Annotated in this window: 55 protein-coding genes (2 of these 55 only partly in view); 32 read left to right on the top strand and 23 right to left on the bottom strand. The window is 56.0% G+C overall.

All coding sequences use genetic code 11. The annotated features are described in order from the left end of the window. From B9P63_RS04985 to B9P63_RS05010, 6 genes are all read left to right on the top strand, one after another. A protein-coding gene (locus tag B9P63_RS04985) for a LysE family translocator (protein ID WP_095532998.1) crosses the window boundary here: on the top strand, positions 1–156 show its 3' end. It extends 426 nt beyond the left edge of the window; only the last 156 of its 582 coding nucleotides appear in the window; its start codon lies beyond the left edge, outside the window; it ends in the stop codon at positions 154–156. A 26-nt stretch (positions 157–182) separates the two neighbouring features. Further along, positions 183–2,018, top strand: coding sequence for an ABC transporter ATP-binding protein (locus B9P63_RS04990; protein ID WP_085307468.1), 1,836 nt, complete (start codon positions 183–185; stop codon positions 2,016–2,018). Continuing rightward, a complete protein-coding gene (locus tag B9P63_RS04995) occupies positions 2,015–3,853 on the top strand; it encodes an ABC transporter ATP-binding protein (RefSeq protein ID WP_085307469.1) in 1,839 nt (612 codons plus the stop codon). The genes B9P63_RS04990 and B9P63_RS04995 overlap by 4 nt, the downstream gene beginning before the upstream one ends. Positions 3,854–3,868: 15 nt before the next feature. Further along, positions 3,869–5,095 (top strand): class I SAM-dependent RNA methyltransferase, encoded by a 1,227-nt coding sequence (locus B9P63_RS05000; protein ID WP_085307470.1) that lies wholly within the window; start codon positions 3,869–3,871, stop codon positions 5,093–5,095. A gap of 21 nt (positions 5,096–5,116) precedes the next feature. Then, positions 5,117–5,905, top strand: a complete 789-nt coding sequence (locus B9P63_RS05005; protein ID WP_085307471.1) for an ion transporter — start codon at positions 5,117–5,119, stop codon at positions 5,903–5,905. A 78-nt stretch (positions 5,906–5,983) separates the two neighbouring features. Beyond that, on the top strand, positions 5,984–6,478 hold the full coding sequence (locus tag B9P63_RS05010; protein WP_085307872.1) for a L,D-transpeptidase family protein: 495 nt from the start codon (positions 5,984–5,986) through the stop codon (positions 6,476–6,478). Positions 6,479–6,497: 19 nt separating this feature from the next. Here the strand turns inward: B9P63_RS05010 and dalA are convergent, their stop codons facing one another. Then, on the bottom strand, positions 6,498–7,043 hold the full coding sequence (dalA, locus tag B9P63_RS05015) for a divisome-associated lipoprotein DalA (protein ID WP_085307472.1): 546 nt from the start codon (positions 7,041–7,043) through the stop codon (positions 6,498–6,500). Positions 7,044–7,207: 164 nt separating this feature from the next. On the opposite strand from dalA, the gene B9P63_RS05020 reads away from it, so the two are divergent. Beyond that, complete coding sequence (locus tag B9P63_RS05020) at positions 7,208–7,819, top strand: L,D-transpeptidase (RefSeq protein WP_085307473.1); 612 nt, start codon at positions 7,208–7,210, stop codon at positions 7,817–7,819. A 147-nt stretch (positions 7,820–7,966) separates the two neighbouring features. Further along, entirely contained in the window at positions 7,967–8,152 is a 186-nt protein-coding gene (locus B9P63_RS05025; protein ID WP_085307474.1) for a hypothetical protein, read from the top strand. A gap of 201 nt (positions 8,153–8,353) precedes the next feature. On the opposite strand, the gene hemH is transcribed toward B9P63_RS05025, so the two are convergent. Both hemH and B9P63_RS05035 read right to left on the bottom strand, forming a co-directional pair. Continuing rightward, positions 8,354–9,418: a ferrochelatase gene (gene hemH, locus B9P63_RS05030; protein ID WP_085307475.1), complete on the bottom strand. Its 1,065-nt coding sequence runs from the start codon at positions 9,416–9,418 to the stop codon at positions 8,354–8,356. 55 nt (positions 9,419–9,473) lie between these two features. Beyond that, positions 9,474–10,271: a methyltransferase domain-containing protein gene (locus tag B9P63_RS05035; protein WP_085307476.1), complete on the bottom strand. Its 798-nt coding sequence runs from the start codon at positions 10,269–10,271 to the stop codon at positions 9,474–9,476. On the opposite strand from B9P63_RS05035, the gene B9P63_RS05040 reads away from it, so the two are divergent. Genes B9P63_RS05040 through B9P63_RS05055 form a run of 4 tightly spaced genes read left to right on the top strand, consistent with a single transcriptional unit; the run spans position 10,266 to position 12,573 of the window. Further along, positions 10,266–11,015 (top strand): ComF family protein, encoded by a 750-nt coding sequence (locus B9P63_RS05040; RefSeq protein ID WP_245830555.1) that lies wholly within the window; start codon positions 10,266–10,268, stop codon positions 11,013–11,015. The genes B9P63_RS05035 and B9P63_RS05040 overlap by 6 nt on opposite strands. Positions 11,016–11,045: 30 nt before the next feature. Further along, complete coding sequence (grxC, locus tag B9P63_RS05045) at positions 11,046–11,303, top strand: glutaredoxin 3 (RefSeq protein WP_085307477.1); 258 nt, start codon at positions 11,046–11,048, stop codon at positions 11,301–11,303. Further along, a complete protein-coding gene (locus tag B9P63_RS05050; protein ID WP_085307478.1) occupies positions 11,303–12,133 on the top strand; it encodes a carbon-nitrogen hydrolase family protein in 831 nt (276 codons plus the stop codon). The genes grxC and B9P63_RS05050 overlap by 1 nt, the downstream gene beginning before the upstream one ends. Then, a complete protein-coding gene (locus tag B9P63_RS05055) occupies positions 12,133–12,573 on the top strand; it encodes a MarR family winged helix-turn-helix transcriptional regulator (RefSeq protein ID WP_085307479.1) in 441 nt (146 codons plus the stop codon). Before B9P63_RS05050 ends, B9P63_RS05055 begins: the two co-directional genes overlap by 1 nt. Positions 12,574–12,651: 78 nt before the next feature. Here the strand turns inward: B9P63_RS05055 and ubiG are convergent, their stop codons facing one another. Then, the gene (ubiG, locus tag B9P63_RS05060; RefSeq protein WP_085307480.1) at positions 12,652–13,395 is read right to left on the bottom strand and encodes a bifunctional 2-polyprenyl-6-hydroxyphenol methylase/3-demethylubiquinol 3-O-methyltransferase UbiG; all 744 of its coding nucleotides are present in this window, start codon (positions 13,393–13,395) and stop codon (positions 12,652–12,654) included. Between the two features lie 60 nt (positions 13,396–13,455). Here ubiG and pip point away from each other — a divergent pair, with 60 nt between their 5' ends. The 5 genes from pip to infB all read left to right on the top strand — a co-directional run bounded on the left by pip (position 13,456) and on the right by infB (position 20,074). Then, the gene (pip, locus tag B9P63_RS05065) at positions 13,456–14,427 is read left to right on the top strand and encodes a prolyl aminopeptidase (RefSeq protein WP_085307874.1); all 972 of its coding nucleotides are present in this window, start codon (positions 13,456–13,458) and stop codon (positions 14,425–14,427) included. A gap of 305 nt (positions 14,428–14,732) precedes the next feature. Next, on the top strand, positions 14,733–15,314 hold the full coding sequence (gene rimP, locus B9P63_RS05070; RefSeq protein WP_085307481.1) for a ribosome maturation factor RimP: 582 nt from the start codon (positions 14,733–14,735) through the stop codon (positions 15,312–15,314). 2 nt (positions 15,315–15,316) lie between these two features. Then, complete coding sequence (nusA, locus tag B9P63_RS05075; RefSeq protein ID WP_085307482.1) at positions 15,317–16,939, top strand: transcription termination factor NusA; 1,623 nt, start codon at positions 15,317–15,319, stop codon at positions 16,937–16,939. A gap of 24 nt (positions 16,940–16,963) precedes the next feature. Then, complete coding sequence (locus B9P63_RS05080; RefSeq protein ID WP_085307483.1) at positions 16,964–17,593, top strand: RNA-binding protein; 630 nt, start codon at positions 16,964–16,966, stop codon at positions 17,591–17,593. Then, positions 17,594–20,074, top strand: a complete 2,481-nt coding sequence (gene infB / locus B9P63_RS05085; RefSeq protein ID WP_085307484.1) for a translation initiation factor IF-2 — start codon at positions 17,594–17,596, stop codon at positions 20,072–20,074. A gap of 99 nt (positions 20,075–20,173) precedes the next feature. On the opposite strand, the gene B9P63_RS19525 is transcribed toward infB, so the two are convergent. The 4 genes from B9P63_RS19525 to B9P63_RS05100 form a co-directional block, all read right to left on the bottom strand. Next, positions 20,174–20,308: a hypothetical protein gene (locus tag B9P63_RS19525; protein ID WP_281252305.1), complete on the bottom strand. Its 135-nt coding sequence runs from the start codon at positions 20,306–20,308 to the stop codon at positions 20,174–20,176. A 135-nt stretch (positions 20,309–20,443) separates the two neighbouring features. Then, the gene (locus B9P63_RS05090; protein WP_085307485.1) at positions 20,444–20,842 is read right to left on the bottom strand and encodes a (deoxy)nucleoside triphosphate pyrophosphohydrolase; all 399 of its coding nucleotides are present in this window, start codon (positions 20,840–20,842) and stop codon (positions 20,444–20,446) included. After that, entirely contained in the window at positions 20,839–22,065 is a 1,227-nt protein-coding gene (gene argJ / locus B9P63_RS05095; protein ID WP_085307486.1) for a bifunctional glutamate N-acetyltransferase/amino-acid acetyltransferase ArgJ, read from the bottom strand. The genes B9P63_RS05090 and argJ overlap by 4 nt, the downstream gene beginning before the upstream one ends. A gap of 3 nt (positions 22,066–22,068) precedes the next feature. Further along, positions 22,069–22,914, bottom strand: coding sequence for a peptidylprolyl isomerase (locus B9P63_RS05100; RefSeq protein WP_085307487.1), 846 nt, complete (start codon positions 22,912–22,914; stop codon positions 22,069–22,071). A gap of 175 nt (positions 22,915–23,089) precedes the next feature. Here B9P63_RS05100 and secA point away from each other — a divergent pair, with 175 nt between their 5' ends. From secA to B9P63_RS05115, 3 genes are all read left to right on the top strand, one after another. Beyond that, entirely contained in the window at positions 23,090–25,792 is a 2,703-nt protein-coding gene (gene secA / locus B9P63_RS05105) for a preprotein translocase subunit SecA (RefSeq protein ID WP_085307488.1), read from the top strand. 125 nt (positions 25,793–25,917) lie between these two features. Next, on the top strand, positions 25,918–26,952 hold the full coding sequence (locus B9P63_RS05110) for a hypothetical protein (protein WP_085307489.1): 1,035 nt from the start codon (positions 25,918–25,920) through the stop codon (positions 26,950–26,952). Between the two features lie 28 nt (positions 26,953–26,980). After that, positions 26,981–28,540: a phosphate ABC transporter substrate-binding/OmpA family protein gene (locus B9P63_RS05115; RefSeq protein WP_085307490.1), complete on the top strand. Its 1,560-nt coding sequence runs from the start codon at positions 26,981–26,983 to the stop codon at positions 28,538–28,540. Here the strand turns inward: B9P63_RS05115 and radC are convergent. From radC to dnaK, 3 genes are all read right to left on the bottom strand, one after another. Next, the gene (gene radC, locus B9P63_RS05120; protein ID WP_085307491.1) at positions 28,537–29,298 is read right to left on the bottom strand and encodes a RadC family protein; all 762 of its coding nucleotides are present in this window, start codon (positions 29,296–29,298) and stop codon (positions 28,537–28,539) included. The two genes, B9P63_RS05115 and radC, sit on opposite strands and share 4 nt — an antisense overlap. A 105-nt stretch (positions 29,299–29,403) precedes the next feature. Then, positions 29,404–30,552: a molecular chaperone DnaJ gene (gene dnaJ / locus B9P63_RS05125; protein ID WP_085307492.1), complete on the bottom strand. Its 1,149-nt coding sequence runs from the start codon at positions 30,550–30,552 to the stop codon at positions 29,404–29,406. 84 nt (positions 30,553–30,636) lie between these two features. Beyond that, complete coding sequence (gene dnaK, locus B9P63_RS05130; RefSeq protein WP_085307875.1) at positions 30,637–32,550, bottom strand: molecular chaperone DnaK; 1,914 nt, start codon at positions 32,548–32,550, stop codon at positions 30,637–30,639. A gap of 173 nt (positions 32,551–32,723) precedes the next feature. On the opposite strand from dnaK, the gene B9P63_RS05135 reads away from it, so the two are divergent. After that, on the top strand, positions 32,724–33,377 hold the full coding sequence (locus B9P63_RS05135) for an alpha-ketoglutarate-dependent dioxygenase AlkB family protein (protein WP_085307493.1): 654 nt from the start codon (positions 32,724–32,726) through the stop codon (positions 33,375–33,377). A 263-nt stretch (positions 33,378–33,640) separates the two neighbouring features. Here the strand turns inward: B9P63_RS05135 and B9P63_RS05140 are convergent, their stop codons facing one another. Further along, positions 33,641–34,462: an ABC transporter permease gene (locus B9P63_RS05140; protein WP_085307494.1), complete on the bottom strand. Its 822-nt coding sequence runs from the start codon at positions 34,460–34,462 to the stop codon at positions 33,641–33,643. A 122-nt stretch (positions 34,463–34,584) separates the two neighbouring features. Here B9P63_RS05140 and cysQ point away from each other — a divergent pair, with 122 nt between their 5' ends. The 10 genes from cysQ to B9P63_RS05190 all read left to right on the top strand — a co-directional run bounded on the left by cysQ (position 34,585) and on the right by B9P63_RS05190 (position 45,920). Continuing rightward, positions 34,585–35,382: a 3'(2'),5'-bisphosphate nucleotidase CysQ gene (gene cysQ, locus B9P63_RS05145; protein WP_085307495.1), complete on the top strand. Its 798-nt coding sequence runs from the start codon at positions 34,585–34,587 to the stop codon at positions 35,380–35,382. Next, on the top strand, positions 35,383–36,183 hold the full coding sequence (locus B9P63_RS05150) for a 3-deoxy-manno-octulosonate cytidylyltransferase (RefSeq protein ID WP_085307496.1): 801 nt from the start codon (positions 35,383–35,385) through the stop codon (positions 36,181–36,183). After that, entirely contained in the window at positions 36,180–37,427 is a 1,248-nt protein-coding gene (locus B9P63_RS05155) for a glycosyltransferase family 2 protein (protein ID WP_085307497.1), read from the top strand. The genes B9P63_RS05150 and B9P63_RS05155 overlap by 4 nt, the downstream gene beginning before the upstream one ends. A 111-nt stretch (positions 37,428–37,538) precedes the next feature. Further along, a complete protein-coding gene (gene galU, locus B9P63_RS05160) occupies positions 37,539–38,432 on the top strand; it encodes a UTP--glucose-1-phosphate uridylyltransferase GalU (RefSeq protein ID WP_085307498.1) in 894 nt (297 codons plus the stop codon). Between the two features lie 12 nt (positions 38,433–38,444). Beyond that, positions 38,445–39,686 (top strand): glycosyltransferase family 4 protein, encoded by a 1,242-nt coding sequence (locus B9P63_RS05165; RefSeq protein ID WP_085307499.1) that lies wholly within the window; start codon positions 38,445–38,447, stop codon positions 39,684–39,686. Positions 39,687–39,730: 44 nt separating this feature from the next. Further along, the gene (locus B9P63_RS05170; RefSeq protein WP_085307500.1) at positions 39,731–40,741 is read left to right on the top strand and encodes a glycosyltransferase family 2 protein; all 1,011 of its coding nucleotides are present in this window, start codon (positions 39,731–39,733) and stop codon (positions 40,739–40,741) included. Continuing rightward, complete coding sequence (locus tag B9P63_RS05175; RefSeq protein ID WP_085307501.1) at positions 40,738–42,435, top strand: DUF5927 domain-containing protein; 1,698 nt, start codon at positions 40,738–40,740, stop codon at positions 42,433–42,435. Before B9P63_RS05170 ends, B9P63_RS05175 begins: the two co-directional genes overlap by 4 nt. A gap of 3 nt (positions 42,436–42,438) precedes the next feature. Then, positions 42,439–43,869, top strand: a complete 1,431-nt coding sequence (locus tag B9P63_RS05180; protein WP_085307502.1) for a sulfotransferase family 2 domain-containing protein — start codon at positions 42,439–42,441, stop codon at positions 43,867–43,869. A 72-nt stretch (positions 43,870–43,941) separates the two neighbouring features. Continuing rightward, positions 43,942–44,907, top strand: a complete 966-nt coding sequence (locus B9P63_RS05185; protein ID WP_085307503.1) for a cupin domain-containing protein — start codon at positions 43,942–43,944, stop codon at positions 44,905–44,907. A gap of 89 nt (positions 44,908–44,996) precedes the next feature. Next, positions 44,997–45,920 carry an aminotransferase class IV gene (locus B9P63_RS05190; RefSeq protein WP_085307504.1) on the top strand — a complete coding sequence of 308 codons (924 nt, stop codon included), beginning with the start codon at positions 44,997–44,999 and terminating at the stop codon, positions 45,918–45,920. On the opposite strand, the gene B9P63_RS05195 is transcribed toward B9P63_RS05190, so the two are convergent. The 8 genes from B9P63_RS05195 to B9P63_RS05230 are packed head-to-tail and all read right to left on the bottom strand — an operon-like array spanning position 45,907 to position 53,854. Next, positions 45,907–46,305 carry a RidA family protein gene (locus B9P63_RS05195; protein ID WP_085307505.1) on the bottom strand — a complete coding sequence of 133 codons (399 nt, stop codon included), beginning with the start codon at positions 46,303–46,305 and terminating at the stop codon, positions 45,907–45,909. The genes B9P63_RS05190 and B9P63_RS05195 overlap by 14 nt on opposite strands. Next, a complete protein-coding gene (locus B9P63_RS05200) occupies positions 46,302–46,706 on the bottom strand; it encodes an acyl-CoA thioesterase (RefSeq protein WP_095532997.1) in 405 nt (134 codons plus the stop codon). The genes B9P63_RS05195 and B9P63_RS05200 overlap by 4 nt, the downstream gene beginning before the upstream one ends. Before the next feature lie 12 nt (positions 46,707–46,718). Next, positions 46,719–48,335 (bottom strand): AMP-binding protein, encoded by a 1,617-nt coding sequence (locus tag B9P63_RS05205; RefSeq protein WP_085307506.1) that lies wholly within the window; start codon positions 48,333–48,335, stop codon positions 46,719–46,721. Between the two features lie 3 nt (positions 48,336–48,338). Further along, on the bottom strand, positions 48,339–49,496 hold the full coding sequence (locus B9P63_RS05210; RefSeq protein ID WP_085307507.1) for an acyl-CoA dehydrogenase family protein: 1,158 nt from the start codon (positions 49,494–49,496) through the stop codon (positions 48,339–48,341). Between the two features lie 54 nt (positions 49,497–49,550). Continuing rightward, entirely contained in the window at positions 49,551–50,351 is an 801-nt protein-coding gene (locus B9P63_RS05215) for an enoyl-CoA hydratase family protein (protein WP_085307508.1), read from the bottom strand. After that, positions 50,341–50,817, bottom strand: a complete 477-nt coding sequence (locus B9P63_RS05220; RefSeq protein WP_085307509.1) for a MarR family winged helix-turn-helix transcriptional regulator — start codon at positions 50,815–50,817, stop codon at positions 50,341–50,343. The genes B9P63_RS05215 and B9P63_RS05220 overlap by 11 nt, the downstream gene beginning before the upstream one ends. Continuing rightward, positions 50,814–51,569: an SDR family NAD(P)-dependent oxidoreductase gene (locus B9P63_RS05225; RefSeq protein ID WP_085307510.1), complete on the bottom strand. Its 756-nt coding sequence runs from the start codon at positions 51,567–51,569 to the stop codon at positions 50,814–50,816. The genes B9P63_RS05220 and B9P63_RS05225 overlap by 4 nt, the downstream gene beginning before the upstream one ends. Next, complete coding sequence (locus tag B9P63_RS05230) at positions 51,566–53,854, bottom strand: bifunctional salicylyl-CoA 5-hydroxylase/oxidoreductase (protein WP_085307511.1); 2,289 nt, start codon at positions 53,852–53,854, stop codon at positions 51,566–51,568. Before B9P63_RS05230 ends, B9P63_RS05225 begins: the two co-directional genes overlap by 4 nt. 136 nt (positions 53,855–53,990) lie before the next feature. Between B9P63_RS05230 and B9P63_RS05235 the strand changes: the two genes are divergently transcribed. Then, positions 53,991–54,824 carry a tryptophan 2,3-dioxygenase gene (locus tag B9P63_RS05235; RefSeq protein WP_085307512.1) on the top strand — a complete coding sequence of 278 codons (834 nt, stop codon included), beginning with the start codon at positions 53,991–53,993 and terminating at the stop codon, positions 54,822–54,824. 37 nt (positions 54,825–54,861) lie between these two features. On the opposite strand, the gene idi is transcribed toward B9P63_RS05235, so the two are convergent. The 3 genes in view from idi to hpf are tightly spaced (at most 42 nt apart) and all read right to left on the bottom strand, a layout consistent with a single transcriptional unit that may run on beyond the window. Beyond that, positions 54,862–55,395 carry an isopentenyl-diphosphate Delta-isomerase gene (idi, locus tag B9P63_RS05240; RefSeq protein WP_085307513.1) on the bottom strand — a complete coding sequence of 178 codons (534 nt, stop codon included), beginning with the start codon at positions 55,393–55,395 and terminating at the stop codon, positions 54,862–54,864. A gap of 10 nt (positions 55,396–55,405) precedes the next feature. Further along, positions 55,406–55,870, bottom strand: a complete 465-nt coding sequence (locus B9P63_RS05245) for a PTS sugar transporter subunit IIA (RefSeq protein ID WP_085307514.1) — start codon at positions 55,868–55,870, stop codon at positions 55,406–55,408. Positions 55,871–55,912: 42 nt separating this feature from the next. After that, positions 55,913–56,320 carry the 3' portion of a ribosome hibernation-promoting factor, HPF/YfiA family gene (gene hpf, locus B9P63_RS05250; RefSeq protein ID WP_085307515.1) on the bottom strand. The gene runs 159 nt beyond the window's last position, so the window shows 408 of its 567 coding nt (coding positions 160–567); its start codon lies off the right edge, out of view; it ends in the stop codon at positions 55,913–55,915.

A 56,320-nucleotide genomic window follows, 5' to 3' on the forward strand; every position in this document is an offset into this window, starting at 1 on the left:
AGCGCGTTTTCGGGCATTAACCTTTTTGTCTGCCTGTTCTGGACCTCCGCGGGGGCGCTTCTTACTTATCTTTTGATGGCACCGCTGGCATGGCGCATTTTCATGCGCGTCATGGCCTTGGCCTTGGTGATTTTTTCGCTCATGGTCTTCGTCTAACCAAATAGACTGGAAGGCTGCGTGCCATGCTGCGTTTCTTCGAACGCCTTGTTGATCCTTATGTGAGCTATTCGGAAACGAATGTGCCACCTACGAAGCTGTGGCCGTTCATGATGAATTATGCACAGCCGTTCAAAAAGGTATTCTGGTACACGGGCATTATGTCCGTTGTCGTCGCTGTGGTCGAAATCTGGCTAATTTCCTACATGGGCCGCGTCGTAGATATTTTGCAGGGCGATCCAGCGCAGGTCTGGGCGATTTACGGCGGCGAGTTCATTCTGGTCGCGCTGTTTATCCTGTTCATCCGTCCTGTGCTTCAATTCATCGACGTGGCGTTGCTCAACAATACCATTCTGCCGAACTTTGGCACGCTCATTCGTTGGCGCGCGCATAAACATGTGCTGAGGCAATCGGTGGGTTGGTTCGAAAATGATTTCGCGGGGCGCATCGCAAACCGGATCATGCAAACACCGCCCGCTGCGGGCGAGGCGGTGTTTCAAGTGTTCGACGCGATCACCTTTTCGCTGGCTTATGTCATCGGTTCGACCATTCTGCTTGCGCAGGCCGATCCGCGTTTGGCGGTGCCTTTAGTGATCTGGTTAGGCCTTTATGGCGCATTGGTTTTGTGGACAGTCCGGCGCGTTGGGCCAGCGTCGCAAGCTTCGTCGAATGCGCGCTCATTGGTGACGGGGCGCGTTGTCGATGCGTACACGAATATTCATTCGGTAAAGATGTTTAGTCATGGACCGCAAGAGCTTGATTACGCCCGAGACGCGATCGAAGAAGCACGCGTCACATTCCAAGCAGAAATGCGCATTTTCACCATGATGGACGTGGTTTTGGTGATGCTGAACGGTTTGCTTATCATCGGTGTTGTTGGTGGTGCGATCTGGCTTTGGATGCAGGGCGAAGCGTCGGTTGGCGTTGTTGCTGCGTCTACTGCGCTGGCGTTGCGCCTTAACGCGATGACGGGTTGGATCATGTGGGCGCTGACGTCCTTCTTCCGGCAGCTTGGTGTCGTGAAGGAAGGTATGGAGACGATTGCGCAACCTATCACCTTGGTTGACGATGTGGATGCAAAGCGTCTGGATCTGCGCAACGGGCTGATTGAAATGGATAGGCTCACTCATCATTATGGGAGACAAACAGGCGGTTTAGACTCTGTTTCGTTGCGTATTGAACCGGGTCAGAAAATCGGCTTGATCGGTCGATCAGGTGCAGGGAAGAGCACTTTGGTCAAGCTGCTCTTGCGGTTTTACGACGCTGATGGTGGACGCATTTTGATCGACGGGCAGGACATTGCGAAGGTAACGCAAGACAGCCTGCGTGCACAGATCGGGATGGTGCAGCAAGATAGTTCCTTGATGCACCGCTCTGTGCGCGACAACATCGCTTATGGGCGGCCCGAGGCGAGCGAGGAAGAGATTGTCGCAGCCGCCAAGAAGGCCGAAGCGCATGAGTTCATTCTGGGCCTTGCCGATGCCGAGGGCCGCGAGGGATACGATGCTCAAGTCGGCGAGCGGGGGGTGAAACTATCGGGCGGTCAGCGCCAAAGGATCACGCTTGCGCGGGTTATTCTGAAGGATGCGCCGATCCTGCTGCTCGATGAGGCGACCAGCGCACTCGACAGTGAAGTCGAGGCTGCGATTCAGGAAACGCTCTATGGGATGATGGCTGGCAAATCGGTGATTGCGATTGCGCACCGGCTGTCCACGATCGCGCAGATGGACCGCATTTTGGTGCTCGATCGCGGCAAGATTGTCGAAGACGGCAGCCATGACGCGCTTTTGAAAAAGGGTGGGCTATATTCCGAGTTCTGGGCGCGTCAGTCGGGCGGGTTTTTGAATGCCGAGGATGTATGAAAAAGATCGACACATGGATCGAAGCGTTTCGCCCTGCTGATGGGCCGCCGCCGCGCACGCTACGCGCGTTTTTGGGCTGGTGTCTGTCGGGGGCTTGGCCGGTTCTGATCTTTGCGGCACTTTTGTCGGCGGCGGCAGGTGCGATGGAGGCGGGCACCGCGTGGATTCTTGGCATGGTGATCGACACGGTCGTCGCCAGTGGTGCTGAGAATTTCTACGCACCGGGAAATATGCTCATGATCGGGCTGGCTGTCGGGTTCTTCGTGATCCTGCGGCCTGTGACTTTTGCACTGTCGTCCGGCGCGAACCACATCATCGTGATGCCAAACGTTTCGACTTTGGTGCAGTCGCGTTTGCACCGTTGGTCGCTTGGGCAATCGGTCACTTTCTTTGATGACGATTTCGCGGGGCGTATCGCACAAAAGCAGATGCAAACGGCGCGTGCGGTGACGGATGTCGTGTCCGAAACGATCAACGTGGTGGCCTTTGCGTTGGCGTCGCTTGTTGGCAGTTTCGCGCTTTTGAGCGCGATCGACTGGCGCGTGGCTGCATTGTTCGTGATTTGGCTTGTGTTCTATTTTGCGTTGATTGCCTGGTTCTTGCCGAGAATTCGCGCGCGATCTGCGACGCGGGCAGGGGCACGAGCGGTGGTGTCAGGGCAGGTGGTGGATACGATCACCAATATCAAGACGGTCAAGTTGTTTGCGCATGACGCTCATGAGGACGAGGTCGCCTTGGGTGCAATGGGCAAGTACCGCCATGAGGCGCTTCAATATGGCTGGATCGCAGCGTCGTTCCGGTTTTTTCTGATGTTGGTTGCGGGCATTTTGCCTGTTTTGCTGATGGGTGCGTCGATCTATTTCTGGCAGCTGGGACAAGCAAGCCCGGGAGATATTGTCGCCGCGGGCGCCGTGTCGATCCGCATCGCGCAGATGACCGGCTGGGTCAGTTTCACGCTGATGGCTATCTATTCCAACGTCGGCGAAATTGAGGACGGGATGCGCACGCTGAGCAATCCGATCCGCGTCGATGACGCGGAAGGCGCAGAGGATATCCGCGTCGAACAAGGCGAAATCTGCTTTGAAGATGTGGACTTTCAATACGGCAATGCACTCGGCGGTGTTCAGAACATGACCCTCACGATTGGCGCGGGGGAAAAGCTGGGCATCGTCGGTGCGTCTGGCGCTGGTAAATCGACCTTGGTGTCGCTTCTTCTTAGGCTCTATGAGGCAGAATCCGGGTGCATTTCGATTGACGGGCAACCGCTTGAGGAGGTCACGCAGACCTCGCTGCGGCGCGCTATTGGTATGGTCACTCAGGAAACTGCGATGTTTAATCGCTCTGCACGGGACAATATCCTGTATGGGCGTCATGGTGCGGATGACGCGGACATGGTGCACGCGGCGGAGCAGGCAGAGGCGAGTGGTTTTATTGCCAACCTGCGCGATAATGCGGGACGCAGAGGCTATGATGCGCATCTGGGTGAGCGCGGTGTCAAGCTATCGGGTGGGCAACGCCAGCGTATCGCTTTGGCGCGTGCGATTTTGAAGGATGCACCCATTCTTGTGCTGGATGAGGCGACAAGCGCACTGGATAGCGAAGTAGAAGCGTCGATCCAAACCGCGCTAGAGCGCGCGATGGAGGGTAAAACGGTTCTGGCGATCGCGCACCGGCTGTCGACGCTCTCCAAGATGGACCGGATAATCGTTTTGGATGATGGCCAGATCGTTGAAGATGGTACGCACGATGCGCTGCTGGCGCAGGACGGGCTTTATGCGCGCTACTGGAATCGTCAGTCAGGTGGCTTTATCGACGTGCGTTCTGCCGCCGGATAAGGCACTAGCGCGCTTATGGATGAATTTTTGATAGAGCGTTTGGGGCATCAGGGCGACGGAATCGCCGCCGGCCCCGTTTATGCCGCGCGCACCCTTCCGGGCGAGCGTGTGCAGGGTATTCGCAACGGGGATCGCTTGAGCGACGTGAAGATTGTCGAGCCGTCTGATCTGCGTGTTGCCGCCCTTTGCAAGCATTACAAAAGCTGTGGAGGCTGTCAGTTGCAGCACGCGGCAGAGCCGTTCGTGGCAGATTTCAAGCAGCGGATCGTGCAAAGCGCACTGGATGCCCATGGGATCAAGACGGAGTTCCGTGCGATCAAGACCTCGCCGCCGCAAAGCCGTCGCCGCGCAACATTTGCAGTACGCCGTACTAAAAAGGGCGCGCTTTGGGGGTTTCATGCGCGCGCCTCTGATACGGTGATCGCCGTGCCGGAGTGTCAGCTTGTTGTGCCAGAGTTGCTGCAAGCGGGTCCTTTGATGGATGATCTGGCCTTGATTGGTGGATCGCGCAAAGGCGAGATGTCGGTGAATGTCACGCTCTCCGAGGTCGGGCTTGATGTGTATGTGCAAGGTGGCAAGCTGCTGGACAATGCGCTCACACTCGCGCTGTCGGGGTTGGTGGAAAAGCACCGCCTTGCGCGCCTGACGTGGGACGACGAGGTCATCGGTATGCGCAATCCGCCACATCAGAAATTTGGCGCAGGCAAGGTGGTTCCGCCGCCTGGTGCCTTTTTGCAGGCAACGCAGCACGGGCAGGATGTCTTAACTGCTGCGGTGTTGGACGCGGTCAGCGGCGCGCGCGGCGTCGATCTGTTTGCGGGATGCGGCACTTTTACGCTGCCTCTGGCAGAGCGATCTGAAATTCTTGCGCTTGAGAGCGACAAGGCGATGATCGCAGCGCTGGACAGTGGCTGGCGTAAGGCCAAAGGGCTGAAAAAAGTGCAAGCAGTCGCGCGTGATCTGTTCCGACGTCCGTTGATGCAGGACGAATTCAAGCACATGGATTTTGCTGTGCTCGACCCGCCGCGAGCGGGGGCAGAGGCGCAAGTGGCCGAGATTGCGCAAAGCGCATTGGAACAGCTTGCCTATGTGTCATGCAATCCCGTGACCTTCGCGCGCGACGCGAAGGTGCTGATCGGGGCTGGTTTTACGCTTGATTGGATACAGGTTGTGGATCAATTCCGCTGGTCTGCGCATGTAGAGCTTGCAGCGAAGTTTGGCCGCACACATATGCAGCGCTAAGGGCGTGGATAGGACATTCTGATGCGGCAAAAATTAGATGCGTGGCTGGACCAGCCTTGGGTCGGGAATTTCATCATTGGGGTGATTATTCTGAATGCCATAGTGCTCGGGCTTGAAACTTCTGGCGAGGTGATGGCGCGTTATGGCACACTTATTCTTGCGATCGACACAGCCTGTCTGGCGATCTTCGTTGGGGAAATTATCGCCAAGTTGATCGCACGGGGTGCGCGGTTCTTTCGCAGTGGTTGGAACCTTTTTGATTTCGCGGTAGTTGCGATCGCGCTCGTCCCGGCATCGGGTGGCCTTTCGGTACTACGCGCTTTGCGTATTTTGCGGGTGCTGCGTGTCGTGTCTGTTGCGCCAAGTCTGCGGCGCGTGGTCGAGGGGTTCGTTACCGCTCTTCCCGGGATGGGCAGCGTGTTCCTGTTGATGTCGATCATTTTTTATATTGGTGCTGTGATTGCAACGAAACTGTTTGGAAGTGATTTTCCGCAGTGGTTCGGCTCACTTGGGCAATCGGGTTACACGCTGTTTCAGATTATGACGCTCGAGAGCTGGTCCATGGGCATCGTGCGCCCTGTGATGGAGGTTTATCCCTACGCTTGGGCCTTTTTCCTGCCGTTTATTTTGATGACGACCTTTGCGGTGGTTAACCTTTTGGTGGGTCTGATCGTGAATTCGATGCAGGATGCGCATCAAGCCGAAGATGTTGCGCGCACGGATGCGTATCGCGACGAAGTTGTCGCGCGGCTTGAAACGATCGAAAAGATGCTTTCGCAGAAAGAGACGTCACAAGAGCGTCAGAGATAGCGAAATCCTTTTGAGCGGCGAATGAAACCGTCTATGAAGGACCTAATTGTAAGCACCGAATTTGAGGCAGTGATTCAAATGAAACGACGCCTTCTTATTCTTTCGATTGCCTCTACATTGGCGTTGAGCGCGTGTTCGAGCAAGTTCAAACGCTACAATGGTCCGCACGTGACGCGCGTGATCGTGTACAAAGAGCAGCGCAAGATGCACCTGATGCACAGGGGCGAGGTGCTGCGCAGTTACGACATCGGGCTTGGATTTGCGCCTTATGGTCACAAAGGTGAAGAGGGCGACGGGCGAACGCCGGAGGGCGAGTATATTATCGACCGTCGTAATCCGAATTCGGAGTTCCACCTGTCTATCGGCATCGATTACCCGAATGCACAGGACATTGCCAAAGCGAAAGCAGCTGGGGTTAGCCCCGGGGGCGATATCTTTATCCACGGACGCCCGAGCAAAAACGCTGGCGGTGGCCGCGACTGGACTGCGGGTTGCATTGCCGTGACCAACCGGGAGATGGAACGGATTTATGCTATGGTCGAAAACGGCACGCCGATCTCTATTTATAAATAAGTGAGGGGTTGGTGGGGCGTCAGTTTGCAGCGAGCTGAAGCGCGCCGCTTGCTTGCCTTCCTGTAACAAGGGTCCACCAGATTTTTCCGTTGCTTTCTTGAAAGTAGGAAAAGCCCATATCGGTCGCAGAATTGTCGAGGATGACGTTGCGCGTGTTGGTTTCTTCCATCCAGGCGGCGAGCGTTTCGAGTTCCGTCTCATAGGTTTCTGAAATGTTTTCACCCTTGAGCTGACCTGTATAACCGACGCGGCGCACACGATCGATGGGCGACGAGCCGTCAGAGCCAAAATGCCAGGGGCGGTTCTGGATCGACATATCACGCGAATGGGTTGCTGCGGCGGCATTCAGTATTGCATCAAGTTTTAGAGGTGCGGCACCGGATGCGCCGCGCAGAGAATTAACTGAATCAAGCATGCGGAACTGAATTTCAGCCACATCGCCAGCCCCGATGCGGTAGACTTTGGGAAGCGGTTTTCCATCCGGCGCGAGCGTGGTTTGTTGGGGGCTGCCGCATGCGGTGAGGGCAAGTGTCGCCAAAACAAGAAGAAATCCGATGCGCTTCATAGAATAGTACCCCGACTTAACTAGCTTAGCCCTACTCCTCTATGCGTTGCGATTCAAACCCACAATCGGTTGGCTTTTGCACAATCACGTGCGTTTCAATTGCGAGTGAGGCTTTCGCGCAATAACAATGTGGAAAAAGGTGCCGGTCTGAATTGGAGAACGTGGTGAGCGCAGATGTGAAAAAGAGGCTGGATCGACGCAGTTTTATAAGTGCTGCGGGCGCTGCTGTTCTGGCGGGACCGGCATTGGCACAAGAGACGCCGATCCCCAGCAATGGCGCCGTCGAGATTGAAGAAGACATCAGCCATGCAGTGCGGCGTAACATCTCCAGCTTTCGCACACTGGACTGGCGTCCGTATTTTAGCAATCTGAACAATGGCGCGATACTCGTCGATATCTCGAGCCGCGCCTTGCATTACTGGCCTGCAGACGGTGCGGGTTACAGACTATACCCGTCTTCGGTGCCGCTTACGTCTGATTTAACTAAAAAAGGTCGCACGACGATCGTGCGTAAGGTCGAGGGGCCCACCTGGCGTCCGACGCCATCTATGAAGAAGCGCAACCCCGAGTGGCCGGACTTTGTTCCTGCAGGCCCGGACAATCCGCTTGGAACGCACGCATTGTATCTAAGCTGGACTTATTATCGCATCCATGGAACGCATGATACACGCAAGATCGGTCGCCGCTCATCCAATGGGTGTATTGGCTTGTACAACGAGCACATTGCGGAGTTGTTTGCGGTCGCCAAAGTGGGCACACAAGTGTTGCTTATTTGACGACATTTAGGCGATCTTGGGGTGAGCGGTTAAAAGATGGGTTTGCATTCCCTGATAATAACTGGTTAGAACAAGATACGAGGTTTAAGTCTTGGGTGCTTATTGTCTTATTAACAAGGCAATGGGCGAATTCTAGAGGATAGTACTATGAAAAAAATCGCACTTGCTGCCGCACTTTCCGTCGCTGCTTCCACTGCCTTCGCGGGCAACATGGCTGCACCAATCATGGAAGCGCCAATCATCGTTGAAGAAGCCAAAGCGGGTTCTTCTTCTTCCGGTATCCTGGTTCCACTGCTGATTCTTGCAGTTGTAGCCGCGGCCGCAGCTTCCTAAGCTCACGCTTAGAAATCTGATCTGAAAGGGCGGTACTGCGGTGCCGCCTTTTCTTATTCTTGAGACAGGTCTTTAGAGGTCTGTCTTCTGATTGAGCGCGCTGAAGCGCGCACTTTTTTAGCATGTCCAAAAAGACATGCGGAATGGGGCGTTGCCCCACCCCCTAAAGTTTAAGTGGAAAGATGAAGGGTGGAGAGACGCTTAGTCGAGCCAGCCTTTGAGATTGTCTTCAATCACAGCAGAGAGCGCGGCGATATGTGCTGCGTCATCATTGAGGCAGGGGATGTAAGTGAAATGTTCGCCGCCACCCTCTTCAAAGCTCTCTTTGATCTCTTCGTTGATCTCTTCCAGAGTTTCGATGCAGTCGGAAGAGAAGGCAGGCGCGATCACTGCGATGTTGGTCTTGCCATCTTCCTCTGCGAGGCGCGCGACTTCTTTTACCGTGTAGGGTTTGAGCCATTCTTCAGGGCCGAATTTAGACTGGAAGGTTGTCGTGATTGCGGTGTCGCCCCAGCCTAGGCGGTCTTTTAGCAGGCGCGTCGTTTTCTGGCATTGGCAGTGGTATGGATCGCCCTCGCGTAGATAACGTTCGGGAACACCGTGGTAGGAGCAGACCAGAATATCAGGCTTTTTGTCCGCAGCGGCGTAGGCGCGCTCGACAGATTGCGCAAGCGCCTCGATATATAGTGGATGTTCGAAGTAAGGTGCGATCGTACGCGTGGCGGGTTGCCATTTCTCGCTCATCAGCACGCGGAAGAACTCATCGTTTGCTGTGGCGGACGTCGCTCCTGCGTAATGAGGATAGAGCGGCACGAAAAGGATTTTGGTGCAGCCAGCAGCGATCATGGCGCGCACCTTGCTTTTCGTTGAGGGGTTGCCGTAACGCATGCAGTAATCGACCATGACGCTATCGCCGTAGCGCGCGGTCATTGTTTCAGTGATCGCGGCATGCTGTTGTTTGGTGATCGTCATCAGCGGGCTTTCATCCGCCTCCTCATTCCAGATCGAGCGATAGGCCGCCCCAGAGGTGAAGGGGCGTTTGGACAGGATGATCAGTTGCAGCAATGGCTGCCAAATCCACGGCGAGTAATCGATAACGCGGCGGTCCGAGAGGAATTGACCAAGGTAGCGGCGCATGGACCAGTAATCTGTGTTGTCAGGTGTGCCGAGGTTGGAAATCAGGATGCCGACTTTGGCCTCTGGGATTTTCGGGTGATCTTTGGGTGCGTGCGCTGGGCAGCTCGCGGGGACGTTGGTATCGAACATGTGATCACTCCGGAAGGTCAGGTTATTGTGCGAGATAAGCGGTTTGTGCGCGCGGTCAATCGCGCAGTGGTTTTTCTGTGGTTTTTAGCGCATCCGCAAGGCGTGAAGTGGCAGAGCCGGGGCGCAGGGGCTTGGGTTGATCTGCTGAGGGGGCCCAGCCAGCGAGAAAGAGAAATTCGAAGGTGGCAATGATTTTGCCGTCCTCAGCAAAGTTTTTTTCGTAGATCTCGGCGCAGCGTTGAAACACTGTGCGGCGCGTCGGGCGGCGCAGGCGGGCGTTGAGGGCGTTGGCCTCGCCGAAGCGGCGAAGGTCGTGCATCAGGTGATAAGCGTCTTTGTAGCTGGTTCTGATCGTGATGTTATCGGCCACGGGCAGGGCAAGGCTGGCGCGTTGGAGTAGCGCGCCCAGATCGCGAATTTCGCCCATGGGGGCGATGCGCGGGGAAAGGCCACCTGTGACCTCGCTCTCCGCTTGGGCAAGGCTTGTGCGTAGCTCGTTCAAGGTTTGGCCACCAAGGAAGACTGCTTGAAACAACCCGTCCGGTTTGAGGGCGCGCGCGCTTTGGATGATTTGACCAACGGGATCGTTGGCCCAGTGGAGCGCCATGAAATGCAGGGCGAGGTCGTGGTCTCTTTCGCTGACATCAAGTGTATCGCTGTCCTCGATATGCTTGGCGTTCGGGATAATTTCTGGCGCGGGGCCGATTATCAGCGGCTTCGTAAACGTTCTGTTAACCAGACTCAGGCGATCAAGGGTCTCTTCGCGTGCGATATCGACGAGAAAGTTGTCGCTTGCGCGACAGCGGTTTGCAATCAGTGCGGAGCGATCAGTGAGGAGAGGCGGAGTTTGCATACGATTGGTCTTATTGTGCATCGCGCCGGGTTTCAAACCCTGTTGCATGCGGTGTTTCCGCCCGAATGTTTGTCGTGCCGCGTTCGTGTCGCAAGCGATGACGGGCTTTGCGGCACATGTTGGCGCGATACGGCCTTTATCACGGGCGACGTATGTGATGTCTGCGGCGTGCCGATGCGTGGCGATGTAGAGAGCGGTGATAAGTGTGACGATTGCATGCGTATCGCGCGGCCTTGGACGCAGGGGCGTGCGGCGCTTTTGTATAAGGATCGAGGGCGCAGATTGGTGTTGGCGCTGAAACACGGGGATCGCCACGATATTGTGCGCCCGGCGGGGCGGTGGCTGGCGCAGGCGGCGCGCGATATTCTGCGCGAGGATGTCGTGATCGCGCCGGTACCGCTGCATTGGACGCGTATGGTGCGGCGGCGTTACAATCAATCGGCTTTGATCGCGCAGGCAATGGCGCGGCACTTGAGCGCGCCTTATTGCGCTGATTTGCTGAAACGCGACCGTGCGACGACCAAGTTGGACGGAAAATCGCGTGAAGCGAGGTTTGCGGAAGTGTCGGGTACAATTACGGTTCAAGCCAAACGTTCGGCGCAGATTGAGGGGCGATCCGTGCTCTTGGTGGATGACGTGATGACATCTGGGGCGACTTTGGCGGCCTGCGCAGAGGCATGTTTGATAGCAAAGGCGCGTGAGGTTTGCGTCGTGACCCTAGCGCGCGTGGCCAAGGACGACTAGGTTATGGGCAACTTGAAAAGGATGCTCCTGATGAAACCCGTTGAAATCTACACATCGCCGCTTTGTGGTTTTTGCCATGCAGCCAAACGCTTGCTCAGTTCTAAAGGCGTTGAATTTTCCGAAGTGAACGTGATGATGCAGCCTGAGCGCAAGGCTGAAATGATCCAGCGTGCCAATGGTGGGCGCACGGTGCCGCAGATTTTCATCGGCGAGACGCATGTGGGCGGCTGCGACGAATTGCATGCGCTGGAGCGCGCGGGCAAGTTGGATGCGTTGTTGGCTGCCTGATGCGCGCCGCTTTGGTTCAAACGACGTCGAGCGATGATCCGCAGGAAAACTTGGCGCGGATTTCGGAGTTGATCCGCGAGGCTGCGCGCGGTGGCGCTGGCTTTGTGCTCACGCCGGAGGTGAGCAATTGTGTTTCCGGATCGCGTGAACATCAGCGGTCGGTGCTGCAGTTGGAAGCGGATGATCTTTCCTTGAAAGCCTACTGCGCTTTGGCGGCGGAGCTTGGGATTTGGCTGATGCTCGGCTCGCTTGCGCTTCAGACGGGCGATGCGGACGGACGCTTTACGAACCGGTGTTTCGTGATCGATCCTAGCGGTGCCGTGAACGCGCGCTACGATAAAATTCATATGTTCGACGTGGATGTGACGCCCGAGGAAACTTATCGCGAATCCGATGGTTATCGGCCGGGGGAGCGAGCCGTCATCAGTGAAACACCCTTCGGTACGCTGGGGCTAAGTATCTGTTATGACGTTAGATTTGCCTATCTTTACCGCGCTTTAGCGCAAGCGGGTGCGGAGATTTTGGCGGTGCCGGCGGCGTTTTCCTATGTGACAGGTGCAGCGCATTGGGAAACGCTTTTGCGTGCGCGGGCGATCGAGACGGGCTGTTATGTTCTGGCCCCTGCGCAATGCGGGGTGCATGCGGCGCGGGTCGGGCAAAAGCGGCGCACTTTCGGGCATTCGCTGGCAATTTCTCCGTGGGGCGAAATTTTGGCAGACGGAGGCGAGGCGCAAGGCGTGGTCTATGTTGAAATTGACCGCGTGGAGGTGGCAAAAGCGCGCGGTAAGATCGCAGCGCTGCGCCATGATCGCATGTTCGAGGGTCCGTAATGAGTGATGATGCAAATGCCCTTGCGGTGACGCTGTTCAGTGAAATTATGACTGTGGACCAGCTTCTTAGGAACCGTTTGGGACGGGTTTTGCCTAAGGGTATGGAAATTTCACATTTTTCTGTTTTGAACCATTTGGCGGGGCAATCAGCAGAGCGTACACCAGCGCAATTGGCCAAGAGTTTTCATCTGACGCGCGGCGCGATGACCAACACTTTAGGCAAGCTGGAGTGGGCGGGATACGTGCATATTCGCCCCGATTGGGACGACGCGCGGCGCAAGCTTGTGTCGATCAGTCCCGCAGGTACCGCCGCGCGCGATGCGGCTTTGGCGGGTATGGGGCCTGTGATCCGCGATATCGTGGGCGGTGTAGGGGGCGATAAATTACGCACTGTTTTGCCGATTCTGCGCGATCTACGGCTTAAGCTAGAGCAAGATTGAAGCGGCTGCGTTTCGCCCCCCACCCCCCCAAAAAAAAGGGGGGGAGGGCCGAGAGTTTAAAGAGCAATATAAAGCCGATTAGGGTTTTGTGCTGGCGGTGACGTAGTTCACGCTTAGGTCTTTGGCCGACAAGCTCCATGTCCACAGGATCGGGTTGAATACGAAGCCCTTGCGATCCACGGGTGTCAGGCCCGATTGCGCGAGGAGGTCGAACAACTCGTCAGGAGTAATGAATTTACCCCACTCATGCGTACCTTTTGGCAGCCAACGCATAATGACCTCCGCACCAATGATCGCCATCGCATAGCTTTTGGGGTTGCGGTTGATCGTGGAGCAGATGTGCAGGCCGCCTGATTTCAGGAGCTGCTGGCAGGCGGTGAGATAGGTCAACGGATTGGCCACATGTTCTACCACTTCCATATTGATCACCACATCGAACTGCTCGCCTGCCTCGGCAAGTGCTTCTGCGGTGGTGCAGCGATAATCGATGGTGAGGCCTGATTGCTGCGCATGGACCTGCGCCACTGGAATGTTGCGCATTGCTGCGTCTGCGCCGACGACAGTCGCGCCAAGACGGGCCATTGGTTCAGACAAGAGGCCGCCGCCGCAGCCGATATCGAGAATGCGCAGGCCTTTGAAGGGTCCCTGCGCGGTGAGATCACGGTCAAACTCCCCCGCAATCTGGCTGGTGATGTAGTCGAGCCGGCAAGGGTTCAGCATGTGCAGCGGCTTGAATTTACCCTTCGGATCCCACCACTCGGCGGCCATCGCTTCGAATTTTGCGACTTCGGCTGGATCTACTGTGCTTTGGGCGGTTTGCATTCCTGTCTCCATGTGCTCATTTGGGCGTAACGGGCCTTTGGGAGGTTATATAGGATGGATATGGATAAAATCTCAGGCCAAAAGAGCGCGGTGCAATATCTCTATCCGCCGATTGATCCGTTTGATCAACGCATGATGGAAATGCCGGGTGGGCATACGATCTATGTGGAGCAATGCGGCAACCCCGATGGTATCCCTGTGATCGTGTTTCATGGCGGTCCCGGCGGCGGATGTAGTCCTGCGATGCGGCGCTATTTTGATCCCGAAGTTTACCGCGTGGTGTTGTTTGATCAACGTGGCTGTGGGCGATCACGGCCGCATGCGTCAGTGATCAATAACACGACATGGGACTTGGTGGCGGACGTCGAGCGGATTCGTGAAGTGCTCGGTATCGACCAATTTATTGTCTTTGGCGGCAGTTGGGGGGCCACGCTTGCGCTTATTTATACGGAAACCCATCCGGATCGTGTGCGGCATCTGGTGCTGCGCGGCGTGTTCTTAATGATGCAGCGCGAGCTTGATTGGTTCTATGGTGGCGGTGCCGGGCAATTCTGGCCCGAAACATGGGATGCCTTTGCAAGACTTGTGCCGGAGGATGAGCGTGGTGACATGATCGGGGCTTATCACAGGCGGCTCTTTAGCGGTGACATGCCGCTTGAAACGCGCTTTGCAAAGGCGTGGTCGGGCTGGGAAAATGCGCTTGCCTCGGTTTATTCGAACGGGCGCAGCGGTGAGGCTCCGGGGGAATATGCACGCGCCTTTGCGCGGCTGGAGAACCATTATTTCGTGCATGGTGGTTTTTTGGAAAGCGATGGTTGGATTTTAGAGAACGTGGACCGTATCAGCCATATTCCCGGAGTGATCGTGCAAGGGCGTTACGATATGATTTGCCCGCCGAAATCGGCGTATGATCTTGCGCAGCTCTGGCCAAACGCAGATTTGCGCATGGTGCGCAACGCAGGTCACGCACTGAGCGAGCCGGGTATCAGTGCGGAATTGGTGCGCGTCATGGATGAGATTGCACAGCGGTGAAAAAGACCGCCTGCAAAACAAGCGGCCTAAAGTGAGAACTCGTCAACATACAAATCAGGTAAGTACGCCAAGTGTCCTTACCTTTCGTCATTTAAACCCTGGGTAGAATTCCCTGCAATACCTGTTTCGCGGTTTGTGTGATTTCTGCCACCGTTTGGGGTGCAGAACTGGCCTTGCAGATTCGGGTGCGTTGTTCTATAAGGCTTTCAACAGCGGCGCGGCTGGGTCCAAACCAAACGCTCCACCGATTTTTACAACGGGCCGCGCGCCCGTTTTTTTGTGCCTAGATATAGGCTGGATGAGATATGAACAACGATCTGATTGCCAAAGCTGCCATTGACCAGCGCCTTGCGTCCATTATCACGCCCGTGATCGAGGATTTGGGTTTTGAGCTGGTGCGCGTGCGCTTGATGTCGGGCAAATCCACTACGCTGCAAATCATGGCGGAGCGGCCAGAGGGCGGCATTGAGGTGGATCAATGCGCGCAGATCAGCACGGCCATCGGCGCAAGCCTTGATGTCGAGGATCCGATCGTGGACGAATATACGCTGGAGGTGTCTAGCCCTGGGATTGATCGTCCGCTGACACGGCTTAAGGATTTTGCCACATTCGAGGGCTATGAGGCTAAGATCGAAACCACGGAATTGATTGATGGTCGCCGTCGCTTCAAGGGTGAATTGGCGGGCGTTGAAGGCAATGATGTGCTGATCAACGTCGAAGAGGGCACGATTGGTTTGAACTTTGATTGGCTGAGCGATGCCAAGTTGGTTCTCACGGATGATTTGATCAATGAGATGTTACGTCAGCGCAAAGATGCTGGTGCGATTAACGAAGATGATTTTGACGAAATTCAAACGGACGATGCGCCGTTGTCGGAGGAGAAATAACCATGGCAATCACCTCAGCAAACCAGCTTGAGCTATTGCAAACCGCCGAAGCGGTGGCACGCGAAAAGATGATCGATCCGGGTCTTGTGATCGAGGCCATGGAAGAAAGCCTCGCACGGGCAGCCAAGTCGCGTTACGGCGCTGAGATGGATATTCGCGTTGCAATCGACCGCAAGACAGGCCGCGCGACATTCACGCGGGTGCGCACGGTTGTCGAGGATGACGATCTGGAAAACTACCAAGCCGAATTTACGGTTGAGCAAGCCAAGCAGTACATGGCCGATCCCGAAGTCGGTTCGACCTTTGTCGAAGAAGTGCCGCCCGTTGAAATGGGCCGGATCGCTGCGCAATCGGCCAAGCAGGTTATCTTGCAAAAGGTTCGTGAAGCGGAGCGTGATCGCCAGTTCGAGGAATTCAAAGACCGCGCAGGCACAATTATCAATGGTGTCGTGAAGCGTGAAGAATACGGCAACGTGATTGTTGACGTGGGTCGGGGCGAAGGCATTTTGCGCCGTAACGAGAAGATCGGCCGCGAAAGCTATCGCCCGAATGACCGTATCCGTTGCTACATCAAGGACGTGCGCCGCGAAGCGCGCGGTCCGCAGATTTTCCTCTCGCGCACGGCGCCTGAATTCATGGCCGAACTGTTCAAGATGGAAGTGCCAGAGATTTATGATGGCATCATTGAAATTAAAGCCGTTGCGCGTGATCCCGGGTCGCGCGCCAAGATTGCCGTGATTTCCTATGACGGCTCTATCGATCCCGTGGGCGCTTGCGTCGGTATGCGCGGTAGCCGTGTTCAGGCCGTCGTGAACGAGCTTCAGGGAGAAAAGATCGACATTATCCCATGGAACGAAGATCAGCCGACGTTCCTTGTGAACGCATTGCAGCCAGCCGAAGTTACCAAGGTTGTTCTGGATGAAGAGGCCGGCAAGATCGAAGTCGTGGTTCCCGACGAGCAGCTTTCCCTGGCGATTGGTCGCCGTGGCCAGAACGTGCGCCTTGCGTCGCAATTGACTAACCTCGACATTGATATCATGACCGAGGAAGAGGAAAGCAAGCGTCGTCAGGCCGAGTTCGAATTGCGCACGAAGCTGTTCATGGAAGCGCTGGACGTGGATGAATTCTTCGCGCAGCTTTTGGTTGCTGAGGGCTTTACCAACCTTGAAGAGGTGGCCTACGTCGAAGTGGACGAATTGCTGGTCATCGACGGTGTCGATGAAGAGACCGCAGGCGAGTTGCAAACGCGTGCCCGTGAATTCCTCGAAGCCAAGGCGGCCGCTGCGCTGGCCAAGGCCCGCGAGCTGGGTGCCGAGGACAGCCTTATTGAATTTGACGGCATCACGCCGCAGATGGCAGAAGTGTTGGCCGAAGACGGCGTGAAAACGCTGGAAGATTTCGCGACATGCGCGGATTGGGAATTGGCCGGTGGCTGGACCACGGTCGATGGTGAGCGCGTGAAGGACGAGGGCCTGCTGGAACAATTCGGCATGGAGCTCGAGGAAGCGCAAAACATGATTATGACCGCTCGGGTTCTGCTGGGCTGGGTCGATCCCGCTGAATTGGAAGCAGCATCGGAAGACGATTTGGAAGACGGCGAAACAACTGAGGAAACTGAGGTCTGATCTCAGGCCTCAGAGATTCCCACAGTGACGCGCGGCGGCACAGATAAAGATCGGTCCAACGGGCCAGAGCGCAAGTGCATTGCGACGCAGGACACGTTTCCTATGTCAAAGATGATCCGCTTTGTCGTTGGGCCCGATGAGCAGATCGTTCCTGATATTTTGGGAAAACTGCCCGGTCGTGGTATATGGGTTTCTGCGGATAAGGCTGCGCTAGAAAAAGCAGCAAGCAAGAACTTGTTCGCAAGAAGTGCCAAAATGCCGGTCAAGGTGCCGGAAGATTTGGTGGCCGAGGTCGAAAAGCAAGTCACGCGGCGGTTGGTCGAGTTGATCAGTCTTGCGCGCAAATCTGGCGGTGCAGTGGCTGGTTATGAAAAGGTAAAAAGCTGGTTGATGAATGAAGAGGCACAAGTGCTCATTCAAGCTAGTGACGGTTCGGAGCGCGGCAAGTCTAAACTGAGCACGCCTCACTATGGCAGTTTCATAGGCTGGTTGACGGCAGATGAACTTGGTTTGGCATTTGGGCGACAGACTGTGATACATGGCGCGCTAAGCGCTGGTGGACTCACCTCTCGTGTAGTAGAGGAAGCCCAAAGATTAAAAGCGATACGAGAGATTAGTGACGGCAGGGGCCGTCCGAAAGGAAAAGACAGCTAAATGAGCGATAACGACGGCAAAAAAACATTGGGCCTGCGCGGAGCGGCTCCGCGTCCAGGTAGTGTAAAGCAGAGCTTCAGCCACGGCCGGACGAAAAATGTTGTGGTCGAGACAAAACGCAAGCGCATCGTAGTGCCCAAACCGGGCGCTCCTAAGCCTGCTGGCGGTGCCGGTTCTATTGGTGGCAACCCTGCGAAACGTCCTGCGGGCATCACAGATGTGGAAATGGAGCGCCGTCTAAAGGCGGTTCAGGCAGCGAAGGCGCGCGAAGTTGAAGACAACGCACGCCGCGAAGCCGAGGAAAAGGCGCGCGCCGAAGATCGCACGCGCCGCCGCGCTGAGATCGAAGCGAAAGAGGCAGAAGAGCTGGAGCGCGCCGAGCGTGCTAAAGCCAAGGTTGCAGAAGAAGAAGCTGCCAAGCAAGCGGCGGCAGAAGCTGCGCGCGCTGCGGCGGAGCCTGCTCCCGAGAAGCCATCTGCGTCTGCACCGCGCGCTGCGCCAAACAAACCTGCACCGGCAGCCACGCCGCGCAAGTCCGATCGCGAGCGTAACCAGCGTAGCAAAGCGCCTGCGAATGACGGTCGTCGCGCTGGCAAGTTGACGCTCAATCAGGCGCTTACGGGCGGTGACGGTCGTCACAAGTCGATGGCTGCGATGAAGCGCAAGCAAGAGCGTGCACGCCAAAAGGCGATGGGCGGCGCGGTCGAGCGTGAAAAGATCGTGCGCAACGTGAACCTGCCCCCTGCGATTGTCGTGTCGGAATTGGCCGTGCGTATGGCTGAAAAGACCGGCGCTGTCGTCAAGGCGCTGATGAACAACGGCATGATGGTCACACAGAACGAGACGATCGATGCGGATACCGCAGAGCTGATCATCGAAGAGTTCGGACATAAAGTCGTGCGCGTTTCAGACGCGGACGTCGAGGATGTGATCACCGAGATCGTGGATGACGAAAAAGACCTCGTTAGCCGTCCACCGATCATTACGATCATGGGCCACGTGGATCACGGTAAAACGTCCCTTCTTGATGCGATCCGCAATGCGAAAGTCGTTGCTGGTGAAGCTGGTGGAATCACGCAGCACATTGGTGCGTATCAGGTCACAACCGACACTGGCGCTGTTCTCAGCTTTCTTGATACGCCCGGTCACGCGGCCTTTACGTCGATGCGTTCGCGCGGGGCTCAGGTCACGGATATCGTAGTTCTGGTGGTTGCGGCGGATGATGCTGTGATGCCGCAAACGATCGAGGCGATTAACCACGCGAAAGCGGCAGGTGTGCCGATGATCGTTGCGATCAACAAGGTCGACAAGCCGGGTGCCAACCCTGACAAAGTCCGTACTGATCTACTTCAGCATGAAGTGGTCGTGGAGAAGATGTCAGGTGAAGTTCAGGACGTCGAAGTTTCGGCGATCACCGGACAAGGCCTTGATCAATTGCTCGAAGCGATTGCGCTTCAGTCGGAAATTCTGGAATTGAAAGCCAACCCTGATCGCGCCGCTGTCGGCGCTGTCATCGAAGCACAGCTTGACGTGGGCCGTGGCCCTGTTGCGACGGTTCTGGTTCAGACCGGTACGCTGCGCGTCGGCGACATCTTCGTTGTGGGTGAACAATTCGGTAAGGTGCGCGCCTTGATCAACGATCATGGCGAGCGCGTGAAAGAAGCCGGTCCTTCGGTACCTGTCGAGGTTCTTGGCCTCAATGGTACGCCTGAAGCGGGCGATGTTCTCAACGTTGTTGACACAGATGCACAGGCGCGTGAAATCGCCGAGTATCGTGAGAAAGCAGCGAAAGACAAACGTGCGGCTGCCGGTGCTGCGACAACGCTCGAACAGCTTATGGCGAATGCCAAGGCCGACGAAACCGTGTCGGAAATGCCGATCCTCGTGAAAGCCGATGTACAGGGCTCTGCCGAAGCAATCGTTCAGGCGATGGCGAAAATCGGCAACGATGAAGTCCGCGTTCGGGTTCTGCACTCTGGTGTTGGCGCGATTACGGAAAGTGATATTGGCCTTGCCGAAGCATCCGGGGCGCCGATCATGGGCTTTAACGTCCGTGCTAACGCATCTGCGCGCAACACAGCCAACCAGAAAGGCGTGGAAATTCGTTACTATTCGATCATCTACGACCTTGTGGATGATGTGAAAGCGGCAGCTTCTGGCCTACTCTCTGCGGAAATTCGCGAGAACTTTATCGGTTACGCGAACATCAAAGAAGTGTTCAAGGTGACGGGCATTGGCAAAGTTGCGGGTTGCTTGGTCACAGAAGGCGTTGCGCGCCGTTCTGCAGGCGTGCGTTTGCTGCGTGACAACGTTGTTATCCATGAGGGTACGCTTAAGACGCTCAAGCGCTTCAAGGACGAGGTTGCCGAAGTGCAGTCCGGTCAGGAATGCGGCATGGCCTTCGAGAACTACGATGACGTTCGTGCGGGCGATGTGATTGAAATCTTCGAGCGCGAGTCGGTCGAACGTAATCTCGACTAAAGTTTGGCAGATATCATTTAGAAAAAAGGCCCGAACAGTGATGTTCGGGCCTTTTTACGTGAATGGTCACCAAAATTTATAGCTTACGGCGACGGTCGGCTATGCTGCAGCTGAAACGGGCCTGCCAGTGTAATTGCGATCGCCGACAGCGACGATAATCCGCCCGTCTGCCAGAGCGCGCACGAACGTGCCTTGAACCTGAACACAGGTTCCCATGATAATAGTACGAAGCATGATATTCTCCCCCAGAAAGACACCGGCGTGGCAACCGGTACATGCGTATGATTTGATCAAATTGTCATAGATTTGTTAACAAACCTACTAAAAAAGTAACATTAACCACTTATTGTGAAGTTCCGCCGATAAATTTCAGAGCCAATCGCGCAAAATCGGGATCAATGGCACATCAGCAGCGGGCATAGGGTAGTTTTTCAAATCCTGCGCCTGCACCCATTTGAGCGCTTGGTTCTCTCGGGATTGAACGATGCCGTCCCATTTGCGGCACGCGAACAGTGGCATGAGCAAGTGGAAATCATCATAGCTATGACTGGCAAATGTCAGTGGCGCGAGGCAGCTCTCCCATGTGTCGATGCCAAGTTCTTCCTGCAACTCACGGATCAGTGCAATTTCGGGGGTTTCGCCAGGCTCGACCTTACCGCCAGGAAACTCCCAGAGTCCGGCCATGGATTTGCCCTCGGGGCGCTGTGCGAGAAGAACGCGCCCGTCCACATCGATAAGCGCGACTGCAGAGACGAGAACCGTCTTCACGAACGATAATCCGCGTTGATCGCGATATAGCCATGGGTTAGATCGCAGGTCCAAACGGTGCTTTTGCCGCTGCCAAGTCCCAGATCGACACCGATCACCAACTCGGCGTTCTTCATATACGACGCCCCTTGGTCCTCGCGGTAGTCGGGGCTGACCCACCCGTTTTCGGCAACCAGAACGTCACCGAAGCGAATGCTAAGCAAATCACGATCTGCAGCAGCGCCGGACTTTCCAATCGCCATGACGATGCGGCCCCAATTGGGATCCTCGCCCGCAATGGCAGTTTTGACGAGTGGAGAGTTTGCGATGGCAAGCCCGTGGATGCGGGCGTCCGCATCGGTCTGCGCACCTGTCACTTGAATTTCAACCAATTTGGTTGCGCCCTCGCCGTCGCGCACGACCTGTAGCGCCAGGTCTTTCATCACGCCGTGCAGAGCTGCGCGAAAAGCCACATTGCCGGTGACATCCGCGCCGCTGGTACCTGTCGCGGCGATCAGAAGGGAGTCTGAAGTCGAGGTGTCGCTGTCCACCGTGATTGAGTTGAAGGTCGCCTGATTAAGGTCACTGACCATTGCTTGTAGATCAGCGCGGGCGATTTTGGCATCAGTGAAGATATAGACGAGCATCGTTGCCATATCCGGCGCGATCATGCCGGAGCCTTTGGCGATGCCTGAGATGGAAACAGTTTTTCCGTCTATGTCGATCTGCGCGCCTGCGCCTTTTGGATAGGTGTCGGTGGTCCGGATTGCCTCGGCGGCGGATTTGATCGCGCGCTCATCTAATGCCGCTTTCAACTCTGCTATCTTCGCGGTGATCCGTTGGTGTGGGAGGGGTTCGCCAATGACGCCTGTAGAGGATGAAAAGACGCGCGTTTCCGGCAGATCGAGGGCCTCGGCAACGGCGCTGGTCACGGCGCGCGTGGCCTCAATACCGTTCTTGCCAGTGAAGGCGTTGGCATTACCGGAGTTTACGATGATTGCAGCGCCTGCATCGCTATCTGCACCAATTTTCGATTGGCAATCGAGCACTGGTGCGGCGCGGGTCGAGGATTTGGTAAATACACCCGCCATCACGCTTCCGGGCGCAATGCGTGCTAGCATAACATCAGTGCGCCCCGCATATCGAACGCCCGCTTGAACGGCCGCGAAAGACACGCCGCTGATCTGCGGCAAGGATGGAAATTGCTCCGGCGCAAGGGGGGAGCGGGGCGGCGTGCCTGCCATGATCTATTTCTCCAGAAGTGAAAGGTCTTTGATCTGCGATGCGTCAATCTCGGCTGCTGTCTTTCTAGAAATCGTCGCGCTGTCGGTCAATTGCTGGATGTAGGCGTCGACGACGTCCATGCGCACCTGTTGCTCCATTTCAGGGCGGACCTCGTCCAGATCGGGGGCATCTTTTGCGCGTGCATCGTTTAGTTTGATCACGTGCCAGCCAAATTGGGTTTTGATCGGAGCGGAGATTGCACCGACGTCCATGTCGAGAACAGCGGTTTCAAATTCGGGCACCATCATGCCGGGGCCAAACCAGCCAAGCGCACCGCCGCGAGGTCCGGAGGGGCCTGTCGACTTTTCTTTGGCGAGCTCTGCGAAATCTGCACCACCTTCGAGAGAGGTCACCAGCGCATTCGCCTCTTCTTCGGTTGCGACCAGAATATGTGAGGCATCGAATTCTTTTTCAGGCTCTACGCCGGCATATGCGGCGTCGTAGGCGGATTTAACCGCATCTTCGGTCACTGCATCTTTGAGGACGCTGTCCATGTGCTCAGCCGCCATGAGCGAGCGCTGCTCGTTCTCGAGGGCGAGGCGCACACGGCGGGGCAAGTCAGTGCCGCCTGCCTGCGCCAGAACGGCCTGCTGGATCAACTGATCTAGAATACCGGTGAACAGCGCATCATCAGGCAATTGGCGGTATTGCTCTGGCAGCCCCGATCGCACCACGATCATGTGACCCATTGTGATATCAATGCCATTTACGGTGGCGATGACGGCATCTGCGCCGCTTTCGGCGTTCGCGGGCATCGCGAGGGACAGAGCAAAGGCTGCTGAGGCTAAGAATTGGGTGCGTTTTAACATCGTTTATTCCTTGTTTCCTGCGCGATTCGTGCACGCCGTTGACACTGGCATAGCCGACCACTACATCGCTTTAAGGCCATAGTTCTGGCCGTCTTTCACTCTCGTATCTATGGGTTGCGTGCAAGGCGAGCAAGCAGAGCCTGAGCAGAAAGACGACAAGAATGGATGAGCGCAGATGCTAGGACTCGGAAAAATCGCCAAAAAGGTCTTCGGAACGCCGAATGATCGCAAAGTGAAGGCAACGCGCCCTCTTGTCGACAAGATCAACGCGCTGGAGCCCGAGTTCGAGAAACTCAACGACGCGGGTCTTATCGAAAAGACAGAAGAGTTGAAGAAGCGCGCCTTGGGCGGTGAAAGTCTCGATGACTTGCTGCCTGAAGCCTTCGCCAACTGCCGCGAGGGTGCGCGCCGTGCGCTCGGTCTGCGCGCATTCGATACGCAGTTAATGGGTGGTATTTTCCTACATCAGGGCAATATTTCCGAGCAGAAGACCGGTGAGGGCAAAACGCTGACGGCGACCTTCGCGACCTATCTGAACGCGTTGACAGGCAAGGGCGTGCATATCGTCACGGTGAACGACTACCTTGCCAAACGTGACGCAGAGTGGATGTCCAACGTCTATAGCGCGCTGGGCCTTACGACTGGCGTGATTTATCCCCAGCAGCCGGATGACGAAAAGAAAGCGGCCTATGCCTGCGACGTCACCTACGCAACGAACAACGAACTGGGGTTCGATTATCTGCGCGACAATATGAAGTCCGAGCTAAGCCAGATGTTCCAGCGCGATCATAACTTCGCAATCGTGGACGAGGTGGATTCGATCCTGATCGACGAGGCGCGCACGCCCTTGATCATTTCCGGTCCTGCCGCTGACCGTTCTGACCTATATATGTCGATGGATGTGATCATCCCGGAACTGAAGGATGAGCATTTCGCGCTTGATGAAAAGACGCGCAATGTGTCCTACACCGAAGAAGGTAACGAGTTTCTCGAGAACCTGCTTTTGGAAAAGGGTCTGCTGCCGGAGGGTCAGTCGCTTTATGATCCTGAAAGCACGACACTTGTGCACCACGTCAATCAGGGCCTGCGTGCGCACAAGTTGTTCGCTAAAGACAAGGAATACATTGTACGCGACGGCGAAGTCGTTCTGGTGGACGAATTCACTGGCCGCATGATGACCGGGCGGCGCTTGTCCGACGGTCTGCACCAAGCCATCGAGGCGAAAGAGGGCTGCACGATCCAGCCGGAGAACGTCACGCTCGCGTCCGTCACGTTCCAGAACTACTTCCGCCTTTATGACAAGCTGGCCGGGATGACCGGTACAGCGATGACCGAGGCCGATGAATTCACCGAAATCTACGGACTAGGTGTGGTCGAAGTGCCAACAAACCGCCCCATCGCGCGGATCGACGAGCATGATCAGGTGTTCCGCACCGCGAAAGAGAAATACGATGAAATCGTCGTGATCATTCGCGAGGCTCATGAAAAAGGTCAGCCCTGCCTTGTCGGCACGACCTCGATCGACAAATCCGAATTCCTGTCTGAACTTCTTACCGAAGCAGGCTTGCCACACAACGTCCTGAATGCACGACAGCACGAGCAGGAAGCGCAGATCATCGGTGACGCGGGCAAACTGGGCGCGATTACTATCGCGACGAACATGGCTGGACGCGGTACGGATATTCAGCTTGGCGGCAACGTCGAATTGAAAGTGTTGCAGGCGCTCGCAGCAGAGCCGGAGGCCGATCCCGAAGCGGTGCGCGCGCGTATCGAAGAGGAACATCAGGTCTGGCGCAAGAAGGTGCTTGAGGCCGGCGGCCTTTACATCATCGCGACCGAGCGTCACGAGAGCCGCCGCATCGACAACCAGCTGCGTGGCCGATCAGGGCGCCAAGGTGATCCGGGTCGTTCTGCGTTCTTCCTGTCGCTCGACGACGATTTGATGCGCATTTTTGGTTCCGAGCGTTTGGACAAGGTTCTGTCCTCGCTTGGCATGAAAGATGGTGAAGCGATCGTACATCCTTGGGTAAACAAATCGCTCGAACGCGCGCAGGCGAAGGTCGAGGGCCGTAACTTCGACATTCGTAAGCAGCTTTTGAAGTTCGACGACGTCATGAACGATCAGCGCAAGGTGATCTTTGGCCAGCGCCGCGAAATCATGGAAGCAAAGGATCTCTCCGAGATTACGCAGGACATGCGCTATCAGGTGATCGAAGACCTGATTGATCAATATATGCCGCCCAAGACCTATGCCGATCAGTGGGATATGGAGGGGCTGCACACTGCTGTGCGCGAGGCGATCAATATCGACGTACCCCTGCAGGACTGGGGCCATGAGGAAGGCGCGGATGACGATGTGATCCGTGATCGCTTGGAAAAGGCAGCAGACGAATCAATGGCGCAAAAGGCAGCGGCCTTTGGCCCTGAGAACATGCGCCAGATCGAAAAGCAGGTTTTGCTCCAGACGATTGACGGCAAATGGCGTGAGCATCTTGTGACGCTTGAGCATCTTCGCTCTGTCGTCGGATTTCGCGGCTATGCGCAGCGTGATCCGCTGAACGAGTATAAGAACGAAAGTTTCCAATTGTTCGAGACCATGCTCGACTCCCTGCGCACTGAAGTGACGCAAAAGCTTGGCCAGGTACGTCCAATGACCGAAGAAGAGCAGGCTGCAATGCTGGCTGAAGTTCAGGCGCAGCAGGCGCTTATGCAAGAGGCCGCGCGCGAGTCTTCTGCGGAGGCGTCCCAATCGCCCGTGCCCGAGGTTTTAGGATTTGACGAAACGGATAGCTCGACATGGGGCGATCCGGGCCGCAACGATCCTTGCCCCTGTGGGTCCGGGAAGAAGTTCAAGCACTGTCATGGTCGTCTGGGCTAGGGGCTGAACCCAATCAAGGCAAAACTGCGATGGTGGCCTGAAAGAGTCCTTGCCACCGTCCAATTCTTGCCCTGTTTCAGGGCGACATATGCCTCTGAACAGACATCCCGTCGGAGGGTAGTATCATGGATATTAAACGGATTGTTATGGCTGGTGGTGTACTTGCAACAGCAGGTGCCATCGGCTTTGTGATGCAAAACGGTGAATCAGCCAAAGCACGCTATGCAGGTGCGTCCATACCGGACATATCTGGCACGGCGAGCGAGCCCTTGCAGGTGACTGATATCACGCTTACCTCTGCCGTGGCCGATACTGTCGCGGCGCAAACATCGCGCAGCGAGTTGCAGGAACAAAGTATCGCAGAGGCCGCGATCGGCGCCCCCGAGCAAGAAACAATCGCCCCCGAGATCGAAATGGCAGCCTTGGGTGATCCCATCGCTTTGGAAGTGGTTGAGCCCGAGTTTGCTCCGCCCGTATCCTTGTGCAGCATCGAAATGACGGCCGAAGCTTCTGCGGCGGCGATGGTCGATCTGTCGCTCAGCGCGGCGTGTTACCCCAACGAGCGTGTGACGTTCCATCACAACGGAATGATGTTTACCGAAGCGACGGATGAAACTGGAAATTTGAACCTGAGCGTTCCTGCGCTTTCCGAAAATGCGGTCTTTATCGTATCTTTCGCCAATGGCGAGGGCGCACTTGCAAATACCAAAGTCCCCTCGCTTGAATTTTATGACCGCATGGTCGTGCAGTCCAAAGCGTCTAGCGGGTTGCATATTAACGCGTTTGAATTTGGCGCAGCCTACCGCGACGAAGGGCATGTAAACGCCAATTCGGGACGCACCATGGCTGACGCGGCCAAGGGTCATGGTGGGTTTATCACATCGCTTGGCGATGGCGTTCAAGGCGAAGCGCTGGTCGCGGAGGTCTATACCTTCCCGATCGAGACCGCGCAAAAGCAGGGCGATGTGCATGTTTCCGTCGATGCAGAAGTCACGACCGCCAATTGTGGCTTGCGGATCGAGGCGCAAACCCTCGAAGTACGCCGCGCCAGTGCGATGAAGGTTCAGGATGTGACTTTGCCGATCCCGGCATGTGATGCGGTTGGAGATTTTCTGGTGTTGCAAAATCTGATACAAGACTTGAAAGTTGCGCGTAACTAGGCGCGCGACACTCGGGGCTGAAAAAGCTATGGCTATTCACCGTGCGGCGAAATTAGCCGCATTTTTCTTTTTATTGCTCACCGTCCCCTTGGCGGCGCAAGATGTGACCCTGACATCCCCCGATGGCTCTGTCGAAATCAATGGCACGTTGCTGGGCTTTGACGGTGATTTTTACCGCGTCGAAACGATTTATGGTGAATTGACGGTCGATGGAACGGGCGTTAACTGCGCTGGACCGGCCTGCCCTGATTTGCAAAACTACGTGGCACAGCTCTCCGTATCCGGCTCGGCCACAATCGGCGAAGTGCTAATGCCCGCGCTGATCGAAGGTTTCGCCTTGCAGTTCGGTTATGTGGCTGAGCGCACTAGGGTCAATTCCACCCATTTCACCTATAGTTTGCGTAACAAGGCTGATCAAACTTTGCTCGGGACATTCGAATTTCGGGTGACGAATACGGACGAAGGCTTTGCCGATCTGTTGGCGGACGAAGCGGATATCGTCATGTCGCTGCGTGAAATTCGCCTGACGGAAAATCGCCGCGCAACGGAGGCTGGATTGGGTGATTTGACGGGGCAGAACCGCAGTCGCGTTTTGGCGCTTGATGCTATGGTGGCGATTACCGCGCCGGGTAATCCGGTTGATGCGATTTCCCCGGCAGTACTTGCGCGCGTCTTTGCCGGTCGCGTGACCAATTGGAGCCAGCTTGGCGGCCCTGATGCGCCGATTTCGGTGCATTTGCGCGATCCGAAATCTGGTCTGTCCCAAGCGGTGCAGGATCGCTTGATGGCGCCGGCGGGTTTGGTTCTAGACAGTCGAATTCTCCGCCATCCTACCAATAAGGCGCTGACGCAAGCGGTGACAAACGATCCTTTTGCTATCGGGATTTCCAGCTATTCGGAAACGGGGAACACCGATGTTCTGGTCCTGACGGGCACCTGTGGTTTTTCGCTGCGCGCAGGACGCGTCACGATCAAGACCGAGGATTATCCGCTGACTGCACCTATGTTCCTCTATATTCCCGCGCGTCGGTTGCCGCAATTGGCGCGCGAATTTCTGACCTATACGCGTTCTCCCTCGGCGCAAATTGTGATCCGCCGTGCGGGGTTTGTGGATCAGGCACCAGAGGAGTTATCAATCAACCAGCAAGGCGACCGCTTTGCCAACGCAATCTCTTTAATCGGGACCGAAATTGATCTGAGCGAAGTGAAACGCCTGGTGGAAGTGCTCTCTCCGATGAAACGCCTTAGTACGTCGTTCCGGTTTCGTGCAGGATCAAGCGCATTGGATGCGCAGTCCTTGTCGAATGTACAGCAATTGGCCCGCGCAATCGAGACGGGTGTTTATGACGAGCGCGCAATAAAGTTTGTCGGGTTCAGCGACGGGCAGGGCTCGGCTGACGCCAATCATCGTATTGCGGAGCAACGCGCGCGCGCCGTATTGGCTGCGGTCAAGCAGGCGGCGGAAACGGTCGATCTGAACGAGTTGGACATCACCGTCGATGCCTTTGGCGAAGCGCTTCCCATGGCCTGTGATGACAGTGCCTGGGGGCGCCAAGTGAACCGCCGCGTCGAGGTCTGGGTGCGTTAAAGCAGCCCGTTGCTCACGAAACTGGTTTCGCCTGTGGCACCGATGATCAGATGATCATGCAATGTTATTGAAAGGCTATCAGCCGCTTGTTTGATCAGCTTTGTCATTTCGATATCGCTGGGCGAGGGTGTCGGATCGCCGGAAGGGTGGTTGTGCACGAGGATGATGGCGCAGGAGTTCAGCTCCAGCGCGCGTTTCAGCACCTCGCGCGGATAGACTGGAACGTGGTCCACAGTGCCGACGCCCAGAACCTCATCTGCGATCAGCATGTTGCGCCGATCCAAAAACAGAACGCGAAACTCTTCGGTTTCCTTGTGGGCGAGCGTAGTGCGACAGTAGTGCAACACAGCATCCCAGCTGGAGATGAGCGGGCGATGGGTGATGCGTGCCTTGGCGACCCGCTTGGATGCGGCTTGAACCAGCTTGAGATCCTGCGCCGCGGGTGCGCCGATCAACGCCTCGAGCCGAGCCGTATCCGCTGCAAACGCACTGGCGATGCCACCGAATTCTTCGAGCAATTTGCGCGCAAGCGGTTCGGTATCCTTGCGTGGGGACGAGGCGAGCATGATCAGCTCGAGTATCTCAGCATCGTTGAGATGATCCCCGCCATGATCTTGAAATCTCGCGCGCAGGGCAATGCGGCGATCGCGCAATGCGCTATCCAAAAGCCTGAGGCGTTGGCAAGAAGGTGCTTCAGCGCGGCGCGCATCAAAAGTAGGGGCGGTGACATCGGTGAACTGTGTGTGTTGAATGCTCATGCGACCTTGATCGGCCGATTCGATAAATTTTAGGTTAACGCATAAAAAAAAGCCCGGCTCAGTTCGTGCCGGCCGGGCTTGGTGTCTTCATATGCTCTAGATGGATTAGCTTTTCATGCTGTCCCAGAAGGATTTGACCGAAGAAAAGAAACTTTTGCTTTCGGGATTGTTGTCCTCAGAGAGGTCTTCGAATTCCTTGAGCAGTTCTTTCTGGCGGGAAGTCAAGTTCACAGGTGTTTCCACCGCCAGTTCGATGAACATATCCCCTGTGCCCGCGCCGCGCAGGGCTGGCATGCCTTTGCCGCGAAGACGCATTTGGCGCCCTGATTGGCTGCCCGCAGGAATTTTCACACGACTTCGCCCACCGTCGATCGTCGGCACTTCGATATCTCCGCCTAGTGCCGCAGAGGCCATGGACACAGGAACATTGCAGAAGAGGTTCGGGCCTTCGCGCTCGAACAGCTTATGCTTGGCGACCTCGATAAAGATGTAGAGATCGCCCGCTGGACCGCCACGCATGCCAGCTTCGCCCTCGCCGCCAAGGCGAATACGGGTGCCGGTTTCGACGCCGGCCGGGATGTTCACACTGAGCGAACGGTCCTTTTCGACGCGCCCCTGACCACCGCAGGATTTGCAGGGGTTTTTGATGATCTGGCCCATGCCCGAACATGTGGGGCAGGTTCGCTCAACGGTGAAAAACCCTTGCTGTGCGCGCACTTTTCCCATGCCCGAACACGTCGGACAGCCCGTAGGCTCTGCGCCGCCATCTGCGCCCGTGCCCTCGCAAGAGGTGCAGTTTACCGCGGTGGGAACGTTAATGGTTTTTTGCATGCCTGCGAAAGCGTCTTCAAGCGTGACGCGTAGGTTGTAGCGCAGATCAGAACCGCGCGCCGCGCGATTGCGTGCGCCTCCGCCACCACGTTGCCCTCCCATAAAATCGCCGAACAGGTCATCAAAAACGTCTGAAAAGGCAGATGAAAAATCACCCTGACCGCCGCCACCGCGTTGGCCGCCGCCGCCCATTCCACCCTCGAATGCAGCATGACCATAACGATCATAGGCCGCTTTTTTGTCAGCGTCTTTCAGGACTTCATAGGCTTCGTTGGCTTCTTTGAAGAGACCTTCGGATGCGGGGTTGTCGGCATTGCGATCGGGGTGAAGCTCCTTGGCTTTCTTGCGATAGCCCTTCTTGATTTCGTCGGCAGACGCACCTTTGGCTACGCCTAGAACGTCGTAATAGTCTTTCTTTGACATATTAAATCCTCCTTTGAGGAAACGCATTGGGCCGACCCGGTGAAACAGGCCGGCCCTTTAGGGTATTCACGCTGTGCGCGCGACCTACCCGCGCTTTTTGTCGTCGTTCAGGTCTTCGAAGTCGGCATCAACAATGTCGTCTTCTTCTGGCCCGGCGTCTGCAGCCATCGGCTCGTCGCCTTCCTGCTCCTGGCTGGACTTGTAGATCGCCTCGCCAAGCTTCATTGCGGCTTCAGTGACGTTCTGGATGCCGGATTTGATCTTGTCGGCGTTCTCTGTCTCCAGCTCGTCCTTGAGCGCGGCAATTGCCAACTCGATCGCTTCGACGGTTGTCGGATCGACCTTGTCGGAGTGCTCTTCCACGGACTTTTCAGTCGAGTGGATGAGGCTTTCTGCCTGGTTCTTCGCTTCGATGAGGCTACGACGCTCTTTATCGGCATCCGCGTTCTCTTCGGCGTCCTTGACCATCTTTTCGATGTCATCATCGGATAGACCGCCAGAGGCCTGGATCGTGATCTTCTGTTCTTTACCTGTGCCCTTATCCATCGCGCCTACGGCAACGATGCCGTTTGCGTCGATATCAAACGTGACTTCGATCTGTGGCAAACCACGCGGTGCAGGCGGGATGTTCTCAAGATTGAACTGACCGAGCATCTTGTTGTCGGATGCCATTTCACGTTCGCCCTGGAACACACGGATCGTGACTGCACTTTGGCTGTCTTCGGCCGTCGAAAAAATCTGCGACTTTTTCGTGGGGATCGTTGTGTTGCGATCGATCAAGCGCGTGAACACACCGCCAAGCGTCTCAATCCCGAGGGACAACGGCGTGACGTCCAGAAGAACAACGTCTTTGACGTCGCCCTGCAAAACACCGGCCTGAATGGCCGCGCCCATCGCAACAACCTCGTCAGGGTTCACACCCTTATGTGGCTCTTTACCGAAGAACTTGGTTACTTCCTCAACAACGCGGGGCATACGTGTCATGCCGCCAACAAGGACGATTTCGTCGATGTCAGTTGTTTTCAGGCCCGCATCCTTAAGCGCTGCTTGGCAAGGCTTGATGGATGCTTTGATCAGATCGGACACAAGGCTTTCCAGTTTCGCGCGCGTCAGCTTCATAACCATGTGCAGCGGCTGACCGCCTTTTGGGTCCATGGAGATAAAGGGCTGATTGATCTCTGTCTGGTTGGCAGAGGACAATTCGATCTTTGCCTTTTCAGCCGCTTCTTTCAAACGCTGAAGCGCCATTTTGTCTTTGGTAAGATCGACGCCGTTCTCTTTTTTGAACTCGCCCGCAAGATAATTAACGATGCGCATGTCGAAGTCTTCACCGCCAAGGAACGTGTCGCCGTTGGTGGATTTCACTTCGAAAAGGCCATCGTCAATCTCGAGGATCGTGACGTCGAATGTACCGCCGCCGAGGTCATACACCGCAATGGTGTGCGTGTTTTCTTTGTCGAGACCATAAGCAAGCGCAGCCGCTGTGGGCTCGTTGATGATGCGCAGCACTTCGAGGCCGGCAATTTTGCCTGCGTCTTTGGTCGCTTGGCGCTGGGCGTCGTTGAAATACGCAGGAACGGTGATAACCGCTTGCGTGACGTCCTCGCCCAGATAGCTCTCGGCGGTCTCTTTCATCTTGCCGAGGATGAACGCGGAAATCTGGCTTGGGGAGTATTTCTCGCCCTTGGCTTCGACCCATGCGTCACCGTTTCCACCGTCAACGACGTTGAAGGGCAGGTTTTTCATGTCTTTCTTAAGGTGCTCGTCATCATAACGGCGCCCGATCAGGCGCTTTACGCCAAAGACTGTGTTGTCCGGGTTCGTGACGGCCTGACGTTTCGCAGGCTGGCCGACGAGGCGCTCGTCATCTGTGAAGGCAACGATCGACGGTGTCGTGCGCGTGCCTTCTGCGTTCTCGATCACGCGGGGCTGAGAGCCGTCCATGATGGAAACGCAACTGTTTGTCGTTCCGAGGTCGATACCAATAACTTTGGCCATTTTTTTGATCCCTTTTAGCTTCAAGGCGATGTCACGAGACGCAAACCCGTTATGGCATCCGCGCCCCGATTGGTTACTGACCTGCAAAGGTGCAAATCAACGTTCGAGGGGTATATAAGGAGCGTAAATGGGTGCTGCAAGCGTTGCGAGACCACTCATTTTGGGAATCCGCCATGTCGGGGCGTAATTTTTCCAATTCTGGTGAAAAAGGAGTTAAAAGCGCGTTGGAAAAGCTGAACATTCGCGGTTTCGAGGTTTACAAAGGGTTGCTGGATGGCAGCGAGCAATCAGCGCTCGTCGAGGCAGTACGCTGCGCCGTGCAGGCTGCACCGCTGTTTTCGCCGATGACACCCTATGGCAAGCCGATGCGCGTGCGCATGACATCGGCGGGGCGCTTTGGCTGGGTGTCTGATCACGCAGGATATCGCTACTCAAAAAGGCATCCACAGGGAATGGCCTGGCCTGAAATTCCTGCGGCGGCTTTGCAGGTTTGGCAGCGAGTCAGCGAATCGCAGCGCCTGCCCGAATGTTGTTTGATAAATTTCTACGCAGAGGGCGCGCGCATGGGCATGCACCAGGACCGCGACGAGGTTGATTTCTCCCAACCGGTCGTTTCGGTATCTCTGGGCGATGATGGTTTGTTTCGGATTGGCAATCTGGAGCGCGGTGGTTCGACTGAATCGATATGGCTTAATTCCGGTGACGTGGTGGTCATGGGTGGCGCCGCGCGATTGACCTATCATGGTGTGGACCGGATCAGGTTCGGCTCATCGCGGCTGCTTGCGAGAGGCGGGCGATTAAATCTGACGTTGCGGGTGGTGAAATAGGAGGAGGGGGCTAGCCCCCGCGCTGCGCGCCCCCGGAGTTTAGAGGCAAGATGAAGCAATACGGCGTGCTTTATCCCAAGCGATACGCGCGCTGTGATAATGAAATCACGATCGTTCATCGTGTCGCTGCAAATCGTGCATTTTCTCAAGAATTTGTGGTTTAGGGCTACGTCGGTTTTATCGGTGGTGAGAAGGACGCTTGGGCTGTGTATGGAGGCCCAAGCATTGTTCTCGCACCCTGCATTGCGCGGATGTCGGGCGTATTATTGTCGTGCGGCCCAGCTCGCGGAGGCGTGTTTGCGGGTGTAAAATTCACCCATCATACCGATCATCAAGAAGATGAGGCCGACATAGAACGCATATTCCCAAGAGGAATTGCGCGGAGCGTAATTGACGAACGCATAGCCGCGTGACTGATCTATGCAGTGGAACAGCGGGTTCCAATCGAACATGTTGAGCAGTTGCGGCGTGAGCGTGTTTGCGACAAACATTTTGCCCGAAGCAATCATATTGGCCCGCTGGTAAATCGTTGACAGCAGTGATGACAAGCCAGGTGACCAGGGCTTGATCGCAAGGAACACCATGCCGATTGCAACGGCTGTGAACCATGCGAGCAGGATCATGAACATCACGCCTGTCACACTTTGGATTTCAAAGGGTGTGACGAGGACATGATAGGCGAACATGATCACGAGTAGAGAGAGCATTTGAATGTAGAGCTGGCTGAGCGCTGCTGCTGCGATCGAGATCGAGGTGTTCATTGGCGCGTGTTTCATCATCGGCGATGCCGGCCCTTCCGAGCCGGCCACGGCGGCCACAGTCTTGATGTGCGTCATGAACAGAAAAATACCAGTCATGATGTAGACCATGAAGTCGCCGCGCAAAACCGCACCGCGCAGACCGAGGATGGAGAACATAAAATAAAAGGCGAGCACGAAGATGATCATTTGCATCAGATTCATCGCAATACTCATCAGCGCATTGCCATGGGTTTTGCGGATCGTACGCACGATATTGTGGTAAACCAGTTCGCTGAAAGTAAGAATCTTGCGGAACGTGGTTTCCTGTTTTCTGACCTGGAACATGTCTACTCTGCCTGTTGGCGAACGCATTCATTGATGATTATTGCCGTTCGTGCCTCTTCATATAATAAGAGACATGGATATTTTATCAACATAGCTAATAATTTTGGGCAGGGATCGGGCAAATGGACTACAATAATTTGGAAGAGACAATGCGCCGCTTGGCGCTTGCGGCGGGCGATGTGATCATGGACATCTACGGCAGTGATGATTTTGACGTTAAATCAAAGTCTGACAATAGCCCGGTGACTGCTGCGGATGAAGCCGCGGATGCGCTGATTTCTGCGGGCCTGCGCGCTGAATTTCCGGATGTGATGCTGGTGACCGAAGAGCAGGCAGACAGCCACATGAAAACAGGCGCGACCTTCTTGATCGTCGATCCACTGGACGGCACCAAGGAATTTATCAACCGGCGCGGGGATTTCACCGTCAACATCGCTTTGGTTGAAGACGGCGTGCCGACGCGCGGCGTGGTCTATGCGCCGGCGAAAAAGCGCATGTTCTACACGCGTGCAGATGGTCAAACGATCGAGGAAACCGGGCCGCTGCATCCCGACGTCGTCGGCCAGCAAAACATCATCGCGGTGAGCCAGCCAGACAATAAAGCGCTTTACGTGGTTGCATCGAAATCGCATCGCGATCAGGCGACGGACGACTACATCAACAAATATAAAGTGCGCGACATGAAGAGCGCGGGGTCGTCGCTCAAGTTCTGCCTGATTGCGACGGGCGAGGCGGATATTTATCCGCGCGTGGGCCGCACGATGGAGTGGGACACGGCAGCTGGGCATGCTGTTCTAACAGGGGCTGGCGGGCGTGTCGTGCGTTTCGATAACCATGAGGAATTGAAGTATGGTAAAGAGGGTTATGCCAATCCCTTTTTCATTGCCTATTCGCCTGATGTTGAATTGAAAGACGCCTGAATGTCAGTCCTTATCGTTATTCCCGCGCGCTACGCATCAACGCGTTATCCTGCGAAACCCTTGGCGGAACTGAAAGGGTGCAGTGGCAAATCCCGCTCGCTTATCCAGCGTGCCTGGGAGGCGGCAAGTGCCGTGAGCGGTGTGGACCGTGTGGTTGTGGCAACGGACGATGAACGGATCAAAGCAGCCGCAGAGGTGTTTGGCGCAGAGGTCGTGATGACGCCCGAGAGTTGCTTTAATGGGACCGAGCGCTGTGCAGCGGCTTACGCTGTGCTGGGCAGTGATGCGGAGATTGTGGTGAACCTGCAAGGGGACGCGCCGCTGACGCCGCATTGGTTTGTCGAGGATCTGGTGAGCGCCATGCGTGCTGCGCCAGAGGCGGATATTGCGACGCCTGTTTTGCGCTGTGATGGGCGTGCTCTGCACAGCTTTCTCGCGGATCGCAAAGCGGGGCGCGTGGGCGGCACGACGGCAGTGTTCGATGCCAACATGCGCGCGATGTATTTCAGCAAAGAGGTGGTGCCGTTCACTACAAAAAACTACGCTGATAACGCTGAAACCCCTGTGTTTCATCATGTGGGCGTCTACGCCTATCGGCCTGCTGCGCTCAAGACTTATCCGAGTTGGCCTGTCGGGCCTTTGGAGCAACTTGAGGGATTGGAGCAGCTTCGTTTTATGGAGCAAGGCGGTACTGTGCGTTGCGTCGAGGTGGATGCAAGGGGCAAGCAGTTCTGGGAGCTTAACAACCCGGAGGACGTTCCTGTGATCGAGAGGATGATGCTGGAGATGGGGATTGAATGAGCGCCTCATCGGTCTCTGTTATTGTTGTGAGCAGAGGCCGCGCTGCTGATTTACCGCTCTGCCTGCTTGGCATTTCGCAGCTGGACTATCCTGCATTCGAAGTCGTTCTGGTGGCTGATGATGAAGGCATCGATGCTGCGCGCGCGCTTCCGTTTTTTGACGACTTGAAGGTTGTGCCGTTTGACGAGGCGAATATCTCTGCCGCGCGCAATCTGGGGATAGCTGAGGCGGCGGGTGAGATTGTTGCCTTCATAGATGATGATGCTGTGCCGGAGCCGACTTGGCTGCGCTATCTGGTTGCTGGATTTAACGAACCAGAAGTTGCTGCGAGCGGTGGTTTTGTGATCGGGCGCAATGGGATCAGCTTTCAATGGAAAGCGCGTTCTGTGGATTGCACAGGCACTGCGTTGCCACTGGATGTGGACGCAGAGCGCATTAGTGTGCTCACGCCGCAAAATGGCCGCGCGATCAAGACGGAGGGCACGAATATGGCGCTGCGCCGTGATGTCATTGTAAAAATGGGCGGTTTCGATTCGGCATTCCGGTTTTTTCTTGATGAAACGGATGTGAATTTCCGACTGATGCGCGCGGGGCACAAGACGGCGATTGCTCCGCTGGCGCAGGTGCATCATGGCTACAAGGCCAGCGCGACGCGGCGCGGGGATCGTGTTCCTACGGATTTGACCGAGATCGGTGCGAGCCTTGCGGTCTACTTGCGAAAACATGCGCCCGGTGCGATGCACGAAACAGTTTTTGCTCGGATGCGACATGAGCAAAGGGTGCGGGCCCTGCGCCATATGGTAAACGGGTTGATCGAGCCGCGCGATGTACGCCGTTTGCTTGGCTCGTTTGATCGGGGCGTGGCTTCAGGGTGTTTGCGTGCGCTTGTTCATACGGTCGAAATTCCAAGGGCGCGATCAGGATTTCGCGCGATGGCGCGGCGATACGCAGGACCGCATGTGGTTTTGTCAGGGCGAGCAGTAGAGCGCAGCGCGCTCATGACAAAGGCCGCGGCCGCGGTAAAACAGGGCAACCGCGTTTCGCTTTTCCTGTTTTCACGCGGCATGCGCCCGCATCGCGTGCGATTTACCAAAGAGGGGGTGTGGCTCCAGCGCGGTGGCACCCTTGGGCGCAGTTTGCGCAGCGATTCACGCATTTCGCTCAACTCTAGCCTGAAAAAGCTCACGCTTGAGTTGAAGCGCCTTGCCAAGATACGTGATTTCCCCCCAAAAGAAATCAATTGAATAAAAATTAGAAACAATCACATCGAATTTCGCCAATTTGACATTTTTTCGACCCAATTTGTTAATAGCGCTACGATAAGTGATGTTCGTGTTGGATATGAGGGCGACGTAATGCGTAACAAAGTAACGAAGGCGATTTTTCCTGTTGCAGGTCTTGGAACACGGTTCTTGCCGGCGACGAAATCCGTTCCGAAAGAGATTATGACGTTGGTCGATCGACCGCTCATCCAATACGCAATCGACGAAGCGCGCGCGGCTGGCATCAAGGAATTTATCTTTGTCACCTCGCGTGGCAAAGGGGCTTTGGAGGATTACTTCGATCACTCGCCCCAGCTTGAGAACGAGTTGCGAAAGAAGGGCAAAACAGACCTTCTGGAAATCCTGAAAACGACGAATATGGACAGCGGCGCGATCGCCTATATGCGTCAACACAAGGCGCTGGGCCTTGGCCATGCGGTCTGGTGTGCGCGCAGACTTATCGGCAATGAACCCTTTGCTGTTATCCTGCCAGACGACGTGATCGCGGCGGAAAAGCCGTGTTTGCAGCAAATGGTTGAAGCCTATGAGGAAACCGGCGGCAACATGGTCGCCGCGATGGAAGTTCCGGCGGCCAAAGCCTCGTCCTATGGCGTACTCGACATCAAGGAAGACATGGGATCGATGGTCTCTGTCAACGGGATGGTGGAAAAGCCCGAGCCGGGAACGGAGCCATCTAATCTGGCGGTAATCGGGCGCTACATACTGTCGCCGCATGTTTTGAAGAACCTCAATAAGATCAAATCGGGTGCGGGCGGTGAAATTCAGTTGACTGACGCAATCGCGCAGGAGATCGGAACGGAGCGCGGCGTTTACGGTTATCGTTTCCGTGGCCAGCGTTTCGATTGTGGCTCCAAGTCCGGATTTTTGCAGGCAACGGTTGCCTTTGGTCTGTCGCGCGATGATCTGCGTGACGATCTGCACGCATATCTGACTGATCTGATGGCGACGGAGAAAGCAGCGCAGTAGCGCGCGGCCGCGATGGCAGGTCTTCAGCAAACCACTAAGCCCATTTGCCTTGATCTGACCCGCTTGCTGAGCCGGACGGGCCAGATTTTGACGGGTGTGGATCGTGTCGAATGGGCCTACCTTGAATGGTGTATCAGCCTCGATCGCCCTGTTTATGGCCTCGTGCGTAGCGCTTTTGGCTATCTGCTCATGGATCGTTCGGGCCTTGAATTTGCCTATGCGCATCTCCGGGTGGCCGACTGGGGCAAGCCTGATGTGCTTTCGCGCTTTGCTTTGAAACTCAGCCCTGCGCGCCGCGCCGCGGAAACCGCTTTGCGCAAGTGTGCCGTTGCGCGTGCAACGCCAGCGAGGCTTGCGCATATGCTCAGGCGTGCGTTCCCGCATGGCGTGCTTTATCTCAACACGGGCCATAGCAACCTGACGCGCCGTGTGTTCGGTGCGTTCAAATCGCTCGGCACTGCGCAAAGCGTCGTGTTGATCCACGATATGATCCCGCTCGATTGGCCTGAATATCAACGCGCAGGCACGGTGGATCAATTTGAAAAGCGGATGCGCATTGTGTCCGAGCAGGCCGATGCGCTGATTTGCAACTCCCGGCAAACGCTTGATGATACCACCCGTCACATGGAGCGGTTCGGCCGCCTGCCGCCTGCCATCGTCGCGCATTTGGGGGTGGATCTCCCCGCGTTCAAAGTGGTCGCATCGCCCGAGATTCCGCAGCCCTACGTCATCACCATTGGCACGATCGAGCCGCGCAAAAACCACGCTTTCCTGCTTGATTTGTGGGAAGAGTGGCCGACAGGTAACGATGACCCCCCTCCACCGCATCTGGTGATTTGCGGCAATCGGGGCTGGAGGAATGAGGACGTTTTTACCCGACTAGATGCGGTGAAAGCCAAGGGTTTACCGATCACCGAATTGAATGGCCTGCGCGATGATCAGATTATGGGCCTGCTTAAAGGGGCCAAAGCAGCGCTGTTTCCCAGTCTAGCGGAAGGCTTCGGACTACCCCAGGTCGAGGCGCTAAGCCTCGGCGTGCCAATAATATGTGGTGATCTGGCCATATATCGCGAAGTTCTAGGGGATTTCCCCGTTTACGCAGAGACTTCAAATGCCTATGTTTGGCGTACCGAGATCGAAAAAATGCTGCAAAAAGATAGCGATGAAATTGGTAGAGTGGTTAACGACCAAGCCCCCTACACAGCGCCGCGCTGGGATGCGCATTTTAACCTTGTATTGAAACACTTTGGTTAGTCAGGGCAACAGGGATGGCAAGGTCATGAGGAGGCACGGTTAAAGTGGGCATCGTCAAGTCATATCGGCTTCGGCTGCAACGCAAGCGTTGGCGCATTCGTGCGTTTCGCAAGCGCCGCGAATTGCAGCCTATCCGCAACCGGACGAGCCAAATCAGACCCGGCGACATCTTCCTGTTTTCCACCATGCGCAACGAACATGTGCGCCTGCCGTATTTTCTTAAATACTACCGCGACATGGGCGTGAACCATTTCTTCATCGTGGATAACGACAGCAACGACGGCGGCCTCGAGTATCTGGCAGAGCAGCCCGACGTCTCGGTCTGGCATTCGAAAAGCAGCTACAAGCGGGCGCGCTACGGCGTGGATTGGCTGAACTGGCTGCAATTGCGCCATGCCCACGGCCATTGGTGCCTGACAGTTGATCCCGATGAATTTTTCTTGTTCCCCTTCTGCGATACCCGTCCCATTCGCGCGTTGACGGATTGGCTAGATGCGTCGTCGATCAAATCTTTTAGCGCCATGCTTTTGGATATGTACCCCAAGGGGCGTATTGATGCAGAGCCCTATGTGGCGGGGCAAAACCCCATGGAAACCGCTTGCTGGTTCGACGCTGGCAATTACACGATCAACAAGAACAAAAAGCTGGGCAACCTGTGGATTCAAGGCGGCGCGCGTGCACGTGTCTTTTTCCCCGACGCACCGGAAAAAGCGCCTGCGCTCAACAAGATCCCATTGGTGAAATGGGACCGCCGCTACACCTATGTCAGCTCAACGCATAACTTGCTGCCGCGTGGTTTGAACCTTGTTTACGATGAATGGGGCGGGGAGAAAGCCTCGGGTGTTTTGTTGCATACCAAGTTCCTCAATACCTTCACCGAAAAGGCTCAAGAAGAGCTTGAGCGCAAGCAGCATTATTCTGCCAGTGTGGAATATAAAGCCTATGCAGAGCACTTGTCGGAAAATCCCGACCTTTGGTGCAAGTGGAGCGAGAAATACATCAACTGGCGCCAGTTGGAAATTTTGGGCCTGATGTCCAAGGGCAATTGGGCATGAGTGTCGGAATCCTCATGCTGGTTCACACGGCTCTGGGGCGTGCAGAGCAAGTTGCGCGTCATTGGGCCGCGTCGGGCTGTCCTGTGGTCATTCACGTTGATAAAAAGGTCGATCGCAAGACCTACAAGGGGTTTCAGGCCTCTATAAAAGACGTCAGCGACATCACCTTTTGCAAGCGGCATTACTGCGAATGGGGCGGCTGGGGCATCACCGCCGCCACGCAGGGCGCAGCGGAGCGGATGCTGGCGCAATTCCCGGACGTGCGGCATGTATTTCTTGCGTCGGGTTCGTGCCTGCCGCTGCGCCCCGTGGGCGAGTTGATCGAATATCTCGATGCGCGCCCGCGGACTGATTTCATTGAATCTGCGACGACGTCCGAAGTGCCTTGGACGGTCGGCGGCCTTGATATCGAACGCTTTACTCTGCGCTTCCCGTTTTCTTGGAAGACCCAGCGGCGCTTGTTCGATAAATACGTGGCCTTGCAACGTTCGCTTGGCTTGAAACGGCGTATTCCCAAGGGATTGGTGCCGCACATGGGTTCGCAGTGGTGGTGCCTGACGCGGCAAACCCTGTCGGCGGTTCTGGAAGACCCGGACCGCCCGACTTATGATCGTTATTTCTGTAAGGTCTGGATCCCTGACGAGAGCTATTTCCAAACGCTTTCGCGCCAGTATTCGTCGAACATTGAAAGCCGGTCCCTGACGCTGTCCAAGTTTGATTTTCAGGGTAAGCCGCATATCTTTTATGACGACCATCTCCAACTTTTGCGCCGATCGGATTGCTTTGTTGCGCGTAAGATCTGGCCCCATGCAAGCCGCATCTACGAGGCGTTTCTAACCGATGAAGACGGCGCGCTAAAACGTGCAGAGCCTAATCCGGGTAAAATTGACCGCATTTTTGCCAAAGCTGTTGAGCGGCGCACACGTGGTCGCGCTGGTCTAGTGATGCACTCGCGGTTTCCGAACGAGGGTTGGGAGAACGGTTTGACCTGCGCGCCCTATTCGGTGTTTCAGGGCTTTGCCGAGCTTTTCGAGGATTTTGAGCCTTGGTTGGCCAGGGCGACGGGAACGCGCGTGCACGGACATCTGTTTTCGCCCGAACGCGCGGAGTTTTCCGGTGGTGAAAAGGTGATTAATGGCGGTTTGAGTGATCAACCGTTACTGCGCGATTATAATGGCGCGGCCTTCCTGACGAATTTGATTTGGAACACGCGCGGCGAGCGGCAGTGCTTTCAACTCGGACCAATGGATACGCAGGATGTTTGCTGGAAAATAAGCAATGATCCGAATGCACAAATTTCGGTGATTAGCGGTGCTTGGGCCGTACCTTTGTTTCGCTCAAACCAGAATTTTTCCGATTTGCGGCGCGAAGCGGCACGTTTGCAAAAGATCGAGAACGAGTTCCTGTATAAATTGCGCAATCCAAATGCAAAGGCGCGCATCCGCATCTGGAGCATGGCTGAATTCATTGAAAGCCCGATGGAGCCGTTGCAAACTTTGATAGACGAAATCGGAAATGCGCCCCAACGCCGTCTCGCTGAGGCGCCAAAGATGGCAGATTTGCAAGGGTTTGGGCAGTTTCTTCAAAACCTTAAAAACCAGGGCATGCACCCGCATCTCATGGGCGATTTCCCGATCCACGACAGTCCGGTTTTGCCGGTGGAAAAACAGCGCAAGCCCTATTTGGTGAAGTAAATTATGACAGACGCCTTCGACTACTTCATTGTGTTCGCCGAAATGCGAACAGGCTCGAACTTTTTGGAAGCGAACCTGAATGCGCTCGATGGAGTGACCTGTCACGGCGAGGCGTTCAACCCGCATTTCATCGGCTTTCCGAACAAGGACGAAATTCTGGGCATCACCCGCGAAATGCGTGAAGACAGTCCAGAAAAGTTGATCGAAACGATCAAGCAGTTCTCGGATGGGCTGGGCGGATTTCGCTACTTTCATGATCACGATCCGAGAGTGATTGATATCGCACTGAATGATCTGCGCTGTGCCAAGATTATTCTGACGCGCAACCCGCTGGAAAGCTACGTGTCGTGGAAGATTGCGCAGGAAACCGGGCAGTGGAAGTTGACCAACGTCAAGCGGCGCCGCGATGCCAAGGCGACGTTCAACGCCGCTGAATTCGAAATGCATGTGGAGGAGTTACAGGCGTTTCAGGTGGCGCTTCTTAATCGCTTGCAGGCCGAGGGGCAGACCGCGTTTTATATCGCTTACGAGGACTTGCAGAGTGTCGAAGTGATGAACGGTCTTGCGCGTTATTTGGGCGTGGATGCGCGACTTGATAGTCTTGATGATTCGCTGAAACCGCAGAATCCCGTCGCTTTGGAGGAAAAGGTTGCGAATGCGGATGATCTCGAGCGCGGCCTCTCGCGCCTTGATCGTTTCAACCTTGCGCGCACCCCGAATTTCGAGCCGCGCCGTGGCCCTGTGGTGCCGAGCTACATTGCCGCTGCGCATTCGCCGCTATTATATATGCCCATCCGCTCGGGGCCGGAAGCGCAAGTGCAAGGCTGGCTTGCCGCGCTTGATGGTGTGGCACCCGATGCGCTGCTTTCGGGGTTCAACCAAAAAACCCTACGCCAATGGAAACGCGATCATGTCGGGCACCGTACATTTACCGTGTTGCGTCACCCCGTCGCGCGCTTGCACGAGGCGTTTTGCAGCAAGATTTTGACCACAAACGAGGGTAGTTTTACCAAGATTCGCAACACCTTACGCCGGTTTCACAAATTGCCGATTCCAGGGCAGGAGCCCAACGACAACTGGGACCTATCAGCCCATCAAGAGGCATTTATTGCCTTTGCGCAATTCGTGAAAATGAACCTGTCGGGGCAAACCTCGATCCGCGTGGACGCGCATTGGTGTAGTCAAACGCAGGCGATTGCTAATATGGGTGAATTTGCGCTGCCTGACATGGTTCTGCGCGAAGATCAGATGCAGGACATGCTGCCGAGCCTCGCGATTTCCGCCGGAGTAAAAACATCTCCATTGCCGGATCTGACACCAAGTGCGCCGCTGTTTTTCGACCTCGCAGATATCTACAACGCGGACATCGAGAATGCGGTGCAAGAGGCTTATCAGCGCGATTATTTGATGTTTGGGTTTAGCAGTTGGTCGTGATCGCAGCATCTTGCATACGCTTGCAAAAGATGTAACCTGATGGGCAATCATAGCCCGTCAGGAGTGACACACATGACCCCCCAAGAGATGGAAGCGCGCATCGTTCGTTACGGTGATTTGCAGCCTTGTAAAACCGCGTTCATCGACGCGCATACGCCCGGTAGCGATCAGAAGGAAAACTTTACCATCATCGGTGGCGGCGTTTCCGAAAGTGCGGATCAGCATGTGCACATTCAGGACACCCCGGGTTTCAACATTGGTGCTGCTGGCCAACCGCCGCGTTGCCGCAACTCGCTTCACTCGCATCGTACGGCAGAAGTGTTCTTTGTTCTCAAGGGTAAATGGCGCTTTTTCTGGGGTCGTTATGGCGATGCAGGCGAAGTGGTTCTGGAAGAGGGTGATATCATCAACATCCCGACCGGTATTTTTCGTGGATTCGAAAATATCGGTACAGACTATGGAATGATCATGGCGATCCTTGGTGGCGACGATGCTGGAGGCGGCGTGATCTGGGCACCGCAAGTGATCGAGGATGCACGCGATCACGGCTTGGTTCTGGCCGAAACGGGTAAGCTCTATGATACTAAAAAAGGTCAGTCGCTGCCTGATGGCGTCAAGCCGATGGCGGTTCTGAACGCAGAGGAATTGAAGGCCTTCCCCGAGCTAACGACGCTTGATGTCGTGCCGCACTATGTGGCGCGCTATTGGGACATGATGGCGCTGTCGGACAAGCAGCCTGCAAAGGTGATTGGCGCGGATGCCATGCTGCGCGATCGCCCCGGTTTTGACGTGGAGCTGCTGAGCCGCAATTCTGTTTCTGACGAGATGTATAGCGTTGATCGCCACGAGGTTCTGATGCCAATGCGCGGCCATTGGCGCCTGACATGGGATGGCGGCACGACGTCGCTTAACCCTGGCGATACATGCGCCGTTCCTCCTAGCATTGCACATTCCATTGCGCCCTCGATGACGGGTGAAGCGAGCCTGTACCGCGTGCGCGACACGGACGATCCCGCAGGTTTGACCAAAGCAGGTTAAGACATAAAACAGCGTTCTTTCATCGGGGCGCTGTTTTCTTTCGGGCGTTTCGTTTTAAGGTGATCGGCAGCACTTAGAAGGATGCCGAGATGAGCAAAGATATCCACACCACGCACGACGCCGAAGACGATATTCGCAACCGCGATATCAAGATTTACGTGAATGGCGATCTGGTTCACCGCGACGATGCGAAGGTATCGGTCTATGACAGCGGCTTTATGCTGGGCGATGGTATGTGGGAAGGAATGCGGCTCTATAACGGGGTTTGGGCGTTCTTTGACGAACATATGGATCGTTTTTTTGAGAGTTGTAAGGCGGTCTCACTCGACGTTGGCATGGACCGCGCCGGCATCTTGGAGGCTTTGACCAAGACCGCAGCGGCCAATGGCATGACCAACGATGTGCATTGCCGCCTGATGTTGACGCGCGGCGTGAAGGTGAAGCCGTTTCAACACCCCTCGCTGTCGCGCACTGGGCCAACGCTGGTCATTATCATGGAACATTCCAAACCTGCAGACGCGCTGCAATCCAAAGGCATCCGCCTTGCTACTGTGCCCCAAGTGCGCGGTTTGCCTATGTCGCAGGACGCCAAATACAACTCCCATTCCAAGCTGAATTGCGTGATCGCCTGCCTTCAGGCCGAGCAGGCGGGCGCAGACGAGGGGCTGATGCTGGATCCGCATGGCTTTGTGAACACCACCAACGCCTGCAACTTTTTCATCGTGCGCAAGGGGGCCGTTTGGACCTCCACGGGGGACTATTGCATGAACGGTGTGACGCGCCAGAAGGTGATTGATCTGTGCCGCGCCAATGGGATCGAGGTGCATGAGCGCAACTATTCGCTGGTCGATGCCTACGGCGCGGACGAGGCGTTTTTGACCGGTACGTTCGGCGCGCAAACCCCAGTGGCAGAGATTGACGGTAAGCCGATCGGCACTGGTGAACGCCCAGTGACAGCGCGGATCAAGGAGCTATACAAACACTTGATCCGTGCGAACATCAGCGCTGGATAAAGGCGGTCGCTTCGATTTCGAGCATCGCCTCATCCTCGACGAGGCCAGCCACGATCACCATAGTCATCGCTGGAAAGTTGCGCCCAAGCACTTTTCGATAGGTTTCGCCAACTTCGCGTTGGCGGGCCATATATTCCTTTTTGTCGATCACAAACCATGTCAGCCGCGTGATATCGCTGGCCTCTCCGCCAGCGGCGGTGACCACGTCCATGATATTGCGCAGGGCCTGTTCCATCTGACCGATGAAATCATGACTCTCGAAGACTTGCGCAGCGCTCCAGCCGATTTGCCCACCGACATAGAGCGTGCCATCTTCTGTCAAAGTGCCGTTAGAATATCCCTTGGCGGGTGCCCATCCTTCGGGTTGAATGATCTGGTGGCTCATGTGGTCCTCCGTAAATAGGGGGTCAGCGCATTGCGAAGCTCATCAGGGATCGCTTGGGGCTTGTTGTCAGGGTTGATGTAAACCAGCGTCGAAGCGGCTGTCAGGCGCGTGATACCATCACAATGTGCATGAAAATCAAGGCCGATGCTGCTGCGCCCGATCTTGGTCAATTCTAGATCAATTACCATGGCATCGCCATGCAGGCTTGGCGTGGCAAATGTTGCGTCGATCTGTACGGTTGGCACACGGCCGATCTTGTGAATGTCCTCGAAGGCAAAGCCGATAGCTGCAAAAAACGTCTCAACGCAGTCGTTCAGCATCTCGAAATAACGTGGATAGAACACGATGCCGGCTGGGTCGCAGTGCTTGAACAGAATTTTCTGCGGGAATTCATAGATCATCGAAATGCGCCTTTAGCCTTGTTTCAAAACAAAGCGTTGTATCTTGCCTGTTTGGGTTTTTGGCAAGGCCTCGATGAATCTAACGGAGCGGGGATATTTATAGGGGGCAATGGTCTGTTTGACATGCTCTTGCAGCGCTTTGACAAGGGCGTCATCGGGCGTGAAGCCCTTGGCCAGCACAACATGCGCCTGCACGATATTGCCGCGCACTTCATCGGGAGCAGCGATTACGCCACATTCAAGGACGGCGGGGTGCGAGAGTAGCGCCGCCTCTACCTCGGGCCCTGCGATATTGTAGCCTGAGGAGACGATCATATCATCGTTACGGGCCGCAAAATGCAGGTAGCCGTCCGTGTCCATCACGAATGTGTCGCCTGTGATATTCCATCCATCGATCACATATTTTGCCTGCCGATTATCGGCGAGATACCGGCAGCCCGTGGGGCCGCGCACGGCCAAGCGGCCCGGCTCCCCGCGAGGCACCTCATCGCCCTTCTCATTGATCACTTTCGCTTCGTAGCCGCTGATCGGTTTGCCTGTGCAGGCGGGCCTGTGGTCATTAAAGCGATTGGAGATGAAGATGTGTAGCATCTCTGTCGCGCCGATCCCATCGAGCATGGGTTTGCCTGTCTTTGCGATCCATTCATCATAAACAGGCTTGGGCAGTGTTTCCCCCGCAGAGACGGCCGCGCGCAGTGACGACAGGTCCGCCCCCTCTTCCATCGCGCGCAACATAAAGCGGTAGGCAGTGGGCGCAGTAAAGCAGACTGTGGCGCGGTACTTTTCGATGATTTCGATCATGTTGGGCGGGCTTGCAGTTTCCAGCAGTGTCGCCGCTGCGCCAAAGCGAAGTGGGAAGATCGCAAGGCCTCCAAGGCCAAAGGTGAAGGCAAGCGGCGGCGAGCCGATGAAGATATCGCTCGGCTGCACATCCAGCACTTCGCGCGCGTACCCATCGGCCACAATCAGCAGGTCGCGGTGAAAGTGCATCGTCGCTTTGGGATCGCCCGTCGTGCCTGACGTAAAGCCCAGCAGCGCCACATCATCGCGTCCCGTATCCACCGATTTGAACTGAACGGGCTTCTCCAGCGCAAGGCGGTCAAGCTCTGCATCATGGTTGGAGGTGCCGTCAAAACCGACGACGGATTTCAGGAATTTCGAGGTCTTTGCGCAGGTGACCATTTCCTCCATCAGGCGCGTATCACATAGCGCATGGGTGATTTGTGCCTTGTTCACGGTCGCGGTTAACTCGCCCGCGCGCAGCATGGGCATAGTGTTCACAACCACCGCCCCCGCCTTGGTCGCGGCGAGCCAACACGCCACCATCGCCGGGTTGTTGGCGGACCGGATCAGCACGCGATTGCCCGGTTTGATGCCAAGGTTTTCGACCATTGCGTGCGCAAGGCGGTTGGTCCAATCGGACAGTTCTTTATAGGTGCGGCGACGCCCATTGCCGATGAGCGCTGTGTGATCGCCAAAGCCGCGCTCGACCATTGCGTCGGTCAACTCGACCGCTGCGTTCAGCTTGTCAGGGTAATCAAACTGCTCCAACAGAAAGTCAGGCAGCTGATCCTCGGGCGGGAGATTATCCCGCGTAAATGTATCGGTGTGACCCGTGTGTCCCAGCATGATCTAACCCCCTTGATGGTCCGCGATAACTTGCCGCGCGATGACCACGCGCTGCACATCCGATGCGCCCTCGTAAATCCGAAGCGCGCGAATATCGCGGTACAATTCCTCAACCTTAACTCCCTTTTTGACGCCATCGCCGCCATGAAGCTGTACGGCCTTATCAATGACCTGTTGCGCTTGATCGGTTGAAAACAGCTTGGCCATCGCTGCCTCGCGCGTGATCCGCGGCGCGCCGGAATCCTTTGTCCACGCAGCGCGGTAAATCAGTAAAGCGGCGGCATCCACATCCAGCGCCATATCGGCAATATGTCCTTGCACCATCTGCAAATTAAACAGCGGCGCGCCTTGCACATGGCGCGTGGTAACGCGGCTGAGCGCCTCATCCAAAGCGCGGCGCGCAAAGCCAAGGGCTGCGGCGGCAACTGTGGATCGAAAGACATCCAGAACAGACATGGCAATTTTAAAGCCTTGCCCGCTTTGCCCCAGCATAGCGCTCGCAGGAATGCGGCAATCTGTGAAACGCAGGGTTGCCAAAGGATGCGGTGCGATCACTTCAAGGCGCTCTGTAACCTCTAGCCCGGCCACATCGGCTGACACTATAAATGCGGACAGTCCACGTGCGCCCGGCGCATCCCCTGTGCGTGCAAACAACGTGTAAACATCGGCGATGCCGCCATTGGAAATCCACGTCTTTTCGCCGTTCAGGATGTAGTCATTGCCATCCCGCGCAGCCGTCAGCGTTGAATTGGCAACGTCCGATCCAGACTGTGGCTCGGTCAAAGCAAAGGCGGAAATCGCCTCACCCTTGCGGGTTAGTGGCAGCCACTCTGCGCGCTGGGCATCGGTTCCAAACAGTGAAATCGCACCGGTTCCAAGGCCTTGCATGGCAAAGGCGAAATCGGCCAAGCCATCGTGATATGCCAGCGTTTCGCGGGTCAGGCATAGCGTGCGTACATCCAGGGGCGCTCCATCCGGCGCGGCGCTCGGCATGAGCCAGCCAGCATCGCCCATCGCCCTCACCAGATCGCGGCAAGCCTGATCATTGTCTGTGTGATCAACAGCCACCAACGCAGACCCCGCCCATGCGCTCAAATCACTGGCATGCGCGCGGTGATGCTCCTTGAAGAAGGGCCAATTCAGAAATGTCTTATCTGCCATGTGCACGTCCCATCTTCATCTTCCTAAATAAACTTCCCGCGGAGCGTCCAGCACTCAATTTCCCTTGAAAACGGGCCGTTCTTTGGCAACGAACGCGTTATATGCACGCTCGAAATCTGCGGTTTTCATGCAAATCGCTTGCGCTTGCGCTTCGGCCTCGATCGCTTGTTCGATCGACATCGACCACTCCTGAGCGAGCATGGTTTTTGTCATCATATTCCCGAAATTGGGCCCTGCTGCGATGCGCGATGCCATATTGCGCACGGCAGACGTCAAATCAGCAGCCTCGACAACCTTGTTGTGAAAGCCCCACGCGTGTCCCTCGTCCGCGCTCATCGAGCGGCCAGTATACAGCAGTTCCGCCGCACGTCCTTGGCCGATGATCCGTGGCAGAATCGCGCAAGCGCCCATGTCGCAGCCGGCAAGGCCGACGCGAGTGAACAGGAACGCAACCTTCGCCTCGGGCGTGGCGATGCGCAGATCAGAGGCCATCGCAATGATCGCGCCAGCGCCAACACAGACCCCGTCAATCGCCGCAATCACAGGCTTGCCACAGTTCACGATTGCCTTGACCAGATCGCCTGTCATACGCGTAAAAGCGAGCAGTTCTTTCATGCTCATCTTTGTGAGCGGGCCGATGATGTCATGCACATCGCCGCCAGAGCTGAAGTTACCGCCGTTTGAAGCGAAAACCACCGTATCCACATCGTCGGAGTAATGCAGATCGCGAAACCAATCGCGCAGCTCTGCATAGCTTTCAAACGTCAGGGGGTTCTTGCGCTCAGGCCGGTCCAGCGCGACTGTCGCGATGCGATCCTCAATGCTCAAAAGGAAGTGCTTCGGCTCAGTTTTCATTGTAAGGTTCCTTCAGCGTTAGGACTTGGGCCAAAAGTTCTGTGGTCATATGGCAGGTTTCTGCGTCTAGACCGCTGAGCAACTCGCTCACCCAGCCCTCATGCGCGCTGGCTTGCTTCTCAAACTCGATGATGCCCTTGGCGGTCAGGCGCACACGTACGGCACGCCGATCTCCGGGAACGGCTTCGCGCAGCAGATGACTATCCTCGCGCAAACGATCCACGATGCCCGTAACGTTGCCGTTGGATACCATCAGCATGCGAGACAGCTCGCTCATCTTCATGCCTTTGGGGTTGCGATAAAGCGCGCTCATTACGTCGAAACGAGGCAGCGTCGTGCCGAATTCGAGGCGCAGACGCTCACGCAGTTCTGCTTCGATCAAGCGATTGGTTTTCAGCACGCGCAGCCACAGGCGCAGGCGTTCTTTGGACGCGGGGTCTTGGGCGGGCGTGCTTTGTGGTTTCATATTTCACCTCCCGAGAGTGATAGCGCATGACCGCTGACAGACGCCGCGCTATCAGAGCAAAGCCATAGCGCACTGCCCGCAACTTCGTTGGTCTGGATGAAGCGCTTTTGCGGGTTGGCGCGGATCAGGCTTTTGCGCGCGTCCGCATCGCTCAGGCCGGTTTTCTGCATGATTTCATCAATGGAGCGTTCCAGAAGCGGTGTTTCGATGAAGCCCGGACAGATCGCGTTTACCGTGATCCCTGTGCGCCCCAACTCTTGCGCAAGCGCACGTGTGAGGCCGATAACGCCATGTTTAGCGGCACAATAGGGCGCAACATAGGGATAGCCCTTGAGGCCCGCGGTCGAGGCGACGGCGATCATGCGACCCCAACCCAGTGTGTTCATATCCTCGACGCAGGCCTGCCATAGATGGAAAACCCCTTCTAGGTTGACAGAGAGCGATGCGCTAAAGGCGTCTGGCGTGACTGCGCTGAACGGCGCGCTGGGCGCTGCGCCTGCGTTGGCGATTGCAATAGCGATAGGGCCGTTTTGCGCACGTGCTTTGTCGAGGGCTTCGTCGAGCGACGCACGCTTTGTTACATCGGCTGCCAATGCCAATGCGCCGATTTGCGCAGCGACTTCGTTCAGCGGTTCGATGCGCCGCCCAAGGATCGTGACGTCTGCGCCAGCGTTTGCGAATTGCGCAGCAAGTTCAGCGCCAACGCCGCTGCCGCCGCCTGTGATGACAACATGTTTGCCCTCGGCGCTCATACTTTTGCGACCTCTGCTTCTTTGTCCGCCAAACGCCAAAGCTGATCGCGGCCTGCATCATAAGGCAGCGGCCAATTCATCGCACGATCCCCGATTTGTGCGGCGGCGTGCAGTGTCCAATATGGGTCGGCAAGGTGCGGACGGGCAAGGCAAACCAGATCGGCACGCCCGGCCATAAGGATTGAATTGACGTGATCAGGTTCATAAATATTACCAACGGCCATGGTCGCGATACCAGCCTCGTTGCGGATGCGGTCTGAAAACGGTGTCTGGAACATGCGGCCATAAACGGGCTTGCCCTGCGTCGAGGTTTGGCCTGCTGAGACGTCGATAATGTCCGCGCCTGCATCAGAAAAGGCCGTTGCGATCAGGACAGCGTCTTCTGGTGTGATGCCCTCATCGCCTGCCCAATCGTTCGCGGAAATGCGTACCGACATGGGTTTGTGCGCAGGCCAGACTGCGCGCATTGCGTTGAAGACCTCCAAAGGATAGCGCAGTCGATTTTCCAGCGTGCCGCCGTATTCATCGCTCCGGATGTTGGAGAGAGGGGAGATGAAGCTTGAGATCAGATAGCCGTGGGCTGCGTGCAGCTCGATCATATCAAAGCCTGCGCGCTCGGCCATTTCAGCAGCGCTGACGAATTCGGCTTTGATGCGGTCCATATCATCGCGGTTTATCGCGCGTGGGGTCGCATTGTTGCTCGACCAAGCGATTGCTGAGGCAGATAACAAGTCCCAGTTGTCAGCGGCGAGGGGGCTATCCATGCCCTCCCATCCGAGGTTGGTCGAGCCTTTTCGCCCTGCATGGCCGATCTGGCAGCATAGCTTTGCGTTGGTCTCAGTATGCACAAAGTCTGCCAGGTGCTTCCATGCGGCCTCGTGCTCTGGCGCATATAAGCCGGGGCAACCGGGGGTGATGCGCCCATCCGCAGAGGTGCAGGTCATTTCGGTATAAACCAGCCCTGCGCCGCCCTTGGCGCGCTCTGCGTAGTGGATGAAATGCCAATCTGTCGGGCAGCCCTCAACCGCCTTGTATTGCGCCATAGGCGAGACGACGATGCGGTTTTCAAGGCTCATATCGCGCAACTGATAAGGTGCAAACATTGGCGCGCGCACGGGGCTTTCGGGGCCGCCCGCGCGCATTTGGAACCACTGCTCTGCCCCCTCCATCCACTTTGGATCGCGCAAGCGCAGGTTTTCGTGACTTATCCGCTGGGAGCGGGTCATCAGGGAATAATTGAACTGCACGGGATCGAGCCCAAGATAGCGATCTACCTCTTCAAACCATTCGAGCGAATTGCGCGCAGCGGATTGCAGGCGCAAAACCTCGATGCGGCGCGCGTCCTCATAAACCTCGAAGGCCTCGGGCAAGGTGGCTTCTTCAGTGACCAGATCGGCCAGCGCTATCGCGCTTTCAAGCGCCAGTTTACTGCCCGAGCCAATCGAGAAATGCGCTGTGGCAGAGGCATCGCCCATAAGCACGATATTGTCGTGATGCCACTTCTCACAAAGCACACGAGGGAAGTTGATCCAGGCGGAACCGCGAATGTGATTGGCGTTGGTCATCAGTGAATGGCCGCCAAGGTGGTCTTTGAAAATCTCTTCGCACAGCGCGATGCTTTGATGTTGATCCATCTCGCCAAAGCCATGCGCGTTCCACGTGGCCTCATCGGTTTCCACGATGAACGTCGCGGTGTCATCGTCGAATTGATAGGCATGCGCCCAAAGCCAACCCTTGTCGGTTTGCTCGAAGATAAAGGTGAAGGCATCGTCGAATTTCTGATGGGTGCCAAGCCAGACAAATTTGCACGCGCGCATGTCGATATCGGGTTTGAACGTGTCGGCGAACTCGGCGCGCGTGGCGGAGTTGAGACCGTCCGAGGCGACGACAAGATCGTAATCCTTGGCGAAATCCTTGACGCTTTGTACGTTGTGCTCGAACTCCAGCGTGACGCCCAATTCGCGTGCGCGCGCCTGCAAAAGGAGCAGCAGTTGCTTGCGCCCGATACCGCAAAACCCATGGCCTGTGGAAAGCTGGCGGGTGCCGCGATAGTGCACAGCGATATCGTCCCAATAGGCGAAATGCTTGCGTATGGATTCCGCGGACACAGGATCGTTCGCGACCAGATTGTCGAGGGTTTCATCGGACAGAACCACGCCCCAGCCAAATGTATCATCAGGTTTGTTGCGCTCGAACACTGTCACATCCGCGTCGGGCTGGCGCAGCTTGAGCGAGATCGCGAAATACAGCCCAGCGGGACCACCACCCAAACAAGCAACGCGCATCTGTAATCTCCCAATTTAAGTTCGTGCTAAAGAAAGGGTAGGGTGCAGTGCGATTCACTTCAAGTATAAATGTTTAGGCTTGAAATAAATAACTGCTCTGGATAGCGTCGATGCAAATCCAAAGGGAGGACGCGCAATGAGCGATCCGTATGATCCATCGCGCGAGGGCGCGAAAATGTCCTTCGCACAAGACATGAGTTACGGTGATTATCTGGGCATGGACGCGATCCTTGGAGCTTCGCAGCCCTTGTCGGATGCGCACGACGAGATGTTGTTCATCATCCAGCACCAGACCTCTGAATTGTGGATGCGGCTTATCCTGCATGAAATGCGTGCGGCGCGGGCCTTGATGCTGGCGGGGCAAGCGGATCAGGTGTTCAAGATGCTTGCGCGCGTGGCGCGGATATTTGAGCAACTCAACAATGCGTGGGACGTTTTGCGCACGATGACGCCAAGCGATTACACCACGTTTCGTGAGGCGCTTGGCGCGTCGTCTGGCTTTCAATCGCATCAGTATCGCTTGATTGAATTTATGCTGGGCAACCGCAATCGTGAGATGATGAAAGTGCATGAACACCGTGTGGACCAACATCAAATGCTTGAGGGCGAACTGGCGCAGCCCTCGCTCTATCATGTGGCGTTGCGCGCGCTTGAACAGGGGTTGGACGTACGTTTCGACAGCGATGTGTATCGCATGGATACGCCCCATCAATCCAGCGATGCGGTGATTGAGGCGTGGCTGAAAGTGTACCGCGATCCGCAAAAGCACTGGACGCTTTACGAGATGGCGGAAAAGCTGGTGGACCTTGAGGACTACTTTCGCCGCTGGCGTTTCAACCATGTCACCACAGTCGAGCGGGTGATCGGGTTCAAGCGCGGCACGGGCGGGACCAGCGGCGTAAAGTACCTGCGCCGTATGCTGGAGGTCGAATTGTTTCCAGAGCTATGGCACATGCGCGGCGCGCTCTAGGCTCTGGGTTTGCGTGCTGCCGTGTCCAGTATCAAGCTTACGTCAAGCGCTCTGCGTCGGTGAAGATCGTATCCGCGAAGGTACTTAGGTAAATCTTGAGCCAGGGTGTGTATTGCGCGGGCGTTTCCACAACCAGTCTAGCCAAATCTTCAAACCCGACCCAATCAAAGTCCATGACCTCTTCGGGGTGGGGTTTGATCACGGGTTGGGCTTTGGTGTGCGCAACGAAAATGTCGACGACTTCATGCTCTGTCATTCCCGCGCCGACATCTGCACGATATTCGACCTGGCCGCGAAATTCCGTTGATATGTCGCGAAGGCCAAGCTCTTCGTGCAAGCGGCGCGCGGCGCAGGTTTGTGAGGGTTCGTCCCAGTTTGGGTGTGTGCAACAGGTGTTCGCCCAAAGGCCTGGAGTGTGATATTTGCCCAGCGCACGACGTTGGATCAGAATTTTGCCGTTGCAAATTAGAAAAACTGAAATAGCCTTGTGGCGCAGGCCACGCAAGTGTGCGTCCAGTTTTTCCACAGGTGACAGGACGCCCTCTACCCATGCAGGAATCATGATCGTCATGACGTGTGGCCTAGGCTGCTTGAAGGCGATTAAATTCCGTCAGGATCGTGTGCAACGTGCTTGCTTCATCGTTTGCACGCAGCTTTGCACAAATGCTGGCGTCGCGCATGGTCCGCGAAATCAGTGCGAGCGCTTTGAGGTGCTCCACGCCTGCATCTTCTGGGGCTAACAGACCAAAAAACAGATCGACAGGCTGGCGATCGACGGCGCTGAAATCGATCGGTTTTTCAAGACGCATGAAAACCGCCTTCACAGCATCGAGGCCCGCAATGCGCGCATGTGGAAGCGCGACGCCGTGCCCGACACCCGTAGGCCCAAGTGCTTCGCGATCTTGCAACGCGCGCAGTGTGTCTTCCGCGTCCAGCCCGTGCGCTTGCGCAGCAAGGTCGGCGATAGAATGCAAAAGCATCTTTTTGCTCGAGACCGTCGAGACGAGTTTGACCGCCTCCGGCTTCAAAAGAGCGCCAATATCCATGTGCCTGTACCTTGCTGCACCTGCCAGACGGCAGTGCGTTATCTATTTGGGATCAATCCATCCGATATTCCCGTCGTCACGACGGTATACCACGTTCACACCCTGACTGCCCTCGTTTTTAAAAACGAGAACTGGGGCACCTGCCAGCTCCATGTGCATGACCGCTTCGCCGACCGAAAGAGAAGGAATCTTGGTTTCCATCTCCGCGACGATAACAGGCTGCAATGTCTCTGGCTCTGATTCCACCTCTTCTTGTTCGCTCGCGAGGATATATGAGGAAGCGCCGATGAGTTCAACCGGATCGATGTGGTCTTTGTGATGGTCCTTGAGGCGACGTTTGTATCGCCTGATCTGGGTTTCGATTTTCGAGCAGCACGCATCGAAAGCGGCATATATTTCAGTAGCATGGCCCTTTGCGGAGGCGTTCAGGCCCGAGGAAAGGTGCACAGT

Source organism: Planktotalea arctica, from assembly GCF_002105285.1.
Taxonomy (GTDB): domain Bacteria; phylum Pseudomonadota; class Alphaproteobacteria; order Rhodobacterales; family Rhodobacteraceae; genus Planktotalea; species Planktotalea arctica.

Coding starts and splice junctions, on each gene's coding strand:
- B9P63_RS04990 (WP_085307468.1), top strand. CDS start 183: ATGCTGCGTTTCTTCGAACGCCTTGTTGATCCTTATGTGAGCTATTCG.
- B9P63_RS04995 (WP_085307469.1), top strand. CDS start 2,015: ATGAAAAAGATCGACACATGGATCGAAGCGTTTCGCCCTGCTGATGGG.
- B9P63_RS05000 (WP_085307470.1), top strand. CDS start 3,869: ATGGATGAATTTTTGATAGAGCGTTTGGGGCATCAGGGCGACGGAATC.
- B9P63_RS05005 (WP_085307471.1), top strand. CDS start 5,117: ATGCGGCAAAAATTAGATGCGTGGCTGGACCAGCCTTGGGTCGGGAAT.
- B9P63_RS05010 (WP_085307872.1), top strand. CDS start 5,984: ATGAAACGACGCCTTCTTATTCTTTCGATTGCCTCTACATTGGCGTTG.
- dalA (WP_085307472.1), bottom strand. CDS start 7,043: ATGAAGCGCATCGGATTTCTTCTTGTTTTGGCGACACTTGCCCTCACC.
- B9P63_RS05025 (WP_085307474.1), top strand. CDS start 7,967: ATGAAAAAAATCGCACTTGCTGCCGCACTTTCCGTCGCTGCTTCCACT.
- hemH (WP_085307475.1), bottom strand. CDS start 9,418: ATGTTCGATACCAACGTCCCCGCGAGCTGCCCAGCGCACGCACCCAAA.
- B9P63_RS05035 (WP_085307476.1), bottom strand. CDS start 10,271: ATGCAAACTCCGCCTCTCCTCACTGATCGCTCCGCACTGATTGCAAAC.
- grxC (WP_085307477.1), top strand. CDS start 11,046: ATGAAACCCGTTGAAATCTACACATCGCCGCTTTGTGGTTTTTGCCAT.
- B9P63_RS05050 (WP_085307478.1), top strand. CDS start 11,303: ATGCGCGCCGCTTTGGTTCAAACGACGTCGAGCGATGATCCGCAGGAA.
- B9P63_RS05055 (WP_085307479.1), top strand. CDS start 12,133: ATGAGTGATGATGCAAATGCCCTTGCGGTGACGCTGTTCAGTGAAATT.
- ubiG (WP_085307480.1), bottom strand. CDS start 13,395: ATGCAAACCGCCCAAAGCACAGTAGATCCAGCCGAAGTCGCAAAATTC.
- pip (WP_085307874.1), top strand. CDS start 13,456: ATGGATAAAATCTCAGGCCAAAAGAGCGCGGTGCAATATCTCTATCCG.
- rimP (WP_085307481.1), top strand. CDS start 14,733: ATGAACAACGATCTGATTGCCAAAGCTGCCATTGACCAGCGCCTTGCG.
- nusA (WP_085307482.1), top strand. CDS start 15,317: ATGGCAATCACCTCAGCAAACCAGCTTGAGCTATTGCAAACCGCCGAA.
- infB (WP_085307484.1), top strand. CDS start 17,594: ATGAGCGATAACGACGGCAAAAAAACATTGGGCCTGCGCGGAGCGGCT.
- B9P63_RS19525 (WP_281252305.1), bottom strand. CDS start 20,308: ATGCTTCGTACTATTATCATGGGAACCTGTGTTCAGGTTCAAGGCACG.
- argJ (WP_085307486.1), bottom strand. CDS start 22,065: ATGGCAGGCACGCCGCCCCGCTCCCCCCTTGCGCCGGAGCAATTTCCA.
- B9P63_RS05100 (WP_085307487.1), bottom strand. CDS start 22,914: ATGTTAAAACGCACCCAATTCTTAGCCTCAGCAGCCTTTGCTCTGTCC.
- secA (WP_085307488.1), top strand. CDS start 23,090: ATGCTAGGACTCGGAAAAATCGCCAAAAAGGTCTTCGGAACGCCGAAT.
- B9P63_RS05110 (WP_085307489.1), top strand. CDS start 25,918: ATGGATATTAAACGGATTGTTATGGCTGGTGGTGTACTTGCAACAGCA.
- B9P63_RS05115 (WP_085307490.1), top strand. CDS start 26,981: ATGGCTATTCACCGTGCGGCGAAATTAGCCGCATTTTTCTTTTTATTG.
- radC (WP_085307491.1), bottom strand. CDS start 29,298: ATGAGCATTCAACACACACAGTTCACCGATGTCACCGCCCCTACTTTT.
- dnaJ (WP_085307492.1), bottom strand. CDS start 30,552: ATGTCAAAGAAAGACTATTACGACGTTCTAGGCGTAGCCAAAGGTGCG.
- dnaK (WP_085307875.1), bottom strand. CDS start 32,550: ATGGCCAAAGTTATTGGTATCGACCTCGGAACGACAAACAGTTGCGTT.
- B9P63_RS05135 (WP_085307493.1), top strand. CDS start 32,724: ATGTCGGGGCGTAATTTTTCCAATTCTGGTGAAAAAGGAGTTAAAAGC.
- B9P63_RS05140 (WP_085307494.1), bottom strand. CDS start 34,462: ATGTTCCAGGTCAGAAAACAGGAAACCACGTTCCGCAAGATTCTTACT.
- cysQ (WP_085307495.1), top strand. CDS start 34,585: ATGGACTACAATAATTTGGAAGAGACAATGCGCCGCTTGGCGCTTGCG.
- B9P63_RS05150 (WP_085307496.1), top strand. CDS start 35,383: ATGTCAGTCCTTATCGTTATTCCCGCGCGCTACGCATCAACGCGTTAT.
- B9P63_RS05155 (WP_085307497.1), top strand. CDS start 36,180: ATGAGCGCCTCATCGGTCTCTGTTATTGTTGTGAGCAGAGGCCGCGCT.
- galU (WP_085307498.1), top strand. CDS start 37,539: ATGCGTAACAAAGTAACGAAGGCGATTTTTCCTGTTGCAGGTCTTGGA.
- B9P63_RS05165 (WP_085307499.1), top strand. CDS start 38,445: ATGGCAGGTCTTCAGCAAACCACTAAGCCCATTTGCCTTGATCTGACC.
- B9P63_RS05175 (WP_085307501.1), top strand. CDS start 40,738: ATGAGTGTCGGAATCCTCATGCTGGTTCACACGGCTCTGGGGCGTGCA.
- B9P63_RS05180 (WP_085307502.1), top strand. CDS start 42,439: ATGACAGACGCCTTCGACTACTTCATTGTGTTCGCCGAAATGCGAACA.
- B9P63_RS05185 (WP_085307503.1), top strand. CDS start 43,942: ATGACCCCCCAAGAGATGGAAGCGCGCATCGTTCGTTACGGTGATTTG.
- B9P63_RS05190 (WP_085307504.1), top strand. CDS start 44,997: ATGAGCAAAGATATCCACACCACGCACGACGCCGAAGACGATATTCGC.
- B9P63_RS05195 (WP_085307505.1), bottom strand. CDS start 46,305: ATGAGCCACCAGATCATTCAACCCGAAGGATGGGCACCCGCCAAGGGA.
- B9P63_RS05200 (WP_095532997.1), bottom strand. CDS start 46,706: ATGATCTATGAATTCCCGCAGAAAATTCTGTTCAAGCACTGCGACCCA.
- B9P63_RS05205 (WP_085307506.1), bottom strand. CDS start 48,335: ATGCTGGGACACACGGGTCACACCGATACATTTACGCGGGATAATCTC.
- B9P63_RS05210 (WP_085307507.1), bottom strand. CDS start 49,496: ATGGCAGATAAGACATTTCTGAATTGGCCCTTCTTCAAGGAGCATCAC.
- B9P63_RS05215 (WP_085307508.1), bottom strand. CDS start 50,351: ATGAAAACTGAGCCGAAGCACTTCCTTTTGAGCATTGAGGATCGCATC.
- B9P63_RS05220 (WP_085307509.1), bottom strand. CDS start 50,817: ATGAAACCACAAAGCACGCCCGCCCAAGACCCCGCGTCCAAAGAACGC.
- B9P63_RS05225 (WP_085307510.1), bottom strand. CDS start 51,569: ATGAGCGCCGAGGGCAAACATGTTGTCATCACAGGCGGCGGCAGCGGC.
- B9P63_RS05230 (WP_085307511.1), bottom strand. CDS start 53,854: ATGCGCGTTGCTTGTTTGGGTGGTGGTCCCGCTGGGCTGTATTTCGCG.
- B9P63_RS05235 (WP_085307512.1), top strand. CDS start 53,991: ATGAGCGATCCGTATGATCCATCGCGCGAGGGCGCGAAAATGTCCTTC.
- idi (WP_085307513.1), bottom strand. CDS start 55,395: ATGACGATCATGATTCCTGCATGGGTAGAGGGCGTCCTGTCACCTGTG.
- B9P63_RS05245 (WP_085307514.1), bottom strand. CDS start 55,870: ATGGATATTGGCGCTCTTTTGAAGCCGGAGGCGGTCAAACTCGTCTCG.